This is a genomic window from Rhizobium bangladeshense, from assembly GCF_001662075.1.
In the GTDB taxonomy this organism is placed as follows: domain Bacteria; phylum Pseudomonadota; class Alphaproteobacteria; order Rhizobiales; family Rhizobiaceae; genus Rhizobium; species Rhizobium bangladeshense_B.
The window spans coordinates 226,043-267,035 of the sequence record NZ_LYPL01000010.1 but is presented as its reverse complement, the minus strand read 5'-3'; the positions used below and the strand labels follow the sequence as shown (position 1 = coordinate 267,035).

Annotated in this window: 32 protein-coding genes and 1 pseudogene (1 of these 33 only partly in view); 24 read left to right on the top strand and 9 right to left on the bottom strand. The window is 62.1% G+C overall.

The window, feature by feature from the left end:
* A pseudogene (locus A7X77_RS20680) lies at positions 1–106 on the top strand (IS5 family transposase); the annotation flags it as partial.
* A gap of 131 nt (positions 107–237) precedes the next feature.
* Here the strand turns inward: A7X77_RS20680 and A7X77_RS20675 are convergent.
* Together A7X77_RS20675 and A7X77_RS20670 are read right to left on the bottom strand one after the other, a co-directional pair.
* Positions 238–750, bottom strand: coding sequence for a DUF805 domain-containing protein (locus A7X77_RS20675; protein ID WP_064684705.1), 513 nt, complete (start codon positions 748–750; stop codon positions 238–240).
* Positions 751–986: 236 nt separating this feature from the next.
* On the bottom strand, positions 987–1,892 hold the full coding sequence (locus A7X77_RS20670) for an NAD(P)/FAD-dependent oxidoreductase (protein ID WP_064684704.1): 906 nt from the start codon (positions 1,890–1,892) through the stop codon (positions 987–989).
* A 131-nt stretch (positions 1,893–2,023) separates the two neighbouring features.
* On the opposite strand from A7X77_RS20670, the gene A7X77_RS20665 reads away from it, so the two are divergent.
* Positions 2,024–2,479, top strand: coding sequence for an Rrf2 family transcriptional regulator (locus A7X77_RS20665; protein ID WP_064684703.1), 456 nt, complete (start codon positions 2,024–2,026; stop codon positions 2,477–2,479).
* 177 nt (positions 2,480–2,656) lie between these two features.
* Here A7X77_RS20665 and A7X77_RS20660 read toward each other — a convergent pair whose 3' ends face one another.
* Positions 2,657–3,136, bottom strand: a complete 480-nt coding sequence (locus A7X77_RS20660; RefSeq protein ID WP_064684702.1) for a class I SAM-dependent methyltransferase — start codon at positions 3,134–3,136, stop codon at positions 2,657–2,659.
* Positions 3,137–3,258: 122 nt separating this feature from the next.
* On the opposite strand from A7X77_RS20660, the gene A7X77_RS20655 reads away from it, so the two are divergent.
* Positions 3,259–4,434 (top strand): DUF3095 domain-containing protein, encoded by a 1,176-nt coding sequence (locus tag A7X77_RS20655; RefSeq protein WP_064684701.1) that lies wholly within the window; start codon positions 3,259–3,261, stop codon positions 4,432–4,434.
* Here the strand turns inward: A7X77_RS20655 and A7X77_RS20650 are convergent.
* Positions 4,424–5,761, bottom strand: coding sequence for a nucleotide sugar dehydrogenase (locus tag A7X77_RS20650; protein WP_064684700.1), 1,338 nt, complete (start codon positions 5,759–5,761; stop codon positions 4,424–4,426). The genes A7X77_RS20655 and A7X77_RS20650 overlap by 11 nt on opposite strands.
* A gap of 643 nt (positions 5,762–6,404) precedes the next feature.
* Here A7X77_RS20650 and A7X77_RS20645 point away from each other — a divergent pair.
* The 10 genes from A7X77_RS20645 (at position 6,405) to A7X77_RS20600 (ending at position 21,042) form a co-directional block, all read left to right on the top strand.
* Positions 6,405–7,748 (top strand): adenylate/guanylate cyclase domain-containing protein, encoded by a 1,344-nt coding sequence (locus A7X77_RS20645; RefSeq protein WP_064684699.1) that lies wholly within the window; start codon positions 6,405–6,407, stop codon positions 7,746–7,748.
* A 154-nt stretch (positions 7,749–7,902) separates the two neighbouring features.
* Positions 7,903–9,792, top strand: a complete 1,890-nt coding sequence (locus A7X77_RS20640; RefSeq protein WP_064684698.1) for an ABC transporter ATP-binding protein — start codon at positions 7,903–7,905, stop codon at positions 9,790–9,792.
* Positions 9,792–11,699 carry an ABC transporter substrate-binding protein gene (locus A7X77_RS20635; protein WP_064684697.1) on the top strand — a complete coding sequence of 636 codons (1,908 nt, stop codon included), beginning with the start codon at positions 9,792–9,794 and terminating at the stop codon, positions 11,697–11,699. Before A7X77_RS20640 ends, A7X77_RS20635 begins: the two co-directional genes overlap by 1 nt.
* Positions 11,700–11,702: 3 nt before the next feature.
* Complete coding sequence (locus A7X77_RS20630; RefSeq protein WP_064684696.1) at positions 11,703–12,701, top strand: ABC transporter permease; 999 nt, start codon at positions 11,703–11,705, stop codon at positions 12,699–12,701.
* Positions 12,701–13,873 carry an ABC transporter permease gene (locus tag A7X77_RS20625; RefSeq protein ID WP_064684695.1) on the top strand — a complete coding sequence of 391 codons (1,173 nt, stop codon included), beginning with the start codon at positions 12,701–12,703 and terminating at the stop codon, positions 13,871–13,873. The genes A7X77_RS20630 and A7X77_RS20625 overlap by 1 nt, the downstream gene beginning before the upstream one ends.
* A gap of 97 nt (positions 13,874–13,970) precedes the next feature.
* Entirely contained in the window at positions 13,971–15,179 is a 1,209-nt protein-coding gene (locus tag A7X77_RS20620; RefSeq protein WP_064684694.1) for a glycosyltransferase family protein, read from the top strand.
* A gap of 9 nt (positions 15,180–15,188) precedes the next feature.
* Positions 15,189–16,436 carry a glycosyltransferase family 4 protein gene (locus A7X77_RS20615; RefSeq protein ID WP_064684693.1) on the top strand — a complete coding sequence of 416 codons (1,248 nt, stop codon included), beginning with the start codon at positions 15,189–15,191 and terminating at the stop codon, positions 16,434–16,436.
* On the top strand, positions 16,433–17,578 hold the full coding sequence (locus A7X77_RS20610; protein ID WP_064684723.1) for a glycosyltransferase family protein: 1,146 nt from the start codon (positions 16,433–16,435) through the stop codon (positions 17,576–17,578). The genes A7X77_RS20615 and A7X77_RS20610 overlap by 4 nt, the downstream gene beginning before the upstream one ends.
* A 181-nt stretch (positions 17,579–17,759) precedes the next feature.
* The gene (locus A7X77_RS20605) at positions 17,760–20,474 is read left to right on the top strand and encodes an ABC transporter ATP-binding protein (RefSeq protein ID WP_064684692.1); all 2,715 of its coding nucleotides are present in this window, start codon (positions 17,760–17,762) and stop codon (positions 20,472–20,474) included.
* A gap of 100 nt (positions 20,475–20,574) precedes the next feature.
* Positions 20,575–21,042 (top strand): cyclic nucleotide-binding domain-containing protein, encoded by a 468-nt coding sequence (locus A7X77_RS20600; RefSeq protein WP_004679746.1) that lies wholly within the window; start codon positions 20,575–20,577, stop codon positions 21,040–21,042.
* A 156-nt stretch (positions 21,043–21,198) separates the two neighbouring features.
* On the opposite strand, the gene A7X77_RS20595 is transcribed toward A7X77_RS20600, so the two are convergent.
* Positions 21,199–22,530: an MFS transporter gene (locus A7X77_RS20595; protein WP_040141405.1), complete on the bottom strand. Its 1,332-nt coding sequence runs from the start codon at positions 22,528–22,530 to the stop codon at positions 21,199–21,201.
* Between the two features lie 375 nt (positions 22,531–22,905).
* On the opposite strand from A7X77_RS20595, the gene cyoA reads away from it, so the two are divergent.
* From cyoA to A7X77_RS20565, 6 genes are all read left to right on the top strand, one after another.
* On the top strand, positions 22,906–24,075 hold the full coding sequence (gene cyoA, locus A7X77_RS20590) for a ubiquinol oxidase subunit II (protein ID WP_064684691.1): 1,170 nt from the start codon (positions 22,906–22,908) through the stop codon (positions 24,073–24,075).
* 42 nt (positions 24,076–24,117) lie between these two features.
* A complete protein-coding gene (gene cyoB / locus A7X77_RS20585) occupies positions 24,118–26,121 on the top strand; it encodes a cytochrome o ubiquinol oxidase subunit I (RefSeq protein WP_064684690.1) in 2,004 nt (667 codons plus the stop codon).
* Between the two features lie 5 nt (positions 26,122–26,126).
* A complete protein-coding gene (cyoC, locus tag A7X77_RS20580; protein ID WP_064684689.1) occupies positions 26,127–26,747 on the top strand; it encodes a cytochrome o ubiquinol oxidase subunit III in 621 nt (206 codons plus the stop codon).
* Positions 26,744–27,145, top strand: a complete 402-nt coding sequence (gene cyoD, locus A7X77_RS20575; RefSeq protein ID WP_064684688.1) for a cytochrome o ubiquinol oxidase subunit IV — start codon at positions 26,744–26,746, stop codon at positions 27,143–27,145. The genes cyoC and cyoD overlap by 4 nt, the downstream gene beginning before the upstream one ends.
* Before the next feature lie 46 nt (positions 27,146–27,191).
* On the top strand, positions 27,192–27,938 hold the full coding sequence (locus A7X77_RS20570; protein ID WP_064684722.1) for an SURF1 family protein: 747 nt from the start codon (positions 27,192–27,194) through the stop codon (positions 27,936–27,938).
* A gap of 109 nt (positions 27,939–28,047) precedes the next feature.
* A complete protein-coding gene (locus tag A7X77_RS20565) occupies positions 28,048–29,223 on the top strand; it encodes an acyltransferase family protein (RefSeq protein WP_064684687.1) in 1,176 nt (391 codons plus the stop codon).
* Between the two features lie 54 nt (positions 29,224–29,277).
* Here A7X77_RS20565 and A7X77_RS20560 read toward each other — a convergent pair whose 3' ends face one another.
* The 3 genes from A7X77_RS20560 to A7X77_RS20550 all read right to left on the bottom strand — a co-directional run bounded on the left by A7X77_RS20560 (position 29,278) and on the right by A7X77_RS20550 (position 34,045).
* Positions 29,278–31,215, bottom strand: a complete 1,938-nt coding sequence (locus A7X77_RS20560; protein ID WP_064684686.1) for a hybrid sensor histidine kinase/response regulator — start codon at positions 31,213–31,215, stop codon at positions 29,278–29,280.
* 69 nt (positions 31,216–31,284) lie between these two features.
* Positions 31,285–32,691 (bottom strand): FAD/NAD(P)-binding protein, encoded by a 1,407-nt coding sequence (locus A7X77_RS20555; protein WP_064684685.1) that lies wholly within the window; start codon positions 32,689–32,691, stop codon positions 31,285–31,287.
* A 457-nt stretch (positions 32,692–33,148) separates the two neighbouring features.
* Positions 33,149–34,045, bottom strand: coding sequence for a LysR family transcriptional regulator (locus A7X77_RS20550; RefSeq protein ID WP_064684684.1), 897 nt, complete (start codon positions 34,043–34,045; stop codon positions 33,149–33,151).
* Positions 34,046–34,159: 114 nt separating this feature from the next.
* On the opposite strand from A7X77_RS20550, the gene A7X77_RS20545 reads away from it, so the two are divergent.
* The 4 genes from A7X77_RS20545 to A7X77_RS20530 are packed head-to-tail and all read left to right on the top strand — an operon-like array spanning position 34,160 to position 37,889.
* Positions 34,160–35,242, top strand: a complete 1,083-nt coding sequence (locus A7X77_RS20545; RefSeq protein ID WP_064684683.1) for a 4-oxalomesaconate tautomerase — start codon at positions 34,160–34,162, stop codon at positions 35,240–35,242.
* Positions 35,243–35,287: 45 nt separating this feature from the next.
* The gene (locus tag A7X77_RS20540; RefSeq protein WP_064684682.1) at positions 35,288–36,289 is read left to right on the top strand and encodes an ABC transporter substrate-binding protein; all 1,002 of its coding nucleotides are present in this window, start codon (positions 35,288–35,290) and stop codon (positions 36,287–36,289) included.
* A 12-nt stretch (positions 36,290–36,301) separates the two neighbouring features.
* A complete protein-coding gene (locus A7X77_RS20535; RefSeq protein ID WP_064684681.1) occupies positions 36,302–37,132 on the top strand; it encodes an ABC transporter ATP-binding protein in 831 nt (276 codons plus the stop codon).
* A complete protein-coding gene (locus tag A7X77_RS20530) occupies positions 37,116–37,889 on the top strand; it encodes an ABC transporter permease (protein ID WP_064684680.1) in 774 nt (257 codons plus the stop codon). The genes A7X77_RS20535 and A7X77_RS20530 overlap by 17 nt, the downstream gene beginning before the upstream one ends.
* A gap of 501 nt (positions 37,890–38,390) precedes the next feature.
* Here A7X77_RS20530 and A7X77_RS20525 read toward each other — a convergent pair.
* Positions 38,391–39,008, bottom strand: a complete 618-nt coding sequence (locus tag A7X77_RS20525) for a flavodoxin family protein (RefSeq protein WP_064684679.1) — start codon at positions 39,006–39,008, stop codon at positions 38,391–38,393.
* 275 nt (positions 39,009–39,283) lie between these two features.
* Between A7X77_RS20525 and A7X77_RS20520 the strand changes: the two genes are divergently transcribed.
* On the top strand, positions 39,284–40,993 hold the 5' portion of the coding sequence (locus tag A7X77_RS20520; RefSeq protein WP_064684721.1) for an ABC transporter ATP-binding protein. 99 nt of this gene lie beyond the right edge of the window; only the first 1,710 of its 1,809 coding nucleotides appear in the window; the start codon lies at positions 39,284–39,286; its stop codon lies beyond the right edge, outside the window.

The following is a 40,993-nucleotide window of genomic DNA, read 5'->3' as shown; positions in this document are numbered from 1 at the left end:
CGCCAAGCTCAAACAATGGCGACGTCTCGCCACACGCTACGACAAACTCGCAGCCAATTTCCTCGGCTTCATCAAGCTGGCAAGCATCATGCTTTGGCTCAAATAGTTAATTTGTCACCACGGCCTAGAGCATGATGCCGAAAAGTGTGAGCGGTTTTCGGACGACATCATGCTCTAACTCTTTAATGTAGAACAGGATTCAGATTTTAGGCCGACCGGGCCTAAAATCATCCTGTTCTAGGCAAATACCTCTGCGCGCGCTTCGGGACTCAACGGGTCCGGTCCGAACTTGTTAGGCCCTTTGGTGCCAGGAAGCAGGGAAATAACAATCGTCACAGGGGCTGTGAGGAGCATGGCATTGGGAATAAAGCTCAGGGCAAACAGCGCGAGATACCAACCGGAAATGTTGCGATCATGGAAAATGGCATAGGGAATAAAGGCCAGGGCAAACAGCGCGAGATACCACCAACCGGAAATGTTGCGATCATGGAAGCGGCGAACCTGCAGGGATATCAGCGGCAAAAGCATTGCGAGCGTGAACAACATCCAGATGACCACGGTATAATGAGCCGGTGACGGGGCTCCGCCGCCACTGGTTAGGAAGGCGAGCACGGTGGCCAGAATTGCAAGCGGGAACAGCGCCAGCACATAGAAGAGCCCAAACCACCAATATTCAGAGCGGGAGGCTCTGCCAGAAAAGGTTGCGTATTTCTGCTTCAGTACTGTTCGAACAGCTTCAGTAAATCTCATTGAAATGCCCCTCAATCCCCATTAGGGCAAGCGTCGCAAGATCTCACGCCGGCTTGCCACTATAATTCCGATGGACACAGCTACAATTCAAACGCAAAGATTGCAAGAAGTCCGCATCCTTCAAACACCGCTGTATTAAAAGCACAACGCTCCCGTCCCCATCAGGCGGCGGAGCCGAGGTGACGGTGCGGGATCTGCCTGGGCGCACTCGGTCAACCGACGCGCCGCCGTAGCACCTATTCGGCAGACTGCATCACCAGCGACTGATGGCAATGCACTCCGGCGAGCACGCCGGAGGCCGAAGCAAGCGTGCCGCTGTGCATGGAGCTTGCCGCATCGCCGGCCGCGAAGACGCCCGTGATGCTGGTCTCCTTGTTTTCGCCGATCCGGACGACCGGCCCGAAGGCACCGTCATCGAAAGCGCAGCCGAGTTGCTCGGCAACGGGGCTCGACATCGCCGTCTTCGGCGCGACGAATATGGCGTCGAGCGGCACTATCCGGCCATCGGCGAGGCGCACCGCCTCGAGCTTCGGAGTATCGCCCAGCAATTCCACGACCGGGCTGCGTTCGATGCGCACCCCGCGGGCCGTCAGCCGCGCCAGCTGCTCTTCATCAGGCTCGAACAGCGCCTGGGTGAAAAACGTCGTCGCGCCCCAGTCCGGGATCATCATGGCCGAATGCGCCGAGTGCGGATGATTTGCAAGGACGCCAAGCGCGCCGCCGCTCACCTCATAGCCGTGGCAATAAGGGCAGTGCAGCACCGTGCGGCCCCAGCGGTCGCCGAGGCCGGCAATGTCGGGAAGCGTGTCGCTGACGCCGGTTGCGAGAATGAGGCGGCGAGCGCGTTCTTCGCCGCCGTCTTCGATGCCGATGACGAATTCGTCATCCTCCTTCTGCGCGTGGGCGACCTTGCCGTCGCGCAGCGTGATGTTCGGATAAAGCCCAAGCTGCCGCTTCCCCTCCCGCATGATCGCCGCAGGCGCCTGGCCGTCCTGGCCGAGGAAACCGTGTGCGGCCTGCGAAAACCGGTTGCGCGGCTTGCCCGCATCGACGAGCAGAACCCGCCGCCGCGCACGGGCAAGCTGCATGGCGGCCGACAGGCCGGCAAAATTGCCGCCGATGACGATGACTTCGTAGGGCATGCGCTGACTCCTTCGATACTGCATGTGATGCATCATCATAAGTTACATGAAACAACGGGGTCAAGCCTCATGTCACTTGTTTTGTTACGAGTCCCTTGCGATAATGTCTGCTCGATCGACAGGACAAAATCATGCGCAACGACAGTCGCCTTTCCCGCATGCTGCACGTGCTGATCCACATGGATCGGCATGCACATTCGGCAACCTCCGAGATGATTGCAAGGATGCTGAACACCAATCCAGTCGTCGTCCGCCGCACCATGGCCGGCCTGCGCGAACAGGGCTATGTCCGCTCCGAAAAGGGTCACGGCGGTGGCTGGACGCTGGTGCGGCCCTTGTCTGAGATCACCCTGCTCGACGTCTACAACGCGCTCGGCGAACCCCACCTCTTCGCGATCGGCCCCGCCGACGATCAGCCGCAGTGCCTGGTAGAACAGGCGGTCAATCACGCTGTCGCCGACGCGATGAAGGAGGCTGAAGCGCTGCTGCTGAGACGGTTGGGCAGCGTGTCGCTGGAAGAAATCGCGGCTGAATTCGAGGCAAAACTCGCAGCCCGATCATCTACGGCTTATTCCTGTGCCTCATGAAGGATGCTATGCCATGCTATACAGCGGGTAACGCCGTTCCAGAGCAGGTCCGAGACGCGGCAGCAGCAGAAGTTCGTGATGTTCAGCTTCTGCCAGTCTTGCCTTTTCCTGGCGCAGGACCGTGAACGCCCGCCTCACGCTCATAGAGGCCAACCGTGGCAAACGCCCTACGGCCTCCTACACCCTCCGATACAGAAAATACCGCCCTTCCTTGATCCCGTCCGGCAGCGGCAGTGCCGCAAGCTCCGGATGCTCCAGCGGGAGGCCGCTGACGGCGATGCCGTTCGGGGCGAGCACGCCGGCGATCAGTTGCGGTAGCCAGGTCAGCGTCACCGCGTCTATCTCGTCATGGCCGGTGCCAATGTCGGCATGGGCCAGCGCCGCGCCGATGCCGAGGAAGGCCTGGCCGGAGTCGCGGATATTGCCGGTCACCATGTCTTCCGGCTCGGGGGTCGACGCGGAATAGGAGCGGACCTCCCAGTCGAAGGCGATGATGCGGCGGCCGGGAAAATGCTCGCGCAGGTGATCATAGGTGCGGCCATTGCCGAGGCCGAATTCCAGCACCGGGCCGTCGATTTCCGCGACCAGATCGGTGATTGCGTTCAGAATGTCGCGTTGGGCCGTCAACCGGCGAATGAAGCTGTCGAGGCGGCTCATCGAAATCCGTATCCGTGATGAAATCGTGAGCGCGTGCTAACACCGAAAGCTTGCCAAGTCGATTGCCGTAAATGGGAATTGGCGTTGCAGTGGCAATATGGGTCTGTGCTAAGGTCGATGACATGGAAACAGTGACCGACGAAGACTTCTTTGCCGCCGTGCCGCACTTCAGCGCCTTCGAGGGCGTGACGGATGCCGCCAACTACCGGCCGCTGCCCGATGGCTGGGTACTGGCGCTCGCCGATATCGTCGGCTCGACACAGGCGATCGCCGGCGGCCGGTACAAGGACGTCAACATGGCGGGCGCCAGCGTCATTTCGGCGGTGTTGAACGCCGTCGGCAAGGGCGACTATCCCTTCGTCTTCGGCGGCGACGGCGCGCTGATCGCGCTGCCGGGTTCGCTGGAGCAGACGGCCCGCGAAGCGCTTGCCGCCGTGCAGGTCTGGGTCGAGGAGGATCTCGGCCTGATGCTGCGCGTCGCCATCGTTCCGGTTGCCGATACCCGCGCTGAGGGGCTCGACGTGCGCGTCGCGCGTTATTCGGCAAGCCCCCATGTCACCTATGCGATGTTCTGGGGCGGCGGCACCAGCTGGGCGGAGCGGCAGATGAAGCAGGGCCATTACGGTATAGAGCGCGCGGCCCCGGGAACACGGCCCGATCTCGCCGGCCTTTCCTGCCGCTGGAGCCCGATCGACGCGCAGAACGGCGAGATCGTCTCGATCATCGCGGTTCCCGGCGAAGGCCGGCCGGGCGAAGAATTCCGCGACCTCGTCAACGGCATCGTCGCCATCACCGGCGAGCAGAACCGCGGCAGCCATCCGGTGCCGGCCGGCGGCCCGGATTTCGCCTTCTCACTGCACGGCATCAATCGCGAGGCCAAGGCCACAGCGCCGGTCGGCCGCCGTTTGCGGCAGAGACTCTTCATCTTCCTGCAGCTCGCCATCGTCGTTGTCTGCTACAAGCTCGGCATTCCGCTTGGCCGCTTCGATGCGCGCCGCTACAAGCGCGATGTCGCCGGCAATTCCGATTTCCGCAAGTTCGACGACGGTCTGAAAATGACGGTCGATGTCGACGCCGAGCATCTGAAGAGGATCGAGGCGCTCCTGGAAGAAGCGCGGGCAAAGGGCGTCGCCCGTTACGGGCTGCACCGGCAAGCCTCGGCGCTGATGACCTGCTTCGTGCCAACGCCGATCTCGCGCGACCACATGCATTTCATCGATGGCGCATCGGGCGGTTATGCCGTGGCTGCCAGCCGGATGACCGGTAAGGCGCTTTCGGCCGTTTCCGTCACGCCTTGATGACATGATCGGCCGACAGGCCGAGCCGGTTGAAGACGTTGCGGGTGTCGATGATCAGCGCGGCACTTTTTGCAAGCGCCGCATAATCCACCTTGTCATGGTCGGTCGCAACCAGCACCGCGTCATAAGCAGCGATCGCCTCCGGCGTCAGCGCCATCGATCGGCGGCCCTTCAGCGCCTGGTATTCGCGCGTCGGCGGGATTTCGGCGACGAAGGGGTCGTGATAGTCGGCCCGGCCGCCGCGTTCCTCGATGATCTCGATCAGCCGCAGCGACGGGCTTTCTCTTATATCGGCGACGTTCTTCTTGTAGGCGAGCCCAAGCACCAGCACCCGGCTGCGGCTCAGCGCCTTGCCGGCGCGGATGTCGAGCGCTTCTGCAAGCTTGCCGACGACATAGCGCGGCATCGCCGAATTGATCTCGCCGGCAAGCTCGATGAAGCGGGTCGGCAGCTCGTATTCGCGCGATTTCCAGGTGAGGTAGAAGGGATCGATCGGAATGCAATGGCCGCCGAGGCCGGGACCTGGATAGAAGGGCATGTAGCCGAAGGGCTTGGTCTTGGCCGCCTCGATCACCTCCCAGACATCGATGCCCATCGCCGCATAGACGGTCTTCAACTCGTTGACGAGGGCGATGTTGACCGAACGGAAGATGTTTTCGGTAAGCTTCACCGCCTCGGCCGTCGCATTCGAGGAAACAGGCACGACAGTCGATACCGCCGCACCATAGAAGGCCTTCATCAGCGCCAGCGCCTCCGGCCCGTCGCCGGCGACGACCTTCGGGATGGTGGCGGTGTGATAGTGCTGGTTGCCGGGATCCTCGCGCTCCGGCGAGAAGCCGACGAAGAAATCCGCGCCGGATCTCAGCCCGGTGCCTTCGAGAATGACCTTGACGATATCGTCGGTCGTGCCGGGATAGGTGGTCGATTCCAGCACGACGAGCTGACCGGGGCGCAGATGCTGGGCGATCGAGCGCGACGTCGCCTCGACGAAGGAAAGATCGGGATCGCGATGTTTGGTGAGCGGCGTCGGCACGCAGATGATGATGACGTCGCAGGCGGCCAGACCGGCGAAATCGGTCGTCGCCTCGAACCGGCCTGCATCGATCTCGGCCGCAAGGGCTGCATCGCTGACGGCATCGATATAGGAGCGGCGGGCATCGAGCGCCACCAGCTTGGAAGGGTCGATGTCGAAGCCGGTGACCGCAAAGCCGCTACGCGCAACGGCGATCGCCAGCGGCAGGCCGACATAGCCGAGCCCGATAACGCCGACGCGCGCCGCACGGGTTTCGATCTTCTGCAAAAGCGTATCGAAGGTGGAGGTGGCCAAGGCGGGATCTCTCAAACGGGGAATTCAGGAAGCTGATCTAATGCATGATCGCGTGGAATTAAACCCGGGGGCGGATGTTCCTGTTCTCCCCGCGGCATGTCGCCCCGTCAGTGCCGGTGGCTGCCCCTCACCCTAGCCCTTGCCGGGGTCGAGCCACTGGTCTCGACCCGTCCTTCGGACCCCCGTAAAACGGGGAGAGGGGACGTGCCGTGCGCCAAGTGGGTGGGAACGGAGAGGTCGCGGCTTGTCCCCTTCTCCCCGCGTGCGGGGAGAAGGCGCCGGCAGGCGGATGAGGGGCTGGTCTAGGTGATCTCCCGAGCCCCGGAAATCGCTTAGCCGGGTGTGGCCAAAATGCCCCGCCGCCGCCCCTTACTGCAACTTTGAAGCACAAAAAGATTCCCCGCCCATTGTTTCGCATATGCAGCATCCCTATTTTGATTTTTGATAATGAACCACCGAGAAAGGACCACCCGTCCGATCCCTCTCCAGGGAGCAAGGGGCGCCCGCTGCCGGGCCTCGGCAGATCGTTGACACTATATTACCGCTCGTACATCCTGATTTCCCTATGACCTGCGCATGGAAATGTGCCGGCCGAAGGCGTTTTTCTTTTGGGATGGCGTGTCTTATGAGGATCATACCGAGAATGAGCACGATCGATTCCAGCGTGTCGCCCATCCTGCTGGACCGGGTCGCCGAATGGTTGACGAATTCTTCGCTGGCAGGCGACGATCTCGAGAACATCGTGCGCGGCTTTTGCGAAAGGATTGCCGCCGCAGGCCTACCGATCGCGCGCGTGCACCTGACATTCTCGATGCTGCATCCGCTCTACGATGCGTTGAGCTTCACCTGGCGGCGCGCCAGCGGCGTCACCATCGAAGGCTTCCGCATGCCGGCCGGGCAGAAGCCGGACCGCTTCCTGCAGAGCCCCTATTATTACCTGCTCGACAACAACCTGCAGCACATCCGCCGCCGGCTGTCGCAGGATGGACCGGCCGAATTCCCGATCTTCGAGGACCTGCGCAAGGACAAGTTCACCGATTACCTCGCCTTCGTGCAGCCCTTCGGCGACGGCTCGGTGCAGGGAATGATGGGCTCGTGGTCGACGGACCACAATAACGGCTTTTCCGACGACATGATCGACGCGCTTTTGAGGATGCAGAACCATCTGGCGGTCGCCGCCAAGATGGCCGTGCTCGGCAAGCTCGCCAACAACATGCTGACCACCTATCTCGGCGGCGACGCCGGCAAGCGGGTGCTGAACGGCCAGATCCGCCGCGGCGACGGCGAGACGATCCGTGCCGCCCTCGTCATGGGCGACATGCGCGAATCCACCATGTATGCCGAAAAGGAGGGCCGCCAGGCCTATATCGATACGCTGAACCAGTTCTTCGACGCGATCGCCGCCCCCTTCAACCGGAATGGCGGCGAAATCCTGAGCTTCCTCGGCGACGGCTTCCTCGCCGTCTATCCCTGCGGGCGCCATAAGGACCCGTCGAAAATCGCCTGCGAAGCAGCACTTTCGGCCGTCCACCAGGCGCAGGCGCGGGTGGCCGAGCTCAACAACGACCGCCAGCAGAAGGGTCTCAGCAAGATCGGCTACGGCATCGGCCTGCATGTCGGCAACGTCATGTTCGGCAATGTCGGCCTCAAGGACCGCCTGACCTTCTCCGCCTTCGGATCGGCGGTCAACGAGGTGCAGCGTCTGCAGATCCTGACCAAGAAATACGGCCGCGAGGTCGTTGCCAGCCAAGCTTTCGCCGGCTATTGCGGCGGCGAGTGGACGCGGCTCGGCGAAGAGAAGCTGCGCGGCATCCGCCAGAAGGTGACGGTGCTGCAGCCGCGCACGCCGGCCCCGGAGATCCATGTCGACGAACACTTCCGCGAGGCCGTGCAGAACGGCCTTTCCGAAGCCGAGCAGGTCATCCTGCTGCACCGGGACGCGAAGAAACAGGTCAAGCGCACAAGCATGGAGAAGTTCATCCAGTAAGACGCCAGGCCGGCGCCGATAAAACTGCGTGTTTCGTCCGATGACCAAGGCGAAAGGCGGCGATATCCCCTTGATTGTCATCAACTAGACACCCCGTTTGCGGTACGATAGTGTGCCTGAAAGGGAACATAGAAGACTGGGGAATATCATTGGTATGGCGTCCGCTGCCGATTTGTTGCGTATCGAGAATCTCGACGTCTCCTTCTCCGTTTTCGGCGACCGGCTGCGTGTCGTAAAGGAAGCCAATCTCCGCATTCTTCCGGGCAAGGTCACCGCTCTCGTCGGTGAATCCGGCTCGGGCAAATCGGTGATCAGTCAAGCGATCATGGGCATCCTGCCCAATCCGGCCAAGGCATCGGGCAGCATCCTCTTCACCGATCCGCTCGACGGCAGCACGACCGATATCCTCTCCTTGTCGCGCGACAGCGAGGAAATGCGCGATCTGCGCGGCCGGCGCATGGCGACGATCTTCCAGGAACCGATGACCTCGCTGTCGCCGCTGCATACGGTCGGCAACCAGATCAGCGAAGTGCTGTTGATCCACACCGAGATCGACAAGCAGCAGGCGCGTGAAAAAACCGAGGAAATGCTCGGTCTCGTCGGTTTTTCCAATCCGCACCGCACCTACGACATGTATCCGTTCGAATTGTCCGGCGGCATGCGCCAGCGCGCGATGATCGCCATGGCGCTGATCTGCAAGCCGGCGCTCTTGATCGCCGACGAGCCGACGACGGCCCTCGACGTGACGATCCAGGCGCAGATCCTGGAATTGCTGCGCGACCTGCAGGCCAAGCTCGGCATGGCGATGCTGCTCATCACCCACGATCTCGGCATCGTCGCCAACATGGCCGACGAGGTGGTCGTCATCTATCACGGCGAGATCATGGAGGCCGGGCCGGTCGAGGCGATCTTCCGCAATCCGCAGCATCCCTATCTCAAGGCCTTGATGGCCGCCGTTCCGCATTTCGACATGAAACCCGGCGAGCGGCTGAAGGCGCTGCGCGACGTGCCGGTCAATCTCGAGACTCTCGTCGGCAAGAAGAAGCCGCTGCAGGCGGAGGCGCCGGGCACGCTGCTGTCGGTCACCAATCTCTCGAAGACCTACAAGACGCGCAAGCGCAGTCTCCTCGGCAAGCATGAGGCCACCGTCCTGCGCGCCGTCGACGATGTCAGCTTCGACATCCGCCGCGGCGAATGTCTCGGCCTGGTCGGCGAATCCGGCTGCGGCAAGACCACGCTCAGCAAGATCCTGATGCGCGCCATCACACCCGACAGCGGCGCGGTCGTGTTCAACGACGGCAAGGATGTCGTCGACGTGCTTGCCGTCAAGGGGGACGAGCTGCAGGACATGCGCACCAAGATCCAGATGGTGTTCCAGGATCCGGTTTCCTCGCTGTCGCCGCGCATGACGGTTCGCAACATCCTCAGCGAACCGCTGGAGATCCACGATCGCGGCGACAGTGATGAGCGCAAGCGCAAGGTCGAGGGGCTGATGGGGGCGATCGGCCTCGACAAGCGTTATCTCAGCCGTTACCCGCACAGCTTCTCCGGCGGCCAGCGCCAGCGCATCGGCATTGCCCGCGCGCTTGCCCTCGGGCCAAAACTCATCATCCTCGACGAGCCGGTCTCGGCGCTCGACGTCTCCGTCCAGGCGCAGATCCTCAACCTGCTGAAGGATCTGCAGAAGGAGCTGGGGCTAACCTATCTCTTCATCTCGCACAACCTCGCCGTCGTCGATTACATGGCCGACCGCATCGCCGTCATGTGCAAGGGCCGCATCGTCGAGATCGCGCCGCGTGAAATCATCCTGCGCGATCCGGTGCACCCATATACGAAATCGCTGCTCGCCGCCGTCCCCTTCCCCGATCTCGACCGGCCGCTCGATTTCAAGGCGCTCCGGGAAAACGGCGCCGCCGACAAGCAGAATTGGGGCGTGACCTTCACCGCCGAGCATGACGATGCTTCCGAGCTTGCCTATGCCGATCTCGGCGACGGCCATCTGGTGCGCGCCCGCAAGGGCGCTACGGCCAAGGAGTTGCGCTGATGGTGACGCGTCGCACCTTTCTCGGCGGCCTTGTCGGTGCTGCGATCGCACCGGCGGTGCTTCGCGCCGATCAGGCAGTCGAGCCGGAATTCCTCAAGGAGCGGCTGGCCGCAGGCAGCCTGCCTGCTATGGCCGAGCGCATCCCCGCCCGTCCGCGCATCGTCAATCTGAAGGAGATGGGGCTCGAACCCGGCGCCTATGGCGGCACGGTGCGCACCATCATCGGCAGCCAGCGTGACATCCGCTTCATGACGATCTACGGCTATTCCCGCCTGATCGGCTACAACAAGCACCTGCAGTTCCAGCCGGACATCCTCGCCGATTTCTACGCCGAGGACGAGAAGGTCTTCACCTTCATGCTGCGCGAAGGCCATAAATGGTCCGACGGAGAGCCGTTCACCGCCGACGATTTCCGCTACTGGTGGGAAGACGTCATCCTGAACGACAAGCTGACGCCGGGCGGCGGCGCGCTCGAGCTGCGCCCGCATGGCAGCCTGCCGCGCTTCGAGATGCTCGATCCGCTGACGGTGCGCTATACGTGGGAAAAACCCAATCCGATGTTCCTGCCGGCGCTCGCAGGTCCCCAGCCGCTCGTCATCTTCGGACCGGCGCATTACCTCAAGCAATTCCATAAGAAGTTCCAGCCCGACGAGGCGAAGATGGAACAGATGATGAAGACCAGCCGCGTCAAGAAGTGGCAGGATCTGCACATCAAGATGGCCCGTTCCTACCGGCCGGAAAATCCCAACCTGCCGACGCTCGATCCCTGGCACAACACGACAGCGCTGCCGGCCGATCAATTCGTCTTCGAACGCAACCCGTTCTTCCACCGCGTCGACGAGACCGGCCGGCAGCTGCCCTATCTCGACCGTTTCGTCCTCAACGTCTCCTCCTCGTCGATCATCGCCGCCAAGGCGGGTGCGGGCGAAGCCGACCTGCAGGCGACCGGCATCGATTTCAACGACTACACCTTCCTGAAGGAGGCCGAAAAGCGCTTTCCGGTGAAGGTCAATCTCTGGAAGGTGGCGCGCGGCTCGCGCATCACGCTCTTGCCGAACCTCAACTGCGCCGACGAGGTGTGGCGCGGCCTGTTCCGCGACGTTCGCCTGCGCCGGGCGTTGTCGCTGGCGATCAACCGGCACGAGATCAACATGGTCGCCTTCTACGGCCTGGGCACGCCGAGCGCCGATACCGTGCTGCCCGACAGCCCGCTGTTCAAGCAGGAATATGCCGACGCCTTCGTCAAGTTCGATCCCGATGAGGCCAACCGCCTGCTCGACGAACTCGGCCTGACCAGGCACGGCGACGACGGCATAAGGCTGCTGCCGGACGGCCGGCGCGCCGAGATCACCGTCGAGACCGCCGGCGAAAGCAACCTCGATACCGACGTGCTGGAGCTGGTGCACGATCACTGGGCCAATATCGGCCTTGCTCTCTATACCCGCACCTCGCAGCGCGACGTCTTCCGCAACCGCGCCATGAGCGGCACGATCATGATGTCGATCTGGTACGGCCTCGACAATGGCGTGCCGACAGCCGACATGTCGCCCTCAGGCCTGGCGCCGACGCTCGACGATCAGCTGCAATGGCCGCTCTGGGGCATGCACTATCTCTCCGCCGGTCAGGAGGGTGTGGCGCCCGACCTGCCGGAGGCGGCCGAACTGGTCGATCTCCTCAAACAATGGGGTTCGACGGCGAAGTTCGAGGAGCGCCAGGCGATCTGGCACAGGATGCTGTCGCTCTATACGCAGCAGGTGTTTTCGATCGGCCTGATCAACAGCACGCTGCAGCCGATCCTTCGCGCCGCCAAGCTGCAGAACCTGCCGGAAAAAGCCCTCTACGGCTTCGATCCCACCTCCTATCTTGGCATCTACATGCCGGATGCATTCTGGTACAAGGAGGCCTGAGGCGTGCTCAGATACATTCTCTGGCGCATCGCCGCCATGGTACCGACGCTCTTCGTCATTTCGGCGCTGGTTTTCACCATCATCGAGCTACCGCCCGGCGACTTCTTCGAAAGCCAGATCGCCGAGCTGCGCGCCTCCGGCGAAACCGCCAATCTCCAGGAAATCGAGGAGATGCGCCAGCAATACGGCTTCGACAAGCCGGAGATCGTGCGCTACTTCTATTGGGTCGGCGGCATGCTGCATGGCGATTTCGGCTATTCCTTCGAATACCAGCTGCCGGTCTCCGACGTGGTCGGCGAACGGCTGTGGCTGACGATCCTCGTCTCCTTCACGACGATCCTGCTCACATGGCTGATAGCCTTTCCGATCGGCATCTATTCGGCGACGCACCAGTATAGCTGGAGCGACTACGGGCTGACCTTCCTCGGTCTGCTCGGCATCGCCATTCCCAACTTCATGCTGGCACTGATCCTGATGTATTTCGCCAATGTCTGGTTCGGGCTTTCGATCGGCCATCTGATGGACCAGCAATATCTCAACCAGCCGATGAGCTGGGAAAAGGCGAAGTCGATCCTCGCCCATCTCTGGATCCCCGTCATCATCGTCGGCACGGCCGGCACGGCCGGCATGATCCGGCGGCTGCGGGCCAATCTTCTCGACGAGATGCAGAAGCAATATGTGACGACGGCTCGCGCCAAGGGACTGCATCCAATGCGGGCGCTGGTCAAATATCCGCTGCGGATGGCGCTCAATTTCTTCATCGCCGATATCGGCTCGATCCTGCCGTCGATCATCTCGGGCGCCGAGATCGTCGCGATCGTTCTGTCGCTGGAAACGACCGGGCCGATGCTGATCAAGGCGCTGCAGAGCCAGGACATGTATCTCGCCGGCTCCTTCCTGATGTTCCTCGCCTTCCTCAACGTTATCGGCGTTCTGATCTCCGATATCGCCCTCGGTTTCCTCGATCCCCGCATCCGTCTGCAAGGCAGGAGCACCAAATAATGTCGCCCCTTCCCGCACCCGGCGCGCCGCTGCCGCACTACGTCTCCACCGCACCTTTCGATCCGCATGCGACCGAAACCATGACGGCGGCGCGATCGCGCATCCATCTCGCTTCGCAGAAGAAGCTGATGTGGTGGAAGTTCAAGCAGCACCGGCTGGCCTTGGTCTCCGGCATCTTTCTCGCCGCAATCTACCTGATGATCCTGATCGTCGAGTTCCTGGCGCCCTACGGCCTGCACACCCGCAATGTCGATTTCATCCATGCGCCGCCGCAGCGCGTCCATTTCTTCGACAAGGGAGAATTCGTCGGCCCCTTCGTCTACGGCCGCAGCATGACGCTCGACCTCGATACGCTGCACCGCGTCTATACAGACCGGCCCAACGACGTGCAGCCGATCCGTTTCTTCTGCCGCGGCGATTCCTATAAGTTCTGGGGCCTCGTCGCCTCGAACTATCATCTGGTCTGTCCGGCGATCGGCGGCCAGATGTTCCTGCTCGGCACCGACCGGCTCGGCCGCGACGTGCTGTCGCGCATCCTTTACGGCGCGCGGATCTCGCTGACGATCGGTCTGATCGGCATCGCGATCAGTTTCGTGCTCGGCATCGTCATCGGCGGTCTTGCCGGTTATTGGGGCGGCGTTTTCGATCTCATCGTCCAGCGCCTGATCGAGATTTTGCAATCGCTGCCGAGCCTGCCGCTGTGGATGGCGCTCGCCGCCATCATGCCGGTGACCTGGAGCCCGATCGTCATCTATTTCGGCATCACCGTCATCCTCGGCATCATCGACTGGACCGGGCTCGCGCGTGCCGTGCGCTCGAAACTGCTGGCGCTGCGCGAGGAGGATTACGTGCAGGCGGCACAGCTGATGGGCGCCAGCACGCCGCGTATCATCGGTCGCCATCTGGTGCCGGGCTTCATGTCGCATCTCATCGCCTCGGCGACGATTTCGATCCCCGGCATGATCCTCGGCGAGACCGCGCTCTCCTTCCTCGGCCTCGGTCTTCGCCCGCCGATCACCAGCTGGGGCATTCTGCTGACCGAGGCAAAGAGCGTCAGCGTCATCGCCTTCTATCCTTGGCTGCTCTTTCCGATCATTCCTGTTGTTCTTGTCATTTTGGCGTTCAACTTTCTGGGAGACGGCTTGCGCGATGCGGCAGATCCCTACAAATAGCAGGAAACCCGGCGGCGCCGCACGGCACCGCCCCCGCCTCGTGGCCTCCGGACGGTGGGGGTACTAACGCATGTTGTTCACCCCGGAGGGAACACCCATGGCCAGACGTCTCGAAGATGCACGCATCCTCATGTACAGCCACGACACCTTCGGCCTCGGCCACCTGCGCCGCTGTCGCGCCATCGCCCATGCGCTGGTCGAGGATTATCGAGGCCTCAACATCCTGATCATTTCGGGCGCGACGATCGCCGGCGCCTTCGACTACCGCGCCCGCGTCGACTTCGTGAAAATCCCGAGCGTCATCAAGCTGCGCAACGGCGAATATACGTCGCTCGCCAGCCATATCGACCTGCACGAGACGCTGAAGATGCGCGAATCGAGCATCCGCCACACCGCCGAGACCTTCCAGCCCGACATTTTCATCGTCGACAAGGAGCCGATGGGGCTGAAGGGCGAGGTCGAGGATACGCTCGCCTATCTTAAGGCCCGCGGCACCGTGCTGGTGCTCGGCCTGCGCGAGATCATGGACGCGCCGCATCTGCTCGATGCCGAGTGGAAAAGAAACGGCATCATGCAGAAGATCGACCAATATTACGACAGCGTCTGGGTCTACGGCCCGCCTGATTTCTACGACCCGCTGATCGGTCTCGACGTGCCGGCCAGCCTGCGCCGGAAGATGGATTTCGTCGGCTTCCTGCAGCGCAGCGTTTCCAAGGGCAAAACTTCGATCCACGCCCGCAAGGACAATTACCTCCTCGTGACCACAGGCGGCGGCGGCGATGGTTCCGATCTCGTCCACGACGTGATGAATGCCTATGAGGCCGATCCGACGCTGACGCAGAAGGCGCTCGTCGTGCTCGGGCCCTATATGCCGGCCGCCGAGCGCGCCAAGCTGGTGCAGAAGGGCGAAGCCATCCCCTATATCGAGGTGATCGAGTTCGACAACCATATGGAAGAGCTGATCGACGGCGCCACCGGTGTCGTCGCCATGGGCGGCTACAACACCTATTGCGAGATCCTCTCCTTCGACAAACCGGCCCTCATCGTGCCGCGCGTCAAACCGCGCCAGGAACAGCTGCTGCGCGCCAAGCGGGCCAGCGAGCTCGGCCTCGTCGACATGCTGCTGCCGGAACAATCGGTCGACCCCACCATTATGGCCGAGGCGCTGAAGCGGCTGCCCTCCCGCCTGCCGCCATCGAAGAGCGGCAGCAACATGCATCTCGAAGGGCTCGACCACATCTCGCAGACCGTCGGCCGGTGGATCGACGGCCGCGCCAGCCACCTCGCCCTCGTCGGCGCGGAATAGGACCAAGCCTTGCCGCCACGCCGCAAGATTCTCGTCGTGCTGAAAGGCTATCCCCGCCTTTCAGAAACCTTCATCGCCCAGGAGCTGCTCGGCCTCGAAAAGGCCGGCTTCGACCTGACGCTGATTTCGATGCGCCGGCCGACCGACAAGAAACGCCATCCCGTGCATGACGAGATCAGGGCGCGCGTAGTCTACCTGCCGGAATATCTGCACGAGGAGCCGATCCGGGTGCTGAAAGGCCTTATCGCCGGCTTCTCGAAACCCGGCTTCAAGGCGCTGATCAAACGTTTTCTAGCCGATCTGCCACGCGACCTCTCGCGCAACCGCTTCCGCCGCCTCGGCCAGGCGCTGGTGCTGGGGCGCGAATGGCCTGATGGAGGCGAGTGGCTGCATGCGCATTTCATCCACACGCCGGCCTCGGTGACGGAATATGCAAGCATCCTGACGGGCACGCCCTGGAGCTGTTCGGCGCATGCCAAAGACATATGGACGTCGCCCGACTGGGAGCTCACCGAGAAACTGAACAGCGCCCGCTGGACGGTCACCTGCACCCGGACGGGCTACGAGCACATGCGCACGCTGACATCCCGCAAGGATGCCGTGCACTTGAGTTACCACGGTCTAGACCTCGCCCGTTTCGGTCATTTTGCCGGCGAGCGTTCGCGGCGGACCGGCGATGATCCGAACGATCCGGCCTTCATCCTGAGCGTCGGCCGCGCCGTCGAGAAGAAGGGCTATGACGTGCTGCTGCGCGCCCTCGCCCTGCTGCCCGCCGATCTGCACTGGCGCATGGAGCATATCGGCGGCGGCGAGGCGCTGGCGAAGCTGAAGGCGCTCGCCGCCGAGTTGGGCCTTTCCGACCGCATCGTCTGGAAGGGCGCCATGGCACAGGACGACGTGCTCGATCACTATCGCCGCGCCGACCTCTTCGCGCTCGCCTGCCGGATCGCCGCCAATGGCGACCGCGACGGCCTGCCGAACGTGCTTGTGGAAGCCTCGAGCCAGCGGCTGGTTTGCATTTCGACCGAAGTCTCCGGCGTGCCGGAACTTCTGAGGGACGGCGAAAACGGCCTCGTCGTGCCGCCGGAAGATCCGGCGCTGTTGGCCAGAGCCCTGGAGGCGGCGATCCGCGACCCGGCGCTGCGCAAGCGCCTCGGCGACGCCGCCGAAAGGCGGGTACGCGACGATTTCGACTATCACTCCAGCATCAGACAGCTCAGCGGCCTGTTCGAGGCCGAATGGCAGAAGGCGTCATGACGGCACCGCGTATCTTCTTCTACGTCCAGCACCTGCTCGGCATCGGCCATATCGCCCGCGCCAGCCGCATCGCCAATGCGCTCGTCAAGGACGGTTTCGACGTCACTGTCGTGACCGGAGGCTTGCCGGTGCCGGGCTTTCCCGGAGAGGGCATCAAGACCGTGGCGCTGCCGGCGGTGGTTGCCGGCAATGCCGGCTTTTCCGGCCTCGCCGATGCCGACGGTCGGCCGGCGGGCGAGGATTTCCTCCACGCCCGCCGCGACCTGCTGCTCGAGACCTTTCATGCGGCAAGGCCCGATGTCGTCATCATCGAAGCCTTCCCTTTCGGCCGGCGGCAGATGCGCTTCGAACTGCTGCCCCTGCTCGCGGCGATCGAGAAAGCCGAACCGCGGCCGAAGCTGCTGAGCTCGGTACGCGACATCCTGCAGGAGAACCGCAAGGCCGGCCGCGACGCGGAAACCGCAGCCCTGGTCAGGGATCATTTCGACGCCGTGCTCGTCCACGGCGATCCCGGCTTCGTCAGGCTCGAGGACACCTTCCCGCTGACGGCAGAGATTGCCGACAGGGTACGCTATACCGGCCTCGTCGCCGCCCCGCCGGCGCCGGAACCGGATGAGACCTTCGACATCATCGCCTCGGCGGGCGGCGGCGCCGTCGGCGCGGCGCTGATCGGCGCGGCGAAAGAGGCGGCGGCGTTATTGCCAGCCGACCTTCGCTGGCTGCTGATCGCAGGGCCGAACCTGCCGGAGGCCGATTTCGCCGCGCTGTCGCAGGATGCGCCCGCGAATGTGACGCTGGTGCGCTTCCGCAAGGATTTTCCCTCGCTGCTGCGCGGCGCCAAGGTCTCGATCTCGCAGGCCGGCTACAACACGGTCGGCGACCTCCTGCGCAGTCAATGCCGGGCAATCCTGATCCCCTTCGTCGCCGGCGGCGAGACCGAGCAGACGGTGCGCGCCGAACGGCTGCAGGCACTTGACCTCGCCGATATCCTGCCAGAAGAGGGACTGACGCCGGGCCATGTGAAGGAAGCCGTCGAAAAGGCGCTCGCCGCACCGCGTCCCGGGACGGCCATGCTCGATCTCGACGGAGCCGAGAAGACCGCCGCCATCATTCGCTCCATGATTGCCGAATCGCTCGCCTAATTCAAAAATCCTGTGATATAAGCAAAGTTCCGGCGAGAATCGGCCTTTCTGCAGCCGCTCCATTCGCCTTGTTTTCATTGCGATATCGGCGGTCCGGCTGCATGGTCCTGTTCTCAACAATTCCTCCCGTCCCGCGCCCGGATCGCGCCTTCGGAATTTCCCAGCAAGCTGACGGTTAGCCATGGAAAAGAGCCTCGCCCGCTACATCTGGAAGAACACGCGGCTGCAGCAGCTGTGGATCCTGGCCGTCGTCGCGGCTTCGATGGTGCCCTACTTCCTGTCCTTCGATCTGCCGAAGCAGATCGTCAATGGACCGATTCAGGGCGAAGGGTTCGAAGGCCCTGGGGCAACTCAGAGATTCATGCATATCGCCTACGACATTCCGCTGATCGGCCATGTCGAATTCTTTCAAGGCGTAGAACTCAACCGCTTCCAGATGCTGATGGCCCTCAGCCTGGTGTTCCTGGCCCTGGTGGTGCTGAACGGCCTCTTCAAATTCTACATCAACACCTATAAGGGGCGGCTCGGCGAACGCATGCTGCGGCGAATCCGCTTCGAGCTCATTGACCGAGTGCTGCGTTTTCCACCGGCTCATTTCAAGCGGGTAAAATCGGCCGAGATCGCCACGATGATCAAGGACGAGGTCGAGCCGATGGGCGGCTTCACCGGCGATGCCTTCGTTTCGCCCGCCCTTCTCGGCGGCCAGGCGATCACCGCCCTTGCCTTCATCATCGTGCAGAATTTCTGGCTCGGCATGATCGCCGCCGGCATCGTCGGCGTCCAGGCGGTCGTCATCCCCCGCATGAGGAAACGCCTCTTGGACCTCGGCCGCCAGCGGCAGCTGACGGCGCGCGAGCTTTCCGGCCGCGTCGGCGAAATCGTCGAGGGCATCGGCACGATCCACGGCAACGACACATCCAACCTCGAACGCGCCGATATTGCCTGGCGGCTCGGCCGCATCTTCTCGATCCGCTACGACCTTTACCAGTGGAAATTCCTGGTGAAGTTCATCAACAACTTCCTCGCCCAGGTCACGCCTTTCCTGTTTTACGCGATCGGCGGTTATCTCGCATTGCAGGGCCGTCTCGACATCGGCCAGCTCGTCGCCGTCATATCCGCCTACAAGGATCTGCCCGGGCCGCTGAAGGAACTGATCGACTGGGACCAGATGCGCCAGGACGTGCAGGTGAAATACCAGCAGGTCTACGAACAGTTCAACGTCGAACCGCTGATCGACAGCCAGATCCAGGAACTCGCCACCGCCCCGGTCGGCGCGCTGACCAGCGCCCTCGTCGTCACCAACCTGACGCTTTCCGATGATAGCGGCGCCCGCCTCGTCGACCACGTCTCGGTCGAAATCAAGCCGAACGAGACGGTAGCGATCGTCGGCCCGAACGGCAGCGGCGCGGAAGCCTTCGCCGAAGCACTCGGCCGCATGATCTGGCCGGATTCCGGCCGCATCACCATCGATGGGCGCGACCTGCTGGAGCTGCCGGAATCGATCACCGGCCGGCGCATCTCCTATGCCTCGGCCGACACCTTCTTCTTCCACGGCTCGCTCGCCAGCAATCTGCTCTACGGCCTCAAGCATGCGCCGATGACCGATGCCGTCTACAACGAGAAGGAAGCGCTCGAATATAAATGGCATTCGGCCGAGGCGGTGAAGGCCGGCAATCCGACCCTCGACCTCAACAGCGACTGGGTGGATTACCAGGCGGCCGGCGCCAGTGGGCCGGAAGACCTTCTGAAAGCGATCCGGCCGGTGCTCGACGCCGTGCTTATCTCGCAGGACATTCTCGATCTGGCGCTGCGCTCGACCGTCAACACCGACGTGCATGTGGCCATCAGCGACCATGTCGTCGCGTTGCGCGCTTCGCTCCGGGACCGGCTGCGTGACGAGGGGCTCGACGGCATCGTCGTACCTTTCGATTTCGACGCCTACAACGCCCAGGCGACGGTCGGCGAAAACCTGCTCTTCGGCACGATGAAGCGGCCGCTGATGACCAACCGCAGGCTGGCTGCCCACCCTTATTTCCAGCAGCTCTTCCGCGAGACGGGCCTCAGCACCGATCTCTACGCCATGGGCCTCGAGATCGCCGAAAACGCCGTCGAGCTCTTCCATGACCTGCCGCCGGACCATCCTTTCTTCCAGCAGCTGACCTTCATGACGGCGGACGACATCCCGACCTATCAGGCGCTGCTGCAGAAGCTGCAAAGCCGCCGTTTCGAGGACGCCACGCCGGAGGAGCGCTCAGCGATCATCCGGCTGAGTTTCGCCTATATCGAGCCGCGCCACCGCTTCGGCCTGTTGACGACCGAACTGATGGACAAGATCGTCAGCGCCCGAAAACAGTTCCACGCGCATATTCCGGATGATCTCGCCGAGTTGATCGAGCGTTACGACGCCGAGCGTTTCACCCCGTCGGCCAGCCTGATGGACAATGTGCTGTTCGGCCGCATCGCCTATCAGCAGGCCGACGCCTCCGACCGTATCCGCGCCGTCATGGGCGAACTCTTCGACGCGCTCGACCTTTATGACGACGTGCTGTCGATCGGGCTGGAATTCGACGTCGGCTCGGGCGGCAAGCGGTTGACCATGGTGCAGCGGCAGAAGCTGAACCTTGCCCGCGCGCTGCTGAAGCGTTCGGACTATTTCATCTTCAACCGGCCGCTGTCGGCGCTCGATCAGCGCGTCCAGGACCAGATCACCCGCAACATCATCGAAGACCTGCATAAGGAAGGCGAGCGGCCGGCGATCATCTGGGTGCTTTCCAATGCGCGGCTCGCCGAGATGTTCGACCGGATCCTGCTCTTCGACCGCGGCGGCTTGGCCGAAGCCGGGAACTATCCGGAACTTTCCGAGAAAAACGGTATGTTCAAGGAACTGTTATCGTAATATTCTATGGGAGCGGCGATGGTGGGCGTTCCCCGGGGGAACGCTCGGAATTGAAGGCGCCTGGTTCGAAGAACCCTGCGCCCAGGGGATTGAAACGCTCATGCTGTTGAGAGACGAAGTCGAAATGCTGCGACGGGTGCCGATCTTTTCAAGGATTGCGCCAGCAAAGCTCAAGCTTTTGGCCTTCACGTCCGACCGCATGACTTACAAGGCCGGCCAGGATCTCTTCCATCAGGGTGATGTCGGCGACGCCGCCTATGTCATTCTCTCCGGCAGCGCCGATATCATCGTCTCCTCGCCGGCCGGCGAGATCAAGGTCGCCGATGTCGAGCTCAATTCCATCGTCGGCGAAATCGCCATCCTCTGCGACGTCTCGCGCACGGCAACGGTGCGCGCCACCTCGCCGCTCGAAGTGCTGCGCATCAGCAAGGAACACTTCCTAAAACTGCTCAGCGACTTCCCCGAAATGGCCGTCGAAATCATGCGCGTTCTCGCCGACCGCCTGAACCACACCACCGCGGAACTGACGGCGGCGCGAGCGGCGAAGCAGCCGCAGATGGCACAATAAAATTTCAGATCAAGATTTCAGCGGTTATCGCATTGCGGCTGCAGAAGGCGCAGTGCGATAGATCAGCAAGAATGGCTGCGAGAAAATCGCCAGTTCATATCCTTCTCCCCGCTCTGACGGGGAGAAGTCTCGGCACGCGCACGAGCGGCAGCCCGCCTATTCGCGCTGTTCCAGCGCCTTGCTGAAGGCGAGTGCGGCCAGCGTGCAGATGGCGCCGGAGAGCAGGTAGTAGCCGACGAAGGTCAGGCCGAAGCGGCTGGAGAGGCTGAGCGCCACCAACGGTGCGAAGCCGGCGCCGACCAGCCAGGCGAGGTCCGAGGTGAAGGCAGCACCGGTATAGCGATAGCCGCGGCCGAAGCGCGAGGAGATCGAACCGGTCGCTTGGCCGAAGGACAGGCCGAGCACGCCGAAGCCGATGATGACGAAAGCGTCGTGACCGTTATTGCCCGATGCGATCAGGGTCGGCCCGATAAAACTGAAGACGGCGATGATGACGGCGCAGATGGCAAGCTGGGCGCGCCGGCCGATGCGGTCGGCGATCAGGCCCGAGGCGATGATGGCGACGACGCCGACCATGGCGCCGACCACCTGCACGACCATGAAGGTGCCGATCGGCTGGTTGCCGTAAAGGCTCATCCAGCCGAGCGGGAAGATGGTGACGAGGTGGAACATGGCGAAGCTCGCGAGCGGCACGAAGGCGCCGATCAGGATGTCGCGGCCGTGAACGCGCAGCACCTCGAGGATCGGTGCTGCCTCCAGCTCGTGCTGTTCGAGCAGCGTGCCGAATTCCTTGGTCATCACCAGGCGCAGCCGCGCAAAGAGCGCCACGACATTGATCGCGAAGGCGACGAAGAAGGGATAACGCCAGCCCCAGGAAAGAAAGTCCTCGCTGGAAAGATTGGCGACGAAATAGCCGAACAGCGTGCTTGCCAGGGCAAAGCCGATCGGCGCGCCGAGCTGCGGGATCATCGCATACCAGCCGCGGTGATTGGCCGGCGCGTTGAGCGCCAGCAGCGAGGCCAGACCGTCCCAGGCACCGCCGAGCGCAAAGCCCTGACCGAGACGGAAGAGCGCCAAGAGCGCGATCGACCAGACGCCGATCACCTCGTAACCCGGCAGGAAGGCGATCGAGGCGGTCGAGCCGCCGAGCAGGAAGAGTGCGATCGTCAGCTTGGTGCCGCGCCCATACATCCGGTCGATGGTCATGAAGACGACGGAGCCGACGGGACGGGCGAGGAAAGCGAGCGAGAAGATGGCGAAGGAATAGAGCGTGCCGGTCAGCCTGTCGGGCGCGAAGGGAAAGACGAGCTGCGGAAAGACCAGGACCGAAGCGAGGCCGTAGACGAAGAAATCGAAGAATTCCGACATGCGGCCAATCACCACGCCGATGGCGATGCTGCCCGGTGACACCGGCTTGTCGTCGTGAATGCGCCGCGCGTCGCGTTCCAGCGACGACGACGACGGTCCGTAATGCGATGTTGTTGCCATAAACGCCTCCTCGTTAAGGCGCTTCCGGCAAGGCGCCCCAAGCGTGATCTTGATCAAACCTGCAGGCTTATCAAGTCCGTAAGACTGAAATAGTTCATCATCACGGCCCAAATGAAGCCGGGACCGAAAAATTTGCGTGATCCGGACGGAGATTTTCCCCTGCAAATGCTGGCCTGACCGGCTGTAGTGGATATATTGGCCTAAAACACGCGCACGCCTAAAATCCTTCTGAACTCATCAGGATTTCAAAGCACTAGCGCCCGATGATTTTGCCGCAGTGCGGCATGTTTGCTGCACTGCGACCTTCCGCCTCATGTCGCGATCCGGTTCAGTGCTTTAGTCGCGGACCAAACGAAACAACAAGAGCTTAGAGACGTGCCAAAACTCATGAAGTTTTCCCGCCTTCTATCCGTCTTGCCGCTGCTTTTCCTGGCAGGATGCAACATGGTGGTCATGGCGCCCTCCGGCGACATCGCCGCGCAACAGCGCGATCTGATCGTCGTCTCGACGGTGCTGATGCTTCTGATCATCGTTCCAGTGATCTTCCTGACGCTGCTGTTCGCCTGGCGCTACCGCCGCTCCAACACGGCCGCGACCTACGCGCCGGAATGGCATCATTCGACCCGCCTCGAAATCGTCATCTGGGCTGCACCCCTGGCGATCATCATAGCGCTCGGCGCCGTCACCTGGATTTCCACGCACAAGCTCGATCCCTACCGCCCGCTCGACCGCCTCGATGCCGAGCGCGCCATTCCGGCCGATACCAAGCCGCTGACCGTTGAAGTCGTGGCGCTCGACTGGAAGTGGCTGTTCTTCTATCCCGAACTCGGCATCGCCACCGTCAACGAGATGGCCGCGCCGGTGGATCAACCGATCAATTTCAAGATCACCGCTTCCTCGGTGATGAACTCCTTCTACATCCCAGCCCTTGCCGGCCAGATCTACGCCATGCCCGGCATGGAGACGAAGCTGCACGCCGTCATCAACAAGGAAGGCGAGTATGAGGGCTTCTCGGCCAATTACAGCGGCGCCGGCTTCTCGCACATGCGGTTCAAATTCCACGGGCTCAATCGCGAAGGCTTCGATGCCTGGGTGGCCAAGGTCAAGCAACAGGGAACTATGCTCAACCGCGACACCTATCTGAAGCTTGAGAAGCCGAGCGAGAAGGAGCCGGTGCGTTATTATGCCGGCGCCGATGGCGATCTCTACGCCGCCATCCTCAACATGTGCGCCACGCCGGGCAAGATGTGCATGAACGAGATGATGCATATCGACATGATGGGCGGCGGCGGAAAGGAAAGTGCTGAGAACCGCGAGAAGCTGCAATACGACAATCGCCATGCCGGCGAAGGCGTCGTGGCGCCGGGCGCAACCGTGCCGGCGACGGGCGTTCCGGCAAGGGCCGAGCCGCCGCGCAATTCCGGTGGCAGCAGCATGCAGCACGACATGCCCGGCATGCCCGGCATGCAGCATGAAGGCCATTCCATGCCCGCCACGGGCAACGGCACCGATCCGGCGCCGGCGCAGCTCAACAACAACAATTAACCTGGCGCTTTGCGTCGCAAGACATAATGAACGGGTTGTTCCATGTTTTCCAATCCTGACCTCCTGAAGTTCGTCTTCGGCCGGTTGACCCTCGATGCCATCCCCTATCACGACCCGATCCTGGTCGTGACCTTCATCGGCGTCGTCATCGGCGGTCTCGCGGTGCTCGGCGCCATCACCTATTTCAGGTTCTGGGGCCCGCTCTGGCACGACTGGATCTGCAGCGTCGATCACAAGAAGATCGGCATCATGTATGTGATCCTGGCGGTCATCATGCTGTTGCGCGGCTTTTCCGACGCGATCCTGATGCGCATCCAGCAGGCGATCGCCTTCAACGGGTCGGAAGGCTACCTGCCGCCGCACCATTACGACCAGATCTTCACCGCCCACGGCGTCATCATGATCTTCTTCGTGGCGATGCCCTTCGTCACAGGCCTGATGAACTTCGTGGTGCCGTTGCAGATCGGCGCGCGCGACGTGTCATTCCCCTTCCTCAACAACTTCTCCTTCTGGATGACCACCGCCGGCGCGATCATCATCATGCTGTCGCTGTTCATCGGCGAGTTCGCCCAGACCGGCTGGCTCGCCTACCCGCCGCTGTCGGGCGCAGCCTACAGTCCGGGCGTCGGCGTCGACTATTATATCTGGGGCCTGCAGGTGGCCGGTGTCGGAACGACGCTCTCGGGCATCAACCTGATCGCCACCATCGTCAAGATGCGCGCGCCGGGCATGACCTTCATGAAGATGCCTGTCTTCACCTGGACGGCGCTCTGCACCAACGTGCTGATCGTCGCCTCCTTCCCGATCCTGACGGCAACGCTCGTCCTGTTGTCGCTCGACCGCTACGCCGGGGCGAACTTCTTCACCAACGACCTCGGCGGCAACCCGATGATGTACATCAACCTCATCTGGATCTGGGGCCATCCGGAGGTCTACATCCTCGTGCTGCCTGCCTTCGGCATCTTCTCGGAAGTCGTCGCTACCTTCTCAGGAAAACGCCTGTTCGGTTACGCTTCGATGGTCTACGCCACCTGCGTGATCATGATCCTGTCCTACATTGTCTGGCTGCACCACTTCTTCACCATGGGCTCGGGTGCATCCGTCAATTCCTTCTTCGGCATTACCACGATGATCATCTCGATCCCGACAGGGGCGAAGATCTTCAACTGGCTCTTCACCATGTATCGCGGCCGTATCCGCTACGAGGTGCCGATGCTGTGGACGGTCGGCTTCATGGTGACCTTCGTCATCGGCGGCATGACCGGCGTCATGCTCGCCGTGCCGCCGGCCGACTTCGTGCTGCACAATTCGCTGTTCCTCATCGCCCACTTCCACAACGTCATCATAGGCGGCGTCCTCTTCGGCATGTTCGCCGGCGTGAACTACTGGTTCCCGAAGGCCTTCGGCTTCAAGCTCGATCCCTTCTGGGGCAAGATGAGCTTCTGGTTCTGGCAGATCGGCTTCTGGTTCGCCTTCATGCCGCTCTATGTGCTCGGCCTTATGGGTGTTACGCGGCGCATGAGCCAGTTCGAGGACCCGTCGCTGCAGATCTGGTTCATCATCGCCGCCTTTGGCGTCGGCCTGATCGCGCTCGGTATCGCCGCCTTCCTGATCCAGATCGTCGTCAGCTTCATGAAGCGCGAGGAATTGCGCGACGATAGCGGCGATCCCTGGGACGGCCGTACGCTGGAATGGTCGACCGCTTCGCCGCCGCCGGACTACAACTTCGCCTTCACGCCCGTGGTTCACGACCATGACAGCTGGTACGACATGAAGAGGCGCGGCTACGAGCGTCCGCTCGGCGGCTTCAAGCCGATCCACATGCCAAAGAATACCGGCGCCGGCGCCATCCTCTCGGCTATCAGCGTCGCACTCGCCTTCGGCCTGATCTGGTATATGTGGTGGCTGGTCGTCGTCTCCGCCGTCGCGCTGCTCGTCGTGGCTATCGGCCATACGTTCAATTACAAACGCGACTTCTACATTCCCGCCGACAAGGTGACCGAAACAGAAGGCAAGCGCACCACGCTGCTTGCCGAGCAGGTGTAACGACCATGAGCGATCACACCGTCGACACGGCCGAAAAGCCAGAGTTCTACCTAACCGAAGATCATCATCCGGAGAACAGCACCAATCTCGGCTTCTGGCTCTATCTGATGAGCGACTGCCTGATCTTCGCGGTGCTGTTTGCAACGCATGGCGTGCTCGGCCGCAATTATGCTGCCGGGCCGTCGCCGGCCGATCTCTTCGATCTGCCGATCGTTGCCCTCAACACATCGATGCTGCTGTTGTCGTCGATCACCTATGGCTTCGCGATGCTGCAGATGGAGCGCAACGCCAAGGCGGAAACGCTGTTCTGGCTCGCCGTCACCGGCCTGTTCGGCGCCGCCTTCATCGGGCTCGAACTCTACGAGTTCATCCACCTGATCCACGAAGGCGCCGGGCCGACGCGCAGCGCCTTCCTCTCCTCCTTCTTCACGCTGGTCGGAACGCACGGACTGCACGTCACCTTCGGCATCGTCTGGCTGATCACGCTGATGGTGCAGGTGTCGATGCACGGCCTGATCGAGGCCAACCGCCGCCGGCTGATGTGCCTGTCGATGTTCTGGCACTTCCTCGACGTCGTCTGGATCGGCGTCTTTTCCTTCGTCTATCTCTTGGGAGTTCTCGGATGAGTTCGCAAGCACCCGCCCATGAGGATGCGCACGAGGCGCATCACGGCCACAGCCACGGTCATCAGGCCGGCCACGGCACCTTCCGCAGCTACATGACCGGCTTTGCGCTCTCCGTCATCCTGACCGCCATTCCCTTCTGGCTGGTCATGGCCGGCGTCTTCGAAAGCCCGGCGGTGACGGCGGTGCTGGTGATGGCCATCGGCGCCGTCCAGATCGTCGTCCATATGGTCTTCTTCCTGCATATGAACCCGCGCAGCGAAGGCGGCTGGACGATGATGGCGCTGATCTTCACCATCATCATCGTCGCCATCGCGCTCTCCGGCTCGCTTTGGGTCATGCATCATCTCAACACCAACATGATGCCGATGAGCCCCGAGATGATGAAGAACATGCCGTGACGGTATGGAAAGGGCGGCGGCACCGCCGCCCGAAGCGATTCTTGCCATGAGTGAGGCTTCCCCGGAAAAAGCGGAAAGACGGCATTCGCCTGCAAAACGGGTGCTCTTTGTCGTCTGTCTGGCACTGCTTGCCGCAGCCCTAGTCGGGCTCGGCACTTGGCAGGTGCAGCGGCTGGCCTGGAAGCGCGACCTCATCGCCCGCGTCGACCAGCGTGTGCATGCCGCAGCAGCGCCCGCGCCGGCGCGTGCCGACTGGGACAAGGTCAATGCCGGTGACGAGTATCGCCGGGTGAACGTGGCCGGGAAGCTCGCCAACGACAAAGAGACGCTGGTCTATGCCTCGACCGCGCTCGGCCCGGGTTATTGGGTGATGACGCCGCTGATGCTTGCCGACGGCACTGCCATCCTCATCAACCGCGGCTTCGTGCCGACCGACAGGCGCGACCCGGCCACGCGCCGCGAAGGCCAGCTGCCGGGACCGGTCGAAATCACCGGTCTGATGCGGGTGACGGAGCCGAAGGGATCGCTGCTGCAATCCAACGACGTTGGGGCCGACCGCTGGTATTCGCGTGATGTCGCGGCGATCGCTCAAAAGCGCGGCGTCGATGCGGTCGCACCCTATTTCATCGATGCCGATGCGACCGCCAATCCGGGCGGTCTGCCCGTCGGCGGCCTGACGGTCATCCATTTCCCCAACAACCATCTCGTCTATGCGATCACCTGGTACGGGCTGGCGGCGATGGCCCTGGCCTTGCTGGCGTTCATCCTTCGCAGCGAGAGTCGCCGCCCGTAATAGGAGCTCCGCCAACCGGGTTGCGCTGCGCGCTTGAGCGCAACCGGATTAACATCATGTAAAGTGATGTCCGCTACTGCTTGCCTGAACGAATATATAAAAGCTGCACATGAACCGGCCGGATTACATCCCCAGTCTCGATGGCCTGCGCGGTATCGCCGCGCTGCTGGTCGTTCAAGCGCATATCGGCCTTGTCTTTCCAAGCACAGCCGAACGTTTAACGACCATGGGCAGCGAAGCCGTCGGGCTGTTTTTTGCCCTCAGCGGCTTTCTGATGGCCCATCTCTACGGTTCACGGCCGGTAACCAGGGAAAACGTCCTGGATTTCCTGGTGAGCCGCTTTGCCCGCATCTATCCGGTCTATCTGGTTGCCGTACTGCTCGTGGCGATGCTGTCCGGCATGCAAGGTCTGAACTTCGTTCAGCCGATCACCGGCGGCACGGACTTTGTGCGCCATGTCCTGCTTCTCGGCTCAAGCGGCGTTTTCTGGTCAATTCCCCCTGAGATTCAGTTCTATCTCCTCTTTCCGATCCTGTGGCTCTGCTTAGCTCGGCCGAACCGCCATGGCGGCCTGATTGCCGGCTTCGCAGCGGTCGTCGTCGTCGATGGTCTGCTTGAATTGCCGGGGCCGGGAATCCTGCTCGTTTCCAAGCTCCCTTACTTTCTTTTCGGCGCGCTTGCCGGCGCGCTGCATGCCTTCAGCAATAGATGGAGGCCATCGGCCTTCACGGGGATTTTGACGCTGCTCCTTCTGGTGGCGTTCTTCATGTACAGGCATGTCTTGCCGAATTTCTCCCCTGAATTTTGGGGCTTGCAAAGCGCGGCCGCCGCAGCCGTCATTGTGGCGCTCGTTGCGTGGCAGCCACCCATCGCAGCACATGTCCTGGCGGCTGCACCCGTAAGGTTCTTCGGCACGATCAGCTTCTCGCTCTATCTTTTCCACGTCCCGATCATGTTCCTTGTCCACCGGACTTTTGAAACTCTGCTTCCTGAACCGGCACTGATTGCGGCAGCGCTTTTCGTTGCGGTCGGCGGAGCATGGTTCCTGCACGAAACGATAGAAGTCCCGAGCCGGCGCCTGCTCGTGACCTTGTGGCAGCGTCATCGGTCGCGCCTGGTCTCGCGCCAGACTCCGGCCGAGGGGATCGAACGGGCGATCCTTGATCTGCAACAGACCGAAAGGCGTCTTCTCGGCGGCACAGCTTCAGCCACGACGGGTAACCTTCGGGAAGCAGCCGACAGCGCAATCATCAGGGATGATGGCGACGAGAAGCTCCGTGCATAGCGCCAGGCACTCGGAACGTGCCGAAGTGACCCACGTCAGAATCAAGCCCGCCCGTCACGCGCCGTGAGCAGCGACCCGGCTGATCGCGTCGGCGAGCTGCGCCTGCGAGAAGGGTTTGCCGAGCCGGGGCAGATTGGCGGCGCCGGCGCCGTCGGGCAGATCGGCGTAACCGGTGGCGAGGATGATCGGCATCTCGGGCCACTCGCTGCGGATCGCATCGGCGAGCTGCGCCCCGGTCATGCGCGGCATGGCGTGATCGCAGATGACCAGGTCGACCGGCTCCTTGCGCAGGATGTCGAGCGCCTCGGGACCGGCCATCGCCTCAAAAACGGTGTGGCCGAGATCCTCCAGCATCAGCGTCGTGTTCATCAGGACCAGGCCGTCGTCATCGACGGCGACGATGCGCAGCCGGCGCTGGGCATCGTCGTCCGGCTGCGGCACGTCGGCCGGCGCCGCGGTCCTCTGTTCGACGGTCACGACCGGGAACCACAATTCCGCCGTCGTCCCTTGGCCCGGGCTGCTCTGCAGCATCAGCCGGCCGCCGGATTGTGTTGCAAGACCCTGCACCATGGAAAGGCCGAGACCAGTGCCCTTGCCGACACCCTTGGTGGTGAAGAACGGCGTGACAGCCTGCTCCAGCGTCTTCGCATCCATGCCCTCGCCTTCATCGATCACCGCGATCCTGACATAGCGGCCGGCCGAAAGCGGCCCCTTGCCGGCGGCGATCGATTCTTCGGAGGCGCGCAGCACGATGCGGCCGCCGGCCGGCATGGCGTCACGGGCGTTGACGACGAGGTTGAGGATCGCCATCTCCAGCTGGTTCGGATCGGTAAGGATGGTCGGCAGCCGGACGGGATAAGACGTCTCGATCGTGGTGAGGGGGCCGAGCGAACGGCTCAGAATATCCATCATGCCACGCACCAGGCCGGAGACGTCGAGTGGCTCCATGTGCAATTCCTGCCGGCGGGAGAAGGCCAGCATGCGCTGGGTCAAGGCAGCACCGCGCTGGGCGCCCTGCATGGCATTGTCGACCAACGACGTCAGCGACAGATCCTGCGGCATGCGTTTCTTCAGGATCTCCAGGCTGCCGAGCACGGCCATCAGCAGATTGTTGAAATCATGGGCGATACCGCCGGTCAGCTGACCGATCGCCTCCATCTTCTGCGACTGGAAAAGCTCTTCGCGCGCCTGCTCCAGCGCGCGCTGCGTCTCCATCTTCTCGGTGATATCGCGGGTGATCTTGGCAAAACCGAGCACGTCGCCGTCATCGCCGCGGATGACGTCGACGACGATGCTGGCCCAGAAGCGGGTACCGTCCTTGCGGACACGCCAGCCTTCCCGCTCGAACCGGCCTTCGGTGCGGGCGACGCGGAGCGCGGTCTCCGGCAGGCCGGCGGCGCGGTCCTCCGGCGTATAGAAGGTCGAGAAATGCCGACCGATGATTTCATCCGGCCGATAGCCCTTGATCCGTTCGGCGCCGGAATTCCAGCTGCTGACATTGCCATTCGGATCGAGCATGTAGATCGCGTAGTCCGAGACGCCCTGGATGAGCCGGCGGAACTGTTCCTCGCTCTGACGGATGGCGTTTTCGGCTGCCCTGCGTTCGGTCAGATCGCGGGTGATCTTGGCAAAGCCGATGAGCTCGCCGGAGGGGCGGCGAATCGGATCGATGACGACATGCGCCCAGAAGCGGCTGCCGTCCTTGCGCTGGCGCCAGCCCTCCCCCTCGAACCGTCCCTGCTCGAGGGCCGTGGCAAGTGCGCGCTCGGGATTTCCGGCCGCGCGATCCTCTTCGACATAAAAACGGGAAAAATGCTCGCCGAGAATTTCCGAAGGGTTGTAGCCCTTGAAGCGCTGAGCGCCGGTATTCCAGCTGGTGACGATGCCTTCGGGGCTCAGCATGTAGATGGCGTAGTCGGTGATGGCATCGACCAGAAGACGAAAGCGCCCCTCTTCGTGAAGAGACGTATCATGTCGATCCAGCACTTCCATCTGCCCCTCTCGGTCACCAGCGCTTTTAACGCGACGGGGCGCAGATGGTTCCGAAAAGATCACACTTTTTCAAACCGCCTTGACTTGCGGATAGAAATGCTCGCCAATCCGCTCGGCTGCAGCATAGGCCTGCGAGACGATCTCGGGCACGAGGTCGATATCGGGCAGGCTGCCGAGGCCGAGCGGACCGACGGCAAAGAGCCCGGCAACCGTCGAACCGTCCTCCAGGTAGGGCTCGCCCCGCGCAGTGACCGCCAGCCCGAGCGAGAGCTCGTCCGGCATGGCGAGGCCGGCGGAAAACAGACTTTGCATCAGCGGCACCGAGAGATCCGGCGCTTGGCAGCGGCAATCGATGATGCGCTCCGCATGGATCACCTCTTCGGCCGAGGAACCGGCCGGCGTGAAGAACAGGCCGCTGAGGCCCCGGCGGCCGGCCCGGCCGCGGCGCAGCACGGTGCGGCCTTCGGCAAGCTCGCGTTGCAGGCGCAGGTGCATGGCCTCCGGCAGGCGGTTGCGATGGCTGTCGTAGATCGCTCGCAAATGCCGATTGAACTGATGCTTGTCGCGGGCCGGCAGCGAGCGCCAAAGCGAGCGCGCGTGTTTCCGCAGGCCGTTCATTACCGATTGCCAGCTTCGGCCCTCTTCCTCCGCCTCGCGACAGGCCTGGCGGATGAAGCGCACGATCTCGGGCAGGCTCTCGGGCAGCGCTTCGGCCGGAAAGACCGGATCGGCGGCGTTTGGCGTATGGCTCTGCGGCAGGAAGGCGTGCCGGGAAAGGATCGTCACCTGGCCGGCGTAGCCGGAATCGCGCAGCTGCAGCAATTGGTCGACGACGCGGATGCCGCTGCCGAGCAGCACCGCATGTGGCCGCGCGACGAGGCGCTGGGCGCGGACCGGCGAAACATCCGGCTCCCCGGCATGCGGATCGCTGAGGCCATAGCCGGTGGCGAGGATCACCGTATCGAACAGCGGATTGGCCGGATTGGTGCTTTCGAGCAGGAAGCGGTTGCCGTGGCTGCGGCGGATCGCCACGACAGGATCGTTGCAGACCTGAACGGTGATGTCCCGGCGCGCCGCCAGCGCTTCGGAAAAGCGCTGGTAGACGTAATCGCTGAAGATTTCCTTCGGCACGAAGATCTGCCGGAAACCTGGAATGGCGGCCGGCACGGCGGCGCGGAAGGCGGCGTTGCTACAGAGCCAGTGGTTGAAATCGTCGCTGTCGCCGACCGAGACCGAGAGATCGCGAACGCGGGTATTGAGGATCGTCGAGGCACGGGCAGAGGCGAGCGCCTGGCCGCCGCTGACCGAGGAATTCGGATCGAACAGCTGCAGGTGGAAGGGTGCGCGCACCGTCCTCATCAGCGCGATGGCCGTCATCATGCCGGAGAAGCCGCGCCCGACGATCGCAATGCGCGGAACGGCTGATATCTTCGCCGCCGCATTGGCCCTTCCGGAGAAAAGTCCCTGAACCGTCATCGCAACTCCTTTGCGGCTTCATCAGCACCCTGGGGTCGATCGAGGTTTCAACGCATGAACACCGGATCACGCGTTGATGAGGGTCATGCGGCCATTCGCAAACTTCCGCCGCAGATCGGGTCCGTATAAACGGCCCTCAAGCAACATCGGCGGGCAAAGCAGGCCGACGATAGTCTATCAAACTAGTCGTGTATGAAAGCGCCAAAAATCGCCAGTGGCAAGGGATTTATTGGACGCGAAGCTTAAGCCATTTAAAAATAAGGATATTTTTCCAACAAAACAGGCTTGCGCCGCAGTGGCCACCTCTCGGCAGCCGCCTTGGCCTGACCGCCTCGCCTTCAACGGACTGGCCGGATTGCGGATCACTGGCTGGCCGCCTCTGCTCTCCCTCGTAGGGTATTTTCAATGGGACCAACATTTGATCCATTCCTCGAACTCTCGTCGCGGCGCCTTTCAATTACGTTCCCCATACACCTATCAACATCTCAAGAAACCGTTCTGCCGCCGGCGACAAGGTGCCGCCGCGACGTCGAACCACGCCGATTGTACGGGAGATATCAGGATTGCGGATGGGGCGGGTGATCAGGAACGGATGGTCATCTCGCGGTGTTGCCATTCGTGGCAGCACCGAAATCCCAAGGCCAGCCTCCACCAAACCGAGGGAGGTAGACAGATGCGTTACTTCGTAAAACCAGCGAAGTTTGATGTTTGATTTTGCCAGTGCCGCGTCGAGCAGCGTCCTGTTGCCGCTCGACCGATGAACCGTAATCAAGTGATAAGGCTCTAGTTCCGCCCATTCGACCCATTGTTTTGCGGCAAGAGGATGGTCCTTTCGCGCAGCAAGCACGAATGGATCTTCCGCGAGACGCTCAAAGGTGAGGTCGGGGTCGGACGTGCCCATGATGTTTATGCCGAACTCCACCTCCCCACTTGCCACGGATCGAAGACCATCAGTGGCAGGCAGATCGAGGATACGAAAGCGGATGTTCGGATATTCTTCGTTGAACTGGCGGATGACCGTAGGCAGGAAGTAGAATGCAGCGGTTGGAAGACATGCAATCGTCACCAATCCGCCGCGGTTGGCTCCAACGTCGCGGACAGCAAAGAGAGAGCCATCGAACTCCTCCAGCATGCGTCGCACTAGGGGCACGAGTTCTGTACCGAGAGCCGTCGCCGACACATGCCTGGTTGTCCGCTCCAAGAGCGGCGCTCCGATAACCTGCTCGAGTTTTTGAATGCGGCGACTCAACGCGGGCTGTGACAGATGCAGGGCGTCGGCGGCGCGATGAAAGCTCTCCAACTCCACGACGCTCATGAAGGCCCGAAGGTCAAGGATCTCACAATTAATGCTCATTTTGCATCAATCCTCCGATTCTTAGCATTTCACAAATAAACGCATCTTCCGATAATTGGATCAAAGCGCGCCGATTGATACGGCGATGACATAATTCCGATGGAAGCACAAGCAATGAACGACCTGTTGGCGATCCCTTGCGTACTGATGAGAGGCGGCACCTCGAAAGGCCCGTTCTTCCTGGCAGGCGATCTTCCCGCAGCTGCCGGTCAGCGTGACGAGATTCTCCTCTCCGTCATGGGCTCAGGTCATCCGTTGCAGATAGACGGCATCGGTGGCGGCAACCCGGTTACAAGCAAGGTAGCCATCGTCGGACCCGCCAGCATTCCCGGCGCCGACGTTGATTATCTCTTTGCCCAGGTGCGGGTCGATCAACAGATTGTCGACACTTCCCCGAACTGCGGCAACATGCTGGCTGCGGTCGGCCCCTTCGCCATCGAAGCTGGGCTTGTCCAGGTTCGTGGAGAAACGACGCTCGTCCGGATCCATAACGTCAATACCAGGAAGCTGATCGAAGCCGAAGTTCCCACTCCAAACGGCAGCGTCTCCTATCTCGGTGATGCTGCAATTGATGGCGTGCCTGGACGTGCAGCGCCGATTGCACTGAGCTTCATGGACGCAGCCGGGGCTCGGACCGGGCAGCTCTTTCCCACTGGCAAGCCTGTCGACCTGATTGATGGTGTGGCCGTCACCTGCATCGACTGTGCAATGCCGATGATGTTGATCGAGGCAGGTTCGATCGGCGCAAGTGGCTTCGAGTCAGCGGCTGAACTCAATGCTGATCGAACATTGCTGGGGCGGCTGGAAGAACTGCGCATCGCTGCAGGCGAACGGATGGGCCTCGGAGACGTGCGCAACCAGGTAACGCCGAAGCCAGTGCTCATTTCCCGGCCAAGGTCGGGAGGCGACATCAGCGTACGGTATTTCATGCCCCATCAATGTCACCCGTCGCTTGCAACCACGGGCGCCGTCGGCATCGCCACGGCCTGTATCAGCCATGAAACGGTTGCTTCGCTTCTGATCGGCGGGCGTACGCCCCCGGTCATGCTTTCCATAGAGCACCCCAGCGGCCACCTGGACGTCAAGCTGTATGAGAGGGACGGCAAGGTCGTCGCCGGAATCCTTCGCACCGCCCGCCGGCTGTTCGAAGGACAAGTCTTCGCAAAACCTGTCGCTCAACTGGGTTGCGCGGCATAATAACCGTGGCCGCCGGGAGGGCGCCACCAACAGGAGGAAAATACCATGCGCAAGCTCATGCTCGCCCTCGCGGCAACCGTCGTGTTTGCCGGTTCTGCACTCGCCGACCCGGTCCGCATCAGCGTCGGCTCTTACAACCTCAACAACCTTCCCTTTCCGGTCGCCCAGGGACTCGGCCTTTATGAAAAGGAAGGGCTGGAGGTGACAGTTGAAAATTTCGCATCGGGCGGATCGAAGACGCTTCAGGCGCTTGTTGCCGGCTCGACCGACATTGCCGTCGGCTTCTACGACCATACGATCCAGATGCAATCTCAGAAGAAGGCCGTCGTCGCCTTCGTGCAGCTTGCCCGCAATTCCGGGCTCGTGCTGGCCGGCGGCAAGGATAGCAAATTCGACCCGGCCAAACCGGAAACGATCAAAGGTGCAAAAATCGGGATTACCTCGCCGGGTTCGTCTTCTGATTTCTTCGTCCGTTATTATCTGCAGCGCCACGGCTTGTCCGCAGACGACATCTCGCTGATTGGCGTCGGCTCCGGATCGGCCGCCGTCGCAGCACTCGAACAGAAGAAGGTCGACCTGCTCGTCAACTACGATCCGGCTGCGACCTTCATCGAAGCCAAGGGTGTCGGCAAAATCCTGATCGATGGGCGCAGCGACGACGGTGCCAGCGCGATCTATGGCGGGATTTACCCAACCTCCGTCCTCTATGCCACACAGAGTTATATCGAGGAAAATCCCGAGACAATCCAGAAGGTCACCAATGCGACCGTCAAAGCGCTCGAATGGATGAATAGCCACTCCGCGGAAGAAATCGTAGAAAAGCTTCCGAAGGAGTTCATTTCCGGCGATCGCGCCACCTACGTCAAGGCGGTCGAGAACGCGAAGGCGATCTTCTCTAAGGACGGGCGCATCAACGAGGACGATATCAAAATTCCGCTCGCCGTCCTGAAGAGCTTCAACGACAAAGTCGCCGCGGCCGAAATCGACCTCTCGAAAACTTACACGAACGAGTTCGTCGACAAGGTCCCGAACGCCGCTGCCAACTGACAGGAGGAGGTCATGGAATTGGCCGTAGTGAAACCCGCACCACCGACGACCCATCCCGGTCAAGCAAAGCCGATGGTTTCCATCGACTCGGTAACAATGTCCTTCGGTGCTTATGTGGCTGTGGAGGACGTCAATCTGAGCGTCTCCGATGGCGAGTTCCTGGCCATTGTTGGACCTACCGGATGCGGCAAAAGCACCATCCTTAACGCGATTGCCGGCCTTCTGAAGCCTGCCAGCGGGACTGTTTCCATCGATGGTCAGCCGGTGCGCGGGGTCCAGAACAACATCGGCTATCTGTTTCAACAGGATGCGTTGCTTCCTTGGAAGACGGCGATCGAGAACGTTGAACTTGGTCCCATGTTCAAAGGTATCGGCGCCGCCGACCGTCGCGAGGAGGCGGTGAGATGGCTTGCGAAAGTCGGGCTCAAAGGGTTCGAGCATCGCTATCCGCACCAGCTTTCCGGCGGTCAGCGCAAGCGCGTGCAGATGGCGCAGGCGCTGATCACCGGCCCCAAAGTTATCCTGATGGACGAGCCCTTCTCAGCGCTCGATATCCATACCCGCCACCTGATGCAGAACGAGCTGTTGAGGCTTTGGCAGGAGGAACGGCGCGCAGTGGTGATGATAACGCACGACCTCGAGGAGGCGATCGCTCTCGGCGATCGGGTGGTCGTGCTTGCCGCGGGACCGCGCTCACGCGTGATCGACAGCTTCCCCGTTAATCTCGAGCGGCCGCGTGATGTCGCTGAAATCAAGCTCGATCCGCGCTTCATGGATCTCTATCGCAACATCTGGGCATCGCTGCGCGGCGAAGTGGAGAAAAGCTATGAACGTCATGACTGAACGCCTCATTCAAATCGCGCTGCTCGTGGCAATTGTCGGAGGCTGGCAGCTCGGTGTCGCGGCCGGCGTCATTGACGTCTTCTTTTTCCCGGCTCCGATCGACATCTTCGACCAGGTTATATCTTGGATAGCGGATGTCAGCTTCTACAGCCATGTGGCCATCACCCTCACGGAAACCGTACTCGGCTACCTCGTTGGAACGGCACTTGGCGTGGCAGCAGGCGTGTGGCTCGGCCTCAGCCGTTCGGCCGCGCGCATTCTGGACCCCTTCATCAAGGGGCTGAACGCAATTCCTCGCGTCGTGCTCGCGCCGATCTTCGTGCTTTGGCTCGGCCTTGGGCTGTGGTCCAAGGTGGCGCTCGCCGTGACGCTGGTGTTCTTCGTCACCTTCTTCAACGCGATGCAGGGCGTGCGCGAAGTCAACCCGGTGGTATTGTCGAACGCCCGCATTCTGGGAGGCAATCGGAGGGACCTGCTTCGCCACGTCTATTTCCCGGCAGCGGCAAGCTGGATTCTGTCGTCGTTGCGCACTTCGGTCGGCTTCGCTGTTGTGGGCGCGATCATTGGCGAATATCTCGGCTCCTCTGCCGGGCTCGGCTATCTGATCGCTCAGGCCGAAGGCAATTTCGATGCGGTCGGCGTCTTCGCCGGCATCCTGATCCTCGCGATCTTTGTCTTGATTATCGACAGCATTCTGGACATCGCCGAGAAGCGCCTCATCAAGTGGCGATCAAGTGCCTCCGAACGGCCGGCGTGACGATCATTAGCGACAACTCAAACAAATGCTAACACGCGCGCTCCCTTCCCAAAGAGGGAGCGCGCAAGCGTTCCGAGCGATTGTGCATTCGGTCGCAACGAGAATCCGGGCGGTTATCTCGTCGACGAGGCAGCACTCAGTGACTTAGAGCCTATCCTGGTTAGATTGAAGCATTCAGCCGGAGCAGGTTTTCGTCAGGGCAGAGTCGATTGGCGATGGGCATACCCCAGGTACGCCCGAGCCGATCGCCTCTGATCCTGGCTAGAGATGCCCGGCCTACCGGCCGCACCGCTTCGCCGTGGCGATGCGATCAGTGCGTCCGGCGATTTTCAAGTCTTGCAGATTTGCCAGGCAAATCTGCGGGAGGGTTGGCTGAAACGGGCCGGCTGATCGACCGGCCGGCTTGGCCGTAGAGCCAGGCTACGACGCGCCGGCCGGTCGACCATCCGACTCCGTTTGAGCCAACAGAATGCTTCAATCTAACCAGAAAAGGCTCTGGTCTTAAGCGCTCTCACCGGGATATTGCTTTGCCTTCAGCAGCCCGGCCAGATGCGCCGTATTGCGCGCCAGCATGTCGACGGCCTTCGTTACGACCTTCGGCACCTTGTCGAGATCAACGAAATTGGTGGAACCCATCGCTTCCCCGACCCAATAGGCGACCGCATTGGCAGGAATGGTGAAGCCGACATCGTTCAGCGCCTGGTAGAGTTCGGCCGACACGTGATGGGCGCCATCCTCGTTGCCGACAACGGCAACGGCTGCGACCCTGCCATAGGAAACCATGCGGCCTTGGTCGTCCGTTTCCTCAAGGAAGGCGTCCATGCGCTCCAGCGCCCGCTTGCAGACGCTGGACGGCTGGCCGAGCCAGATCGGCGTCGCCAGCAGCAGGATATCGGCGTCCAATAGTTTTGCACGGATATCCGGCCAGTCGTCGCCGGCGCCTTCATCCGACGTGACGCCCGGCTTGACGTTGAAATCGGCAAGTCGAACCACTTCGGTCACAACGTCATATTCGGACAACGCCTTGTCGATGAGAGCGATCATCCGGTCGGTCGACGACGGGTCCTTGGCGTCACTGGACTTCAGCGTGGCGTTGAGAGCAAGGGCTTTCAGCGGCATCGTATCTCTCCGGTAACGGGTGCCTGATGGGTCTGGCTGCTGCAACCCACCCGCGCGCCGATTGTTCCCGCGGCCGAGGCGAGGCGGCCTCACGCAAAAATAACCAGTTGGTGAATTCTTTACTTGAACCGCCAAATGGAATCGGCAAAACTGACGGTGCTATCAATCCCTTCATGGATTTGCCGCCTTTTCGGGCCAGCGTCCGAGCACACATCTATTGGAAAAACACCGTGAGCAGCGATGCGTTAACACGTGCGACGAAGCCTTCGGCTTCGATGGCGCTTGCAACTGCGGCAGGTTGGGGCCGAGGCCTCTATACACTGGTGCGCATCACCGTGATGGCCTTCCGCCACCCCTGGCAGGCGGGTTTTGCGATCGGCGCAACCCTTGTCGCCTCGACCTTCCAGCTGATGATCCCCCGCCTTCTCGGCGAGGCCGTCGACCACACGCAGATGGCAATGGGCGGTGGGGCGGCGGGCCAGGCGGCGCAGGACGCGTTGCTGACCACGGCCTTGCTGCTGCTCGGGGCCAGCGTGCTGCGCGGCCTCTTCACCATGGTGCAGAACTATTACAGCGAAGCCGTCGGCCACCACATAGGCTACGAGCTGCGCCTCGCCTGCTACGAAAAGATCCAGCGTCTCTCCTTCAGCTTTCACGACACGGTGCATTCCGGCGACCTGATCACCGTCGGCATGCTCGATCTCGAAGGCGTGCGCATGTATTTTTCCACCGCCCTGGTGCGCATGATCCTGCTCACGATCCTGATCGGCATCGGCGCCTATCTGCTGCTGTCGACCGATGTCGTGCTCGGGCTGCTGGCGCTCTCCTTCGTGCCCTTCGTCGGCTGGCGCTCCTCGGTGACGCAGCTCAGGCTGCGCGCCACCTGGCTCGACCTGCAGGAGCGGCTGTCGGTGCTGACCCGCATCATGGAGGAGAATCTCGGCGGCATCCGCGTCGTGCGCGCCTTTGCCGCGCAGGAGCATGAGCTCACCAAATTCGAGGCGGCCTCGAAGAATGCCCTGGCGCTCGCCCATCAGCGCGTCGGCATCCGCGTCGCCAATACCAGCGCGATGACCTTCTCCTTCTTCGCCGCCATGGGCCTCGTGCTCTGGATCGGCGGCGGCAAGGTGACATCGGGCGAGATGACCGTCGGCACACTCGCCTCCTTCCTGACCTTCATGACCATTCTGCAGATGCCGGTGCGCCAGCTCGGCCTGATGGTCAACGCCTTTGCCCGCGCCTCCACCTGCGGCACGCGCCTCTTTGCCCTGCTCGACCTCGACATCGCGATCAAGGACGCGCCGGATGCCAGGGAATTGGAAGTAACGGATGGCGTGCTGCGCTTCGAGAATGTCAGCTTCGCCTATCCCGGCTCGGAAAAGCGCACGGTGCTGCAGGATGTCTCCTTCGAAGCCCGGCGCGGCCAGACGATCGGCATCGTCGGCCCGCCCGGCAGCGGCAAATCGACCATCGCCCATCTGATCCCACGTTTCTACGACGTCAGCGGCGGCAGGATTACCATCGACGGCCAGGATATCCGCAAGGCGACGCTGCAGTCGCTGCGCCGGGCCGTTGCCGTCGTGCAGCAGGATTCCTTCCTGTTCACGACGACGATCGAGAACAACATCGCCTACGGCGACCCGTGGGCGAAGGAAAGCCGCATCGAACGCGCCAGCGAAAGTGCCCAGCTGCACAATTACGTGCTCGGCCTTCCCACCGGCTACGGCACCGTCGTCGGCGAACGCGGCGTTTCGCTGTCCGGCGGCCAGCGGCAGCGCCTCTCGATCGCCCGCGCGCTGATGCTGAAGCCGGCGGTGATGGTGTTCGACGATTCGACGGCGGCAATCGACGCGGCCACCGAACAGCGCATCCGCAGCGCCATGCGCCGCTATGCCGCCGACCGCGTGACGATCATCGTCGCCCATCGCCTGAGCTCGCTGATGCATGCCGACCAGATCCTGTTCGTCGAAGACGGAAGGATCGTC

Excerpts from the sequence above, each read along its gene's own strand:
- A7X77_RS20605 (WP_064684692.1), top strand. The coding sequence starts at position 17,760 with ATGGAAAAGAGCCTCGCCCGCTACATCTGGAAGAACACGCGGCTGCAG.
- A7X77_RS20670 (WP_064684704.1), bottom strand. The coding sequence starts at position 1,892 with ATGCCCTACGAAGTCATCGTCATCGGCGGCAATTTTGCCGGCCTGTCG.
- A7X77_RS20545 (WP_064684683.1), top strand. The coding sequence starts at position 34,160 with ATGAACGACCTGTTGGCGATCCCTTGCGTACTGATGAGAGGCGGCACC.
- A7X77_RS20645 (WP_064684699.1), top strand. The coding sequence starts at position 6,405 with ATGAGCACGATCGATTCCAGCGTGTCGCCCATCCTGCTGGACCGGGTC.
- A7X77_RS20530 (WP_064684680.1), top strand. The coding sequence starts at position 37,116 with ATGAACGTCATGACTGAACGCCTCATTCAAATCGCGCTGCTCGTGGCA.
- A7X77_RS20565 (WP_064684687.1), top strand. The coding sequence starts at position 28,048 with ATGAACCGGCCGGATTACATCCCCAGTCTCGATGGCCTGCGCGGTATC.
- A7X77_RS20620 (WP_064684694.1), top strand. The coding sequence starts at position 13,971 with ATGGCCAGACGTCTCGAAGATGCACGCATCCTCATGTACAGCCACGAC.
- A7X77_RS20560 (WP_064684686.1), bottom strand. The coding sequence starts at position 31,215 with ATGGAAGTGCTGGATCGACATGATACGTCTCTTCACGAAGAGGGGCGC.
- A7X77_RS20555 (WP_064684685.1), bottom strand. The coding sequence starts at position 32,691 with ATGACGGTTCAGGGACTTTTCTCCGGAAGGGCCAATGCGGCGGCGAAG.
- A7X77_RS20550 (WP_064684684.1), bottom strand. The coding sequence starts at position 34,045 with ATGAGCATTAATTGTGAGATCCTTGACCTTCGGGCCTTCATGAGCGTC.
- A7X77_RS20640 (WP_064684698.1), top strand. The coding sequence starts at position 7,903 with ATGGCGTCCGCTGCCGATTTGTTGCGTATCGAGAATCTCGACGTCTCC.
- A7X77_RS20595 (WP_040141405.1), bottom strand. The coding sequence starts at position 22,530 with ATGGCAACAACATCGCATTACGGACCGTCGTCGTCGTCGCTGGAACGC.
- cyoB (WP_064684690.1), top strand. The coding sequence starts at position 24,118 with ATGTTTTCCAATCCTGACCTCCTGAAGTTCGTCTTCGGCCGGTTGACC.
- A7X77_RS20660 (WP_064684702.1), bottom strand. The coding sequence starts at position 3,136 with ATGAGCCGCCTCGACAGCTTCATTCGCCGGTTGACGGCCCAACGCGAC.
- A7X77_RS20625 (WP_064684695.1), top strand. The coding sequence starts at position 12,701 with ATGTCGCCCCTTCCCGCACCCGGCGCGCCGCTGCCGCACTACGTCTCC.
- A7X77_RS20535 (WP_064684681.1), top strand. The coding sequence starts at position 36,302 with ATGGAATTGGCCGTAGTGAAACCCGCACCACCGACGACCCATCCCGGT.
- A7X77_RS20635 (WP_064684697.1), top strand. The coding sequence starts at position 9,792 with ATGGTGACGCGTCGCACCTTTCTCGGCGGCCTTGTCGGTGCTGCGATC.
- cyoC (WP_064684689.1), top strand. The coding sequence starts at position 26,127 with ATGAGCGATCACACCGTCGACACGGCCGAAAAGCCAGAGTTCTACCTA.
- A7X77_RS20525 (WP_064684679.1), bottom strand. The coding sequence starts at position 39,008 with ATGCCGCTGAAAGCCCTTGCTCTCAACGCCACGCTGAAGTCCAGTGAC.
- A7X77_RS20665 (WP_064684703.1), top strand. The coding sequence starts at position 2,024 with ATGCGCAACGACAGTCGCCTTTCCCGCATGCTGCACGTGCTGATCCAC.
- A7X77_RS20540 (WP_064684682.1), top strand. The coding sequence starts at position 35,288 with ATGCGCAAGCTCATGCTCGCCCTCGCGGCAACCGTCGTGTTTGCCGGT.
- A7X77_RS20570 (WP_064684722.1), top strand. The coding sequence starts at position 27,192 with ATGAGTGAGGCTTCCCCGGAAAAAGCGGAAAGACGGCATTCGCCTGCA.
- A7X77_RS20655 (WP_064684701.1), top strand. The coding sequence starts at position 3,259 with ATGGAAACAGTGACCGACGAAGACTTCTTTGCCGCCGTGCCGCACTTC.
- A7X77_RS20675 (WP_064684705.1), bottom strand. The coding sequence starts at position 750 with ATGAGATTTACTGAAGCTGTTCGAACAGTACTGAAGCAGAAATACGCA.
- A7X77_RS20600 (WP_004679746.1), top strand. The coding sequence starts at position 20,575 with ATGCTGTTGAGAGACGAAGTCGAAATGCTGCGACGGGTGCCGATCTTT.
- cyoD (WP_064684688.1), top strand. The coding sequence starts at position 26,744 with ATGAGTTCGCAAGCACCCGCCCATGAGGATGCGCACGAGGCGCATCAC.
- A7X77_RS20610 (WP_064684723.1), top strand. The coding sequence starts at position 16,433 with ATGACGGCACCGCGTATCTTCTTCTACGTCCAGCACCTGCTCGGCATC.